At 63.2% G+C, this 54,102-nt stretch carries 60 protein-coding genes (1 of these 60 only partly in view); 36 read left to right on the top strand and 24 right to left on the bottom strand.

What is annotated here, in order from left to right; translation table 11 throughout:
* The 15 genes from AB9K35_RS06205 to AB9K35_RS06275 all read left to right on the top strand — a co-directional run.
* Nucleotides 1-107: integrase core domain-containing protein (locus AB9K35_RS06205; RefSeq protein ID WP_221831035.1), on the top strand; the 107-nt coding region annotated here is incomplete at its 5' end.
* A gap of 990 nt (nucleotides 108-1,097) precedes the next feature.
* The gene (locus tag AB9K35_RS06210; RefSeq protein ID WP_369924916.1) at nucleotides 1,098-1,976 is read left to right on the top strand and encodes a MurR/RpiR family transcriptional regulator; all 879 of its coding nucleotides are present in this window, start codon (nucleotides 1,098-1,100) and stop codon (nucleotides 1,974-1,976) included.
* A gap of 31 nt (nucleotides 1,977-2,007) precedes the next feature.
* Entirely contained in the window at nucleotides 2,008-2,784 is a 777-nt protein-coding gene (locus AB9K35_RS06215) for an ABC transporter substrate-binding protein (protein ID WP_369924917.1), read from the top strand.
* A 42-nt stretch (nucleotides 2,785-2,826) separates the two neighbouring features.
* Nucleotides 2,827-3,534, top strand: a complete 708-nt coding sequence (locus AB9K35_RS06220; protein ID WP_369924918.1) for an ABC transporter permease — start codon at nucleotides 2,827-2,829, stop codon at nucleotides 3,532-3,534.
* Between the two features lies 1 nt (nucleotide 3,535).
* Nucleotides 3,536-4,270 carry an ABC transporter permease gene (locus AB9K35_RS06225; RefSeq protein WP_369924919.1) on the top strand — a complete coding sequence of 245 codons (735 nt, stop codon included), beginning with the start codon at nucleotides 3,536-3,538 and terminating at the stop codon, nucleotides 4,268-4,270.
* On the top strand, nucleotides 4,267-5,025 hold the full coding sequence (locus AB9K35_RS06230) for an ABC transporter ATP-binding protein (RefSeq protein WP_369924920.1): 759 nt from the start codon (nucleotides 4,267-4,269) through the stop codon (nucleotides 5,023-5,025). The genes AB9K35_RS06225 and AB9K35_RS06230 overlap by 4 nt, the downstream gene beginning before the upstream one ends.
* Nucleotides 5,026-5,051: 26 nt before the next feature.
* On the top strand, nucleotides 5,052-6,203 hold the full coding sequence (gene menC, locus AB9K35_RS06235) for an o-succinylbenzoate synthase (protein WP_369924921.1): 1,152 nt from the start codon (nucleotides 5,052-5,054) through the stop codon (nucleotides 6,201-6,203).
* Nucleotides 6,200-6,946: a GNAT family N-acetyltransferase gene (locus AB9K35_RS06240; protein ID WP_369924922.1), complete on the top strand. Its 747-nt coding sequence runs from the start codon at nucleotides 6,200-6,202 to the stop codon at nucleotides 6,944-6,946. The genes menC and AB9K35_RS06240 overlap by 4 nt, the downstream gene beginning before the upstream one ends.
* A gap of 395 nt (nucleotides 6,947-7,341) precedes the next feature.
* Nucleotides 7,342-8,274: a glycosyltransferase family 2 protein gene (locus AB9K35_RS06245; RefSeq protein WP_369924923.1), complete on the top strand. Its 933-nt coding sequence runs from the start codon at nucleotides 7,342-7,344 to the stop codon at nucleotides 8,272-8,274.
* A gap of 2 nt (nucleotides 8,275-8,276) precedes the next feature.
* Nucleotides 8,277-9,074, top strand: coding sequence for an NAD-dependent epimerase/dehydratase family protein (locus tag AB9K35_RS06250; RefSeq protein ID WP_369924924.1), 798 nt, complete (start codon nucleotides 8,277-8,279; stop codon nucleotides 9,072-9,074).
* On the top strand, nucleotides 9,067-9,843 hold the full coding sequence (locus tag AB9K35_RS06255; protein WP_369924925.1) for a glycosyltransferase family 2 protein: 777 nt from the start codon (nucleotides 9,067-9,069) through the stop codon (nucleotides 9,841-9,843). The genes AB9K35_RS06250 and AB9K35_RS06255 overlap by 8 nt, the downstream gene beginning before the upstream one ends.
* Nucleotides 9,840-11,033: a DegT/DnrJ/EryC1/StrS family aminotransferase gene (locus tag AB9K35_RS06260; protein ID WP_369924926.1), complete on the top strand. Its 1,194-nt coding sequence runs from the start codon at nucleotides 9,840-9,842 to the stop codon at nucleotides 11,031-11,033. The genes AB9K35_RS06255 and AB9K35_RS06260 overlap by 4 nt, the downstream gene beginning before the upstream one ends.
* 63 nt (nucleotides 11,034-11,096) lie before the next feature.
* Complete coding sequence (gmd, locus tag AB9K35_RS06265; RefSeq protein ID WP_369924927.1) at nucleotides 11,097-12,215, top strand: GDP-mannose 4,6-dehydratase; 1,119 nt, start codon at nucleotides 11,097-11,099, stop codon at nucleotides 12,213-12,215.
* 4 nt (nucleotides 12,216-12,219) lie between these two features.
* Nucleotides 12,220-13,194, top strand: a complete 975-nt coding sequence (locus AB9K35_RS06270; protein WP_369924928.1) for a GDP-L-fucose synthase family protein — start codon at nucleotides 12,220-12,222, stop codon at nucleotides 13,192-13,194.
* Nucleotides 13,195-13,396: 202 nt separating this feature from the next.
* The gene (locus AB9K35_RS06275; protein WP_369924929.1) at nucleotides 13,397-14,917 is read left to right on the top strand and encodes a catalase; all 1,521 of its coding nucleotides are present in this window, start codon (nucleotides 13,397-13,399) and stop codon (nucleotides 14,915-14,917) included.
* Nucleotides 14,918-15,063: 146 nt separating this feature from the next.
* On the opposite strand, the gene AB9K35_RS06280 is transcribed toward AB9K35_RS06275, so the two are convergent.
* Genes AB9K35_RS06280 through AB9K35_RS06305 form a run of 6 tightly spaced genes read right to left on the bottom strand, consistent with a single transcriptional unit; the run spans nucleotide 15,064 to nucleotide 21,355 of the window.
* Entirely contained in the window at nucleotides 15,064-16,632 is a 1,569-nt protein-coding gene (locus tag AB9K35_RS06280) for a cryptochrome/photolyase family protein (RefSeq protein WP_369924930.1), read from the bottom strand.
* Between the two features lie 19 nt (nucleotides 16,633-16,651).
* A complete protein-coding gene (locus AB9K35_RS06285; protein ID WP_369924931.1) occupies nucleotides 16,652-17,200 on the bottom strand; it encodes a DUF3833 family protein in 549 nt (182 codons plus the stop codon).
* A complete protein-coding gene (locus AB9K35_RS06290; RefSeq protein ID WP_369924932.1) occupies nucleotides 17,197-18,423 on the bottom strand; it encodes an MFS transporter in 1,227 nt (408 codons plus the stop codon). The genes AB9K35_RS06285 and AB9K35_RS06290 overlap by 4 nt, the downstream gene beginning before the upstream one ends.
* Nucleotides 18,424-18,425: 2 nt before the next feature.
* The gene (locus tag AB9K35_RS06295) at nucleotides 18,426-18,917 is read right to left on the bottom strand and encodes a hypothetical protein (RefSeq protein ID WP_369924933.1); all 492 of its coding nucleotides are present in this window, start codon (nucleotides 18,915-18,917) and stop codon (nucleotides 18,426-18,428) included.
* The gene (locus AB9K35_RS06300) at nucleotides 18,910-20,067 is read right to left on the bottom strand and encodes a class I SAM-dependent methyltransferase (protein WP_369924935.1); all 1,158 of its coding nucleotides are present in this window, start codon (nucleotides 20,065-20,067) and stop codon (nucleotides 18,910-18,912) included. Before AB9K35_RS06300 ends, AB9K35_RS06295 begins: the two co-directional genes overlap by 8 nt.
* A complete protein-coding gene (locus AB9K35_RS06305) occupies nucleotides 20,006-21,355 on the bottom strand; it encodes an NAD(P)/FAD-dependent oxidoreductase (RefSeq protein WP_369924936.1) in 1,350 nt (449 codons plus the stop codon). The genes AB9K35_RS06300 and AB9K35_RS06305 overlap by 62 nt, the downstream gene beginning before the upstream one ends.
* Before the next feature lie 122 nt (nucleotides 21,356-21,477).
* On the opposite strand from AB9K35_RS06305, the gene AB9K35_RS06310 reads away from it, so the two are divergent.
* Together AB9K35_RS06310 and AB9K35_RS06315 are read left to right on the top strand one after the other, a co-directional pair.
* On the top strand, nucleotides 21,478-22,242 hold the full coding sequence (locus AB9K35_RS06310; protein ID WP_369924937.1) for a DUF1365 domain-containing protein: 765 nt from the start codon (nucleotides 21,478-21,480) through the stop codon (nucleotides 22,240-22,242).
* 4 nt (nucleotides 22,243-22,246) lie between these two features.
* Nucleotides 22,247-22,972, top strand: coding sequence for an SDR family NAD(P)-dependent oxidoreductase (locus AB9K35_RS06315; RefSeq protein ID WP_369924938.1), 726 nt, complete (start codon nucleotides 22,247-22,249; stop codon nucleotides 22,970-22,972).
* A gap of 26 nt (nucleotides 22,973-22,998) precedes the next feature.
* Here the strand turns inward: AB9K35_RS06315 and AB9K35_RS06320 are convergent, their stop codons facing one another.
* Together AB9K35_RS06320 and AB9K35_RS06325 are read right to left on the bottom strand one after the other, a co-directional pair.
* Nucleotides 22,999-23,634 (bottom strand): ChrR family anti-sigma-E factor, encoded by a 636-nt coding sequence (locus tag AB9K35_RS06320; RefSeq protein ID WP_369924939.1) that lies wholly within the window; start codon nucleotides 23,632-23,634, stop codon nucleotides 22,999-23,001.
* Nucleotides 23,635-24,189: a sigma-70 family RNA polymerase sigma factor gene (locus AB9K35_RS06325; RefSeq protein WP_369924940.1), complete on the bottom strand. Its 555-nt coding sequence runs from the start codon at nucleotides 24,187-24,189 to the stop codon at nucleotides 23,635-23,637.
* A 228-nt stretch (nucleotides 24,190-24,417) separates the two neighbouring features.
* On the opposite strand from AB9K35_RS06325, the gene AB9K35_RS06330 reads away from it, so the two are divergent.
* The 3 genes from AB9K35_RS06330 (at nucleotide 24,418) to AB9K35_RS06340 (ending at nucleotide 27,668) form a co-directional block, all read left to right on the top strand.
* Complete coding sequence (locus AB9K35_RS06330; RefSeq protein WP_369924941.1) at nucleotides 24,418-25,134, top strand: SDR family NAD(P)-dependent oxidoreductase; 717 nt, start codon at nucleotides 24,418-24,420, stop codon at nucleotides 25,132-25,134.
* A 236-nt stretch (nucleotides 25,135-25,370) separates the two neighbouring features.
* The gene (locus tag AB9K35_RS06335; protein ID WP_369924942.1) at nucleotides 25,371-26,567 is read left to right on the top strand and encodes a Hint domain-containing protein; all 1,197 of its coding nucleotides are present in this window, start codon (nucleotides 25,371-25,373) and stop codon (nucleotides 26,565-26,567) included.
* A gap of 213 nt (nucleotides 26,568-26,780) precedes the next feature.
* Nucleotides 26,781-27,668 carry a helix-turn-helix domain-containing protein gene (locus AB9K35_RS06340; RefSeq protein ID WP_369924943.1) on the top strand — a complete coding sequence of 296 codons (888 nt, stop codon included), beginning with the start codon at nucleotides 26,781-26,783 and terminating at the stop codon, nucleotides 27,666-27,668.
* Nucleotides 27,669-27,731: 63 nt separating this feature from the next.
* On the opposite strand, the gene AB9K35_RS06345 is transcribed toward AB9K35_RS06340, so the two are convergent.
* The gene (locus tag AB9K35_RS06345) at nucleotides 27,732-29,843 is read right to left on the bottom strand and encodes a TonB-dependent siderophore receptor (RefSeq protein ID WP_369924944.1); all 2,112 of its coding nucleotides are present in this window, start codon (nucleotides 29,841-29,843) and stop codon (nucleotides 27,732-27,734) included.
* A gap of 335 nt (nucleotides 29,844-30,178) precedes the next feature.
* Here AB9K35_RS06345 and AB9K35_RS06350 point away from each other — a divergent pair, with 335 nt between their 5' ends.
* The 4 genes from AB9K35_RS06350 (at nucleotide 30,179) to AB9K35_RS06365 (ending at nucleotide 34,114) form a co-directional block, all read left to right on the top strand.
* On the top strand, nucleotides 30,179-31,189 hold the full coding sequence (locus tag AB9K35_RS06350) for an iron-siderophore ABC transporter substrate-binding protein (protein WP_369924945.1): 1,011 nt from the start codon (nucleotides 30,179-30,181) through the stop codon (nucleotides 31,187-31,189).
* 95 nt (nucleotides 31,190-31,284) lie between these two features.
* Nucleotides 31,285-32,241 carry a FecCD family ABC transporter permease gene (locus tag AB9K35_RS06355; RefSeq protein WP_369924946.1) on the top strand — a complete coding sequence of 319 codons (957 nt, stop codon included), beginning with the start codon at nucleotides 31,285-31,287 and terminating at the stop codon, nucleotides 32,239-32,241.
* A 32-nt stretch (nucleotides 32,242-32,273) separates the two neighbouring features.
* Nucleotides 32,274-33,317, top strand: a complete 1,044-nt coding sequence (locus AB9K35_RS06360; RefSeq protein WP_369924973.1) for a FecCD family ABC transporter permease — start codon at nucleotides 32,274-32,276, stop codon at nucleotides 33,315-33,317.
* Nucleotides 33,317-34,114: an ABC transporter ATP-binding protein gene (locus tag AB9K35_RS06365; protein ID WP_369924947.1), complete on the top strand. Its 798-nt coding sequence runs from the start codon at nucleotides 33,317-33,319 to the stop codon at nucleotides 34,112-34,114. The genes AB9K35_RS06360 and AB9K35_RS06365 overlap by 1 nt, the downstream gene beginning before the upstream one ends.
* 4 nt (nucleotides 34,115-34,118) lie before the next feature.
* Here AB9K35_RS06365 and AB9K35_RS06370 read toward each other — a convergent pair whose 3' ends face one another.
* Nucleotides 34,119-34,694, bottom strand: a complete 576-nt coding sequence (locus AB9K35_RS06370) for an exonuclease domain-containing protein (protein WP_369924948.1) — start codon at nucleotides 34,692-34,694, stop codon at nucleotides 34,119-34,121.
* Nucleotides 34,695-34,853: 159 nt separating this feature from the next.
* On the opposite strand from AB9K35_RS06370, the gene AB9K35_RS06375 reads away from it, so the two are divergent.
* The 4 genes from AB9K35_RS06375 to AB9K35_RS06390 all read left to right on the top strand — a co-directional run bounded on the left by AB9K35_RS06375 (nucleotide 34,854) and on the right by AB9K35_RS06390 (nucleotide 38,376).
* Nucleotides 34,854-35,684, top strand: coding sequence for a helix-turn-helix domain-containing protein (locus AB9K35_RS06375; RefSeq protein ID WP_369924949.1), 831 nt, complete (start codon nucleotides 34,854-34,856; stop codon nucleotides 35,682-35,684).
* Nucleotides 35,685-35,726: 42 nt separating this feature from the next.
* Entirely contained in the window at nucleotides 35,727-36,725 is a 999-nt protein-coding gene (locus AB9K35_RS06380; RefSeq protein WP_369924950.1) for an ArsJ-associated glyceraldehyde-3-phosphate dehydrogenase, read from the top strand.
* A gap of 38 nt (nucleotides 36,726-36,763) precedes the next feature.
* Complete coding sequence (arsJ, locus tag AB9K35_RS06385) at nucleotides 36,764-38,011, top strand: organoarsenical effux MFS transporter ArsJ (protein ID WP_369924975.1); 1,248 nt, start codon at nucleotides 36,764-36,766, stop codon at nucleotides 38,009-38,011.
* A 191-nt stretch (nucleotides 38,012-38,202) separates the two neighbouring features.
* Nucleotides 38,203-38,376 (top strand): DUF1328 domain-containing protein, encoded by a 174-nt coding sequence (locus tag AB9K35_RS06390; protein ID WP_369924951.1) that lies wholly within the window; start codon nucleotides 38,203-38,205, stop codon nucleotides 38,374-38,376.
* Between the two features lie 94 nt (nucleotides 38,377-38,470).
* On the opposite strand, the gene AB9K35_RS06395 is transcribed toward AB9K35_RS06390, so the two are convergent.
* From AB9K35_RS06395 to AB9K35_RS06405, 3 genes are all read right to left on the bottom strand, one after another.
* A complete protein-coding gene (locus AB9K35_RS06395; RefSeq protein WP_369924952.1) occupies nucleotides 38,471-39,721 on the bottom strand; it encodes a cation:proton antiporter in 1,251 nt (416 codons plus the stop codon).
* A gap of 210 nt (nucleotides 39,722-39,931) precedes the next feature.
* Nucleotides 39,932-40,192, bottom strand: coding sequence for a hypothetical protein (locus AB9K35_RS06400; protein ID WP_369924953.1), 261 nt, complete (start codon nucleotides 40,190-40,192; stop codon nucleotides 39,932-39,934).
* Between the two features lie 190 nt (nucleotides 40,193-40,382).
* Nucleotides 40,383-40,679: a hypothetical protein gene (locus AB9K35_RS06405; protein ID WP_222454148.1), complete on the bottom strand. Its 297-nt coding sequence runs from the start codon at nucleotides 40,677-40,679 to the stop codon at nucleotides 40,383-40,385.
* 239 nt (nucleotides 40,680-40,918) lie between these two features.
* Between AB9K35_RS06405 and AB9K35_RS06410 the strand changes: the two genes are divergently transcribed.
* Nucleotides 40,919-41,077: a DUF1328 domain-containing protein gene (locus tag AB9K35_RS06410; protein ID WP_222454147.1), complete on the top strand. Its 159-nt coding sequence runs from the start codon at nucleotides 40,919-40,921 to the stop codon at nucleotides 41,075-41,077.
* Between the two features lie 161 nt (nucleotides 41,078-41,238).
* A complete protein-coding gene (locus tag AB9K35_RS06415; protein WP_222454146.1) occupies nucleotides 41,239-41,736 on the top strand; it encodes a Dps family protein in 498 nt (165 codons plus the stop codon).
* Between the two features lie 209 nt (nucleotides 41,737-41,945).
* On the opposite strand, the gene AB9K35_RS06420 is transcribed toward AB9K35_RS06415, so the two are convergent.
* Nucleotides 41,946-42,761: a response regulator gene (locus AB9K35_RS06420; protein ID WP_222454145.1), complete on the bottom strand. Its 816-nt coding sequence runs from the start codon at nucleotides 42,759-42,761 to the stop codon at nucleotides 41,946-41,948.
* Between the two features lie 94 nt (nucleotides 42,762-42,855).
* Here AB9K35_RS06420 and AB9K35_RS06425 point away from each other — a divergent pair, with 94 nt between their 5' ends.
* The 4 genes from AB9K35_RS06425 to AB9K35_RS06440 are packed head-to-tail and all read left to right on the top strand — an operon-like array spanning nucleotide 42,856 to nucleotide 46,855.
* Nucleotides 42,856-43,056: a NepR family anti-sigma factor gene (locus AB9K35_RS06425; protein ID WP_369924955.1), complete on the top strand. Its 201-nt coding sequence runs from the start codon at nucleotides 42,856-42,858 to the stop codon at nucleotides 43,054-43,056.
* On the top strand, nucleotides 43,049-43,621 hold the full coding sequence (locus tag AB9K35_RS06430; protein WP_369924956.1) for an RNA polymerase sigma factor: 573 nt from the start codon (nucleotides 43,049-43,051) through the stop codon (nucleotides 43,619-43,621). Before AB9K35_RS06425 ends, AB9K35_RS06430 begins: the two co-directional genes overlap by 8 nt.
* Nucleotides 43,618-45,393, top strand: a complete 1,776-nt coding sequence (locus tag AB9K35_RS06435; RefSeq protein WP_222454142.1) for a sensor histidine kinase — start codon at nucleotides 43,618-43,620, stop codon at nucleotides 45,391-45,393. Before AB9K35_RS06430 ends, AB9K35_RS06435 begins: the two co-directional genes overlap by 4 nt.
* Nucleotides 45,371-46,855, top strand: a complete 1,485-nt coding sequence (locus tag AB9K35_RS06440) for a phospholipase D family protein (RefSeq protein ID WP_369924957.1) — start codon at nucleotides 45,371-45,373, stop codon at nucleotides 46,853-46,855. The genes AB9K35_RS06435 and AB9K35_RS06440 overlap by 23 nt, the downstream gene beginning before the upstream one ends.
* A 140-nt stretch (nucleotides 46,856-46,995) precedes the next feature.
* Here AB9K35_RS06440 and AB9K35_RS06445 read toward each other — a convergent pair whose 3' ends face one another.
* The 3 genes from AB9K35_RS06445 to AB9K35_RS06455 form a co-directional block, all read right to left on the bottom strand.
* Nucleotides 46,996-47,187 carry a PLDc N-terminal domain-containing protein gene (locus tag AB9K35_RS06445; RefSeq protein ID WP_369924958.1) on the bottom strand — a complete coding sequence of 64 codons (192 nt, stop codon included), beginning with the start codon at nucleotides 47,185-47,187 and terminating at the stop codon, nucleotides 46,996-46,998.
* 198 nt (nucleotides 47,188-47,385) lie between these two features.
* The gene (locus AB9K35_RS06450) at nucleotides 47,386-47,511 is read right to left on the bottom strand and encodes an entericidin A/B family lipoprotein (RefSeq protein WP_222454139.1); all 126 of its coding nucleotides are present in this window, start codon (nucleotides 47,509-47,511) and stop codon (nucleotides 47,386-47,388) included.
* A gap of 27 nt (nucleotides 47,512-47,538) precedes the next feature.
* A complete protein-coding gene (locus AB9K35_RS06455) occupies nucleotides 47,539-48,027 on the bottom strand; it encodes a hypothetical protein (RefSeq protein WP_369924959.1) in 489 nt (162 codons plus the stop codon).
* Between the two features lie 205 nt (nucleotides 48,028-48,232).
* On the opposite strand from AB9K35_RS06455, the gene AB9K35_RS06460 reads away from it, so the two are divergent.
* Complete coding sequence (locus AB9K35_RS06460) at nucleotides 48,233-48,820, top strand: exopolysaccharide biosynthesis protein (protein WP_369924960.1); 588 nt, start codon at nucleotides 48,233-48,235, stop codon at nucleotides 48,818-48,820.
* 216 nt (nucleotides 48,821-49,036) lie between these two features.
* Here AB9K35_RS06460 and AB9K35_RS06465 read toward each other — a convergent pair whose 3' ends face one another.
* The 7 genes from AB9K35_RS06465 to AB9K35_RS06495 all read right to left on the bottom strand — a co-directional run bounded on the left by AB9K35_RS06465 (nucleotide 49,037) and on the right by AB9K35_RS06495 (nucleotide 53,318).
* On the bottom strand, nucleotides 49,037-49,618 hold the full coding sequence (locus tag AB9K35_RS06465; RefSeq protein ID WP_369924961.1) for a PRC-barrel domain-containing protein: 582 nt from the start codon (nucleotides 49,616-49,618) through the stop codon (nucleotides 49,037-49,039).
* A gap of 298 nt (nucleotides 49,619-49,916) precedes the next feature.
* Nucleotides 49,917-50,894, bottom strand: coding sequence for an AI-2E family transporter (locus AB9K35_RS06470; protein WP_369924962.1), 978 nt, complete (start codon nucleotides 50,892-50,894; stop codon nucleotides 49,917-49,919).
* Nucleotides 50,895-51,005: 111 nt separating this feature from the next.
* Complete coding sequence (locus AB9K35_RS06475; protein WP_369924963.1) at nucleotides 51,006-51,491, bottom strand: hypothetical protein; 486 nt, start codon at nucleotides 51,489-51,491, stop codon at nucleotides 51,006-51,008.
* A complete protein-coding gene (locus AB9K35_RS06480; RefSeq protein ID WP_222454133.1) occupies nucleotides 51,481-51,879 on the bottom strand; it encodes a phage holin family protein in 399 nt (132 codons plus the stop codon). The genes AB9K35_RS06475 and AB9K35_RS06480 overlap by 11 nt, the downstream gene beginning before the upstream one ends.
* On the bottom strand, nucleotides 51,879-52,271 hold the full coding sequence (locus tag AB9K35_RS06485; protein WP_369924964.1) for a hypothetical protein: 393 nt from the start codon (nucleotides 52,269-52,271) through the stop codon (nucleotides 51,879-51,881). The genes AB9K35_RS06480 and AB9K35_RS06485 overlap by 1 nt, the downstream gene beginning before the upstream one ends.
* 83 nt (nucleotides 52,272-52,354) lie before the next feature.
* Nucleotides 52,355-52,858 (bottom strand): MgtC/SapB family protein, encoded by a 504-nt coding sequence (locus AB9K35_RS06490; RefSeq protein WP_369924965.1) that lies wholly within the window; start codon nucleotides 52,856-52,858, stop codon nucleotides 52,355-52,357.
* A gap of 115 nt (nucleotides 52,859-52,973) precedes the next feature.
* Entirely contained in the window at nucleotides 52,974-53,318 is a 345-nt protein-coding gene (locus tag AB9K35_RS06495) for a PRC-barrel domain-containing protein (protein ID WP_222454130.1), read from the bottom strand.
* 328 nt (nucleotides 53,319-53,646) lie between these two features.
* On the opposite strand from AB9K35_RS06495, the gene AB9K35_RS06500 reads away from it, so the two are divergent.
* Nucleotides 53,647-54,102: the 5' portion of a PRC-barrel domain-containing protein gene (locus AB9K35_RS06500; protein ID WP_369924966.1), read on the top strand. Its footprint extends 468 nt past the window's final position; the window shows 456 of its 924 coding nt (coding positions 1-456); the start codon lies at nucleotides 53,647-53,649; the stop codon falls past the right edge of the window.

Below are 54,102 nucleotides of genomic sequence, written 5' to 3' on the forward strand. Positions count from 1 at the left end.
GTTGGAGGAAACACTACAACACCAAGCGCCCCCACAGCGCCTTGGGATACCGGCCGCCTGCGCCAGAAACCATCGTCCCGATGGACCAAAGGCCAGTCATGCACTAACAATCAAACCGGACCAGTCAGATCAGGCTCCCCACTTACGTGTTCCGGGTTTCTGTCTCATCTCCACTCCTTGGTGGTTACGATGTGCCAGAAACCCTCTCTTATCAAATCACCCCAAACTGCCCCATTGGCGCTGACGTCAAACAACTTATACTGGTTTCAGTTGCAGGTTTAATGCACTTTTCCGGAGGCGTCCCTGTCTAAGCAATTGATTTTATTTGGTTCGCATCTGGGCAGTTGCAAACTGTTGTTGGTTTTCACAGATGTGGGACCCGCGAAAATGTGACCATTTTGGGGTTTTCTGACCATTACGACACGGATTTAATGACCACCGGCCGCGGCGCGGCCGGTGGTTTCTTTTTAAAACAATGGCATAAGGGGCGGTTGCCTTTTGCCTGCTTGCGGGGCCGGTTCGCCTGAACAAGCCCGCTCTGCCTGTTGAATGAAACCGCTGTTATGAGCAGGACTGCGGCTCAGACCTGTCCAGGTTCTTTCCTTCACTTACCCGAGCACACCCTGTGCAATCGTGAGCCGGACGGCGCAGTGCGCCGGGAATGGACCAGCTATGTCCAAAATCAAATTCATCGACGTAGAGTTCCTAGATGCCGACAAAGAACGTCGGGCAATACGGCAGCGCTTGGAGCGGTTTTTTTGGTAGGTATCCGCGTCTGGTCTGACACGCTCACGGTGGTACATCAATCACGCCCGCTGCACGTCTGCGGACTTCCATGTTCTTCTGCGGTTCCGCGTCTCTCTCAGCCCAAAGAAATTTTCTGAAAACGCATGCTCCATGCGGGCCCGGCTCCGGACCGCGTCGCCGCGGTTGACTGCGGGGGCCCAGAAAATCGGCTCAACAGGTTTAAGTTACTTCAGGCGTTTGTTGGGCCTAGCCAAAGCACTTTTTTGAAAGTTTATATTGCATCATTGACTGAATGAAAGTTTTCTTGCAGAGTTTCGAAAGAAGCCCATTCCACTGCAAGGTCTGCAATTTTGTCCGCCCCTCTCCGCTCCAAACTGACTCATGCGCTTGAAACCGGTTCGAAAGCCGAACGGGCCATCGCCAATTTCATGCTGAGCACCTTGGATCAGGTGCCGTTCGAGACCGCCGCAAGCCTGGCCGCGAAGGTCGGGGTGAGCGAAGCCACCGTTGGGCGCTTCTGTCGCGGCCTCGGCTACGCCAGTTTCAAGGACATGAAGGAGCATCTGAAGGGCGATCTGGGCGATCACCCCTGGCTGGTCAGCGACCGGCTGAACGAGCTGCGCAAAACCGCGCGCGATGACGAGGGCCATCTTGCGCAAGGCATGGAGCTCGAGATCGCGGCGGTGGTGAAGATCTATGAATATGCCCGCTCCCCCGAATGGCAGGCTGTCGTCGCCCGGCTGGCCACCACCCAGAATGTCTATGTCGCCGGGTTCCAGACCGAGCGCGGGCTTGCCCAGTATTTTGCCAACCAGATGCAGTATCTGCGCGACCAGGTGACCCTGCTGGACCTGGCCGCCGGCAATTTCGCCGAGGTGCTGGCCTCGGAGCAGGACGCCTGCCTGGTGATCTTCGAGGCCCGGCGGTATTCGCGGCTGGCCAAGCTGCTGGCGCGCTCCGCGAAAGCGGCCGGCATCCCGGTCACCCTGATCACCGATGCGTTCTGCGACTGGGGCCATGAGGCGGCGGACGAGGTTTTTGCCGTGCCGACCCAGTTCAACCAGTTCTGGGACTCCACCGCACAGATGGCGAGCCTGTCCAACCTCATCATCAATGGCGTCTTCATGGAGCTGGGGCCGCAGGTCGAAGGGCGCCTGAACCGCATCGCGGACCTTTATGGCCGTTTCACCGGCCATGTGGGTGATCCGGTGTCCGCCATTGAAAAATAACAAGAACTTGGAACCCGACAGGAGACAGAAGATGACACTGAAAAAGACTGTGACCCTTGCGCTTGCGGCAGCGGCTATGACAGCCGGTGCGGCCTCGGCCGAGGGGCTGCGCCTTGGCACCGAAGGGGCCTATCCGCCGTTCAACTACATCGAATCCGACGGCAGCATCGCCGGTTTCGACGTGGAAATCGGGCTGGAGCTGTGCAAACGCATCGGTGAGGACTGCGAGGTCGTGGCGCAGGATTGGGACGGCATCATTCCCGGTCTTCTGGCCGACAAGTACGACTTCATCATTGCCTCGATGTTCATCACCGAAGAGCGCAAGAAACAGGTCGATTTCACCGATCCCTATTATCTGGCCGCGATGACCCATGTGGTGCCGAAGGGTTCGGACATCACCGAGTTCACCAATGAGGCGCTGTCCGGCATGGTGATCGGCGCGCAATCGGGCACCACCCAGGCCGACTACATCGAGGCGGCCTATCCGGACGCCGACATCCGCCTCTATCCGACGCAGGACGAGGTCAACCTCGACATGGCCTCGGGCCGTATCGACCTGCAGGTCGGGGACATGCTGCCGATGCTGGACTGGACCACCAAGAGCGACGATGGCAGCTGCTGCGAACTGGCGGGCGAGCCGATCACCGATCCGGCCTTTGTCGGCGACGGTGTCGGCATTGCCGTGCGCCAGGAGGATGACACGCTGCGCGAGAAGCTGAACGCCGCGCTGGCCGAGATCCGCGCCGATGGCACCTACAAGGCGATCAATGACAAGTACTTCGACATCGACGTCTACACGATGAAGTAACCGGGGCATCTCCCTGGTCCCTCCAGCCTGAAAAGGTCATCCATGTTTGAACTGTTCTCATACGGTAATGCCGGCTGGGGGGACGAAATCCTGCAGGGGCTGGCGATCACGGTGCAGCTGGCCATCGCCACATTGCCCGTGGGCCTGTGCATCGGCTTTCTGGCCGCCTTTGCCTCGATGTCCCGTGCGCGGCCGCTGCGGTTTCTGGGCTTCGGTTACACCACCATCATGCGCGGCCTGCCCGAAATCCTGACGCTGTTCGTGGTCTACAACGGTGCCGGTCTGCTGATCAATGCAGCCCTGCGCTGGTGGGCGCCTGAGGCCTCTCCCATCGACTTCAGCCCGTTTGCCGCCGGTGTGGTGGCGCTTGGCATGGTGTTCGGTGCCTTTGCGGCCGAAGTGCTGCGCGGCGCGTTCCAGTCGCTGGACCGGGGCCAGGTGGAAGCGGGGCGGGCCATCGGCATGAGCAGCCGCCAGATATTCCTGCGCATCCAGCTGCCGCAGGTCTGGCGCTTTGCCCTGCCGGGGCTGGGCAACCTGTGGATCAACATGCTGAAGGATACCGCGCTGGTCTCCGTCATTGCGCTAGATGATCTGATGCGGATGACCAAGGTCGCCGTGGGTGTGACCAAGCAACCCTTCACCTTCTACCTGCTGGCCTGCCTGATCTACTGGGCGATGTGCGTCCTGTCGGAACTGGTGCTGGCGCAGATGGAACGCCGCGCCAACCGCGGCATCCGGAGGGCCTGAGATGAACCCCTTTGAAATTCTGGTGCAATACTGGCCCCGGCTGCTGGACGGCACTCTGATGACGATCAAGCTGACGCTCATGGGGGCGCTGATCGCCGCCGCGGTCTCCCCGGTGCTTGCGCTGGTCCGCGTCCATGCCGCGCCGATGGCGCAGGCGCCGCTGCGGATCTATGTGTCGTTCATGCGCGGCACCCCGATCCTGGCGCAGCTGTTCCTGATCTTCTACGGCTCGGGTCAGTTTCGCCCGCTGCTGCAGGAGTGGGGCCTGTGGAGCTTTTTCCGCGATCCGTTCAACTGCGCGCTGCTGGCCTTTGCACTGAACTCCACCGCCTATCAGACCGAAATCCTGCGCGGCGGCATTCTGGGCGTGCCGCGCGGCGAGATCGAAGCCGCCAAGGCCATCGGCCTCAGCAGGCTCAAGACGCTGCGCCGGGTGGTGTTCCCGCATGCCTACCGGATTGCCTGGCCTGCGCTCGGCAACGAGGTGATCCTGCTGATGAAGGCCAGCGCCCTGGCCAGCGTGGTCACCGTCTTTGACCTGATGGGCCGCACCCGGCAGGTGTTTTCCAAGACGTTCGACTTCTCGGTCTATCTCTGGGCGGCGCTGATCTACCTCTGCATCACGGCCATTTTTGTCCTGCTCTGGCGGCAGACCGAACGCCGCCTCAGCCGCCATATCGGCGCGCGCCATACCCCCCAAGCCACCGCCCAGCCCCTGAAGGAGACACGGGCATGACCGTATCGGATACCATTGTGAAGGCCGAAGACATTCACAAGTCCTTTGGCAACGTCGAGGTCCTCAAGGGGATCTCTCTGGAAGCCCGGAACCACGACGTGATCTCGATCCTTGGCTCCTCCGGCTCGGGCAAGTCGACCTTCCTGCGCTGCCTGAATTTTCTGGAAACGCCGACCTCGGGCAAGGTGACCGTGCATGGCGAAGAGATCCTGGTGAGGAACGGCAAGCCGCAGAGCGCGCGCCACATCGAGGCGATCCGTGCCCGTCTGGGCATGGTGTTTCAGCAGTTCAACCTGTGGACCCACCGCACGGTGCTGGAGAACGTGATGGAAGGACCGGTCCAGGTCAAGGGCGAGAGCAAGGCCGAAGCCCGTGACCGCGCCGAAATGCTGCTGCGGCGGGTTGGTTTGCAGGAGCGCATGCAGATGTACCCCGCACAGCTGTCCGGCGGCCAGCAGCAGCGCGTGGCGATCGCCCGCGCCTTGGCGATGGAGCCAGATGCAATCCTGTTCGACGAGCCGACCTCGGCGCTCGACCCCGAGCTGGTGGGCGAGGTTCTGAAGGTGATGCAGGACCTGGCCGCCGAGGGACGCACGATGATTGTCGTCACCCACGAGATGGGCTTTGCTCGTGAGGTGTCCTCGGAGGTGGTCTTTCTGCACGAGGGCCGCATCGCTGAGCAAGGCCCGCCCGAAGAGATGTTCACCAATCCCAAAACAGACGAATTCCGCCGGTTCATCGCCAAGGCGATGTAATCCCGGCCCTTATTCAGGTTTCAGATATGTCCAGTGACGCCCCCATTTCGCCCGCCCCGCTGCACCAGGGCATCCGCATCGAGAGCGCCGAGCTGCGCATCGTCAGCCTGCCGTTGCTGACCCCCTTCGTCATTTCCTCCGGGACGATGACCGCCAAGACCTTTCCGCTGCTGGTGCTGAAGGGCGAAGGCATTGAAGGCGTCGCCGAAGCGGTGATGGACCCGGCGCCGGATTACCTCGAAGAGACCATCTCTGGCGCGATGACCTTCCTGCGCGAGGTACTGCTGCCGAAGATCGTCGGCAAGCGCTTTGCCTCGCCCTATGAGTTGCAGCGGATCCTGTCGCCCTGGCGCGGCAACCGCATGGCCAAGGCGGTGGTTGAAATGGCCTTCTGGGACCTTTGGGCCAAGAGCCTTGGCCTGCCTTTGCAGGCGGCTCTGGGCGGTACCGGCGATCATGTCGACGTCGGCGTAAGCCTGGGCATCGCACCGGTGGAGACCACGCTGGAGCGGGTCGGCGCGGCGCTGGAGCAGGGCTACAAGCGCACCAAGCTGAAGATCGCGCAGGGCCATGACGTCCGCATCGTCGAGGCGGTCCGCAGTGAATACCCGGACATCAAGCTGACAGTCGATGCCAATACAGACTACGGGCTGGCGGATCTGCCGGTGCTGCAGGCGCTGGACGATTTCGGGCTGGATTACATCGAACAGCCGCTGGCCCATGACGACATCCACGACCACGCCAAGGTGCAGCGCAGCCTGCGGACCGCGATCTGCCTCGATGAAAGCATTCGCAGCGCCAGCGACGCGCGCAAGGCGCTGGAAACCGGCGCCGCGCGGGTCATCAACATCAAGGTCGGCCGCGTCGGCGGCTTTGCCGAGGCGCGCGCCATCCACGACACCTGCGCCGCCTTCGGCGTGCCGGTCTGGTGCGGCGGCATGCTGGAAAGCGGCATCGGCCGGGCGCATAACATCCACCTGGCGACACTCGCCAATTTCACCAAGCCCGGCGACACCTCCAGTGCCAGCCGCTATTTCGAACGCGACATCACCAACGAGCCGCTTGAGGCGCGCAATGGTGAAATGCCGGTGCCCCGGCAGGGGCCGGGTATCGGCGTCACGCTGGACCGTGCCTATCTGGAGACCGTCACCGACCACACCGAGGAGGTCACCGCATGAACATGCCGAACGCAGGGCTGGTCCTGCGCGAGCTGAGCGGCGTGGCTGAACTCAAGCACGCGGAGTGGTTCCAGAAAGAGGTCTGGGGCAAGGACGATCCGCCGGACAACTCGGATCTGATGCTGGCGATCCAGCACGAAGGCGGGCTGGTCGCGGGGGCCTTCAAGGACGGGCGCATGCTGGGATTTCTGTTCGGCTTTCCCACCAGCCAGCCGCATATCCAGCACTCGCACCGGTTGGCCGTGCATCCCGACAGCCGCGGGATGGGATTGGGAGCGAAGCTGAAATGGTTCCAGCGCGACTGGTGCCTCGCACGCGGTATCACGCTGGTCCGCTGGACGTTCGATCCGCTGCGCCGCATCAACGCGGGGCTGAATATCGCCCGTCTGGGCGGGTCTGCCAGCACCTATTACCAAGATTATTACGGTGAAATGGTCGGCATCAACGCTGGCATTCCATCCGACCGGCTGCTTGTCGACTGGCACCTGACCGCTCCGCGCGTTGAAGCGCTGGCAAAAGGGCAGGCAACGGCTGTCGTGGACGGGGCAGGGGAGACCTTGACGGTCGAGGTTCCCAAAGACCTGGACAGGCTCCGGGTTGCCGATCTGGACGCGGCAATTTCCGAGCGGCTTCGGGTGCGGGAAGAAATGACTTCCGCCTTTTCCCAAGGATACAAGGTCGAAGGGTTCGACACCGAGGCCTGCTGTTACCTTTTGACCAAGGCCGATGGGGCGGCGTCATAACCAGAAGACCGGAAATGCTTGGCAGGTAATGCCAGAAAGGTGACTGCAGGGCAGCAGCCACCGTGAGCGCCGTCACCCCTTCGTTTCTTGCGACTACTTGATCCATTTGTGGCGGTCGTACCGAGGCTTTTTGTGCGCTTTCCGAGGGGGAGACGTGTGTCTGTCAGGCTGCTCGTCGATCAGCCGGTAGAGGAGCGGGCCTGTCGCGGCGCGGCTTTCTGCGGAGCCGAGCCTGCAGAGCTGTACGCATTGATGTAGCCTGACATCAAGGGGGCGATTTTACCCATGTCACCCGTGGCTCCAGTCTTGGCAATTTAACTCAATCTTATTTTTTGCTCCGTATTCCAATTCCAGCTGGGAGAATCCCACGCGCAGGGAATTGGAGAAGCCACGGAATGCAGTTCGTATCCCATAATCAGCCCGATGAAACGCAAGAGAACCGGCCACTGGTCACCGTTTTCTGCGCGGTCTGGCACAAGCAAACCGACAAGCTGGAGCTGCTGCGTTCGCATTGGGAAAACCTGAAAGCGCAGTCCATCCCTGTGGAACCCTGCTACATCTTTGATAATGGAGATGAGGCCCCGGATTGGCTGGACGCGCCGTGGCATTCCTTTTCCGCTCCCCTGACCATTTACGAAGCCTGGGCTGCGGGGGTGGCGCTTGCCAAGACCCGCTATGTCATGAACCTCAACATGGATGACCGGCTGGCGGTTGGCGCTGCGCGGGAACTGGTGGAGGCCGCGAGGACGACCAAGTCTGCCCTGGTCGGCGGCGACTGGCTGATCTGTTTCGACCGGGAGCATCTGTCGCTGGAGTTTCCGGTGACGGGGATCGAAGACACCCAGTTCGTGCCGAACTGGCCGCCGCGCCCCCAACAAGGGCTGAGGTTGGGCAGCGGATCGGGCGAGCGCGGCACCTTCGGCGCCGCCACGCTCTGGGATCTGGATATCGTCGGCAAATGGTACCCGACTTATTTTGGCAATGGAGAGCCGATCCTGTCGATTGGTGACACGATCTTCTGGACCTTGCTGCAGCAGAAGAAACTGAAGCTGACACGCCTGCCGAAGATCATTGGCCGGTACTACTCCGATCCGGACGCCCAGGCGGAATTCCGGCCGCACAAGGACAATGAACTCGTCAAGACGGAAGGGCTGAGCAAGAAGTCCTTTGCCAACGGCGTGCTCAGCAATGATTTCTCCTGGTACAACAAGCCGGAGACCTTTGCCGCGCGGCGACCGCTGAACAAGATCGAAAAGCAGAGCGCCAGTCTGGAAGCGCGCTACCGCAGGATCTTTGGCATTCCCGCGCAACCGGTTGCCGCGGAGTAACAATGGCCGCGAAGATCTATATCACGGGCAGCGGCGGCATTGTCGGCCGTCATGCGCTCAACGCGCTGGCCGAGCTTGCCCCCGGGGCCGAGGTGATCCGCAACAGGGCTGACCTGACCAACCTTGCGGAGACCACCGCGGCATTGGCAGAGGCGGGCCCGCTGGACCTCGTTATTCACCTGGCCGCCATGGTTCCGGTTGCAGATGTCAACGCCAACCCGGCCAAGGCCTATGCGGTCAATGTCGGCGGGACGATCAATCTGCTGTCGGCGCTTGCGGGCTCGTCCGCCCGGATGCTGCTGTGTTCGTCCAGTCATGTTTACGCCAGCCGGGGAACCCCGATTCCGGAGACGGCGGAGACCAAGCCGGTCTCGGTCTACGGGCAGAGCAAGTTGATGGCTGAACAGGCCGCGCAGGAAATTTGCGCCGCGTCGGGTCGGTCGCTGTGCATTGGTCGCGTGTTCTCCATTCACGATCCTAACCAGACCGGCAGCTACCTGCGACCGTCGCTGGAAAGGCGGTTTGCCGAGGCGGATCCGGACGCCGAGTTCGAACTGTATGGCGCGGACGGCCTGAGGGATTTTCTCCCCGCCAGCGCTGCCGCGCGGTATCTGGCGCGGCTGGCGCTGTCGGACGCGGAAGGCGTGGTGAACGTGGCCTCAGGCAAGCCGATGACGGTGGCTGATTTCGCCCGATCCCTGGCACCGTTCCCACTCAAGATCAAACCCATGGGGCAGAGCAACAATCTGGTCGCGGATGTTTCGCGCCTGCACGACATACTTGGAGAAGGTAATGCCTGAACAGATTTCCATCGTTATCCCGACCTTCAACCGGGCGGAGATGCTGCCAAAGGCCATCGACAGTGCTCTGGCGCAAACCCATCCCTGCGAGGTCATCGTGGTGGATCACGGGTCGACCGACACTACGCCGGAGGTTGCAGAACGCTACGGTGACAAGATCATCTACGTGCGCCGCGAGCGCGATTTCGGCCCGCACTTCTGCTGGCTGGAGGGGGTGCTGCATGCCTCGGGAGAGTATGTGCATCTGCAGTATGACGATGACTGGATTCACCCCACCTTCATCGAGAAATGCGCGGCGCTGCTGAAAGGTGACGTGGGCTTTGCCTTTACCGGCGCCGAGGTGGTCGACGACAGCAGCGGCAAGCAGATGATGACCCAGTTTCTGGATTGGTTGCCGTCTTCGGGGGTCTTCGAAAACCATCTGGCCGAGGAAAAGATCGTCGGATCGCTGATTTCGCCCGGCGCGGCGGTGTTTCGCAAACAGATCCTGATTGACGCGCTGTACCAGGGGCGCTTGCCGCTGCAGGGGCATGAGTATCACGGCGTGGGGCCGGATATTTTTGCGTCGCTGCTGTCGATGCTGCGCTACCCCAAGGTGGGCTTTGTCAAGGAACCCCTGGCCAGCTTCCGCGCCCATGATGGCAGCATCACGATCGATGCCTTCAAGGATGCGCGCAAGAAGGCCGAGATCGCGGCGGCCTACAATGAGGTGCGCCACTACTATGTGGAACTGAAGGCCATGCAGGCTGTGCGGGAGGCACGCGCATGAACATGATAGCCCGAAAGCCGGTGACACTGGCAGAGGAAACGATTTCGCAGGCCGAACTGGAAGCGACAGCGGAATGGATGCTGGCCGGCAACCGGCTGACCAAGGACGCGCTGACCGTGGAGTTCGAGCGCGAATTCGCGGAGTGGATGGGCTGCAACCACGCGGTCTTCGTCAACTCGGGATCTTCGGCCAATTTGCTGATGATCTACGCCGCCAAGGAAGCCGGGCGGTTGCGCAACAACAAGGTGATTGCGCCCGCAGTCAGCTGGGTCACTACAGTATCGCCGCTGATGCAGCTGGGCTTTGACGTACGACTTTGTGACTGCGACCCGGACAATCTGGGCCTCGATCTCAACCATCTCGAGGAGCTTTGCCGCAAGGAAGCGCCGTCGATGCTCATCCTGGTGCATGTGCTGGGCCACGCAAATCACATGAAGGAAATCAAGGAGATCTGCGACCGCTACGACATCCTGCTGCTGGAAGACAGTTGCGAGGCGCTGGGATCCACCTATGGGGATCGCAAGCTGGGTTGCCATGGCGCGGCGGGCAGTTTTTCATTCTACTACGGCCATCATATCTCGACCATCGAAGGCGGCATGGTCGTCACCGACGATGCCGAGCTGCACCAGGTGATGCTGTCGCTGCGGTCCCATGGCTGGAGCCGCGACCTGGATCCGCAGCGCCGCGAGCGGTTGAAAAGCCAGCACAAGATCGACGAATTCCGCAATTTCTACACCTTTTACCATGCGGGCTTCAATCTGCGCTCCACTGACCTTCAGGCCTTTATCGGGCGCATGCAGCTGAAGAAGCTGGATGACATCTGCACCGTCCGGGCGCGCAACTTCGACGCCTATGCAGAGGCTCTGCCCTGTCACTACCGGCAGCGCAGCGATACCGGGCTGCTGTCGTCCTTCGCCTACGGAACGCTGGTGGAAAACCGGATGGAGGTGTTTGAAACGCTGAAGGCGCACCAGATCGAATGCCGCCCGCTGATCTGTGGCAACATCGCGCGCCATCCTTTCTGGGTGCGCGAATATGGCGAACAGGTCCTGCCCAATGCGGACCTGGTCCATGAATTCGGCATCTACTTGCCGAACCACCACAATCTGGGCCGCGCCGATGCGCAGAGGGTGGCGGAGGTCTTTGCTTCCGTTGCCCGGCCAAAAGACATGAGCGCTGCAGCGGCCTGAGAAGGACGCGAGCCAAGGTGGCTTTGTGAAAGCCACATCACAGAACACGACGGAATACGGTCTATGAAAAAAGCTCTGATTACAGGCGTTACCGGGCAAGACGGGTCTTATCTGGCGGAACTGCTGCTGGAAAAAGGCTATGAGGTACATGGCATCAAGCGGCGCGCCTCGTCGTTCAACACCCAGCGGATCGATCATATCTACCAGGACCCGCATACGGATCACGCCCGCTTCAAACTGCATTATGGGGACCTGACCGACACCTCGAACCTGACCCGCATCATGCGCGAGGTGGAGCCGGACGAGGTATATAACCTCGGGGCGCAATCCCACGTGGCGGTGTCCTTCGAGGCGCCGGAATATACCGCTGACGTGGATGGGATCGGCACCCTGCGCCTGCTGGAAGCAATCCGCTTTCTCGGGCTGGAGGAAAAGACCCGCTTCTACCAGGCCTCGACGTCCGAGCTTTATGGTCTGGTTCAGGAAACCCCGCAGCGGGAAACCACTCCGTTCTATCCCCGGTCACCCTATGCGGTGGCCAAACTCTATGCCTACTGGATCACGGTGAACTACCGGGAAGCCTATGGCATGTATGCCTGCAACGGTATCCTGTTCAACCACGAGAGCCCGCGCCGCGGCGAGACCTTCGTGACCCGCAAGATTACCCGCGGGCTGGCCAATATTGCGCAGGGGCTGGAGCCTTGTCTCTACATGGGCAATATCGACGCGCTGCGCGACTGGGGACACGCCAAGGACTATGTGCGCATGCAGTGGATGATGCTGCAGCAGGAGGCGGCGGATGATTTTGTCATCGCGACCGGACAGCAGTACACGGTGCGCCAGTTCATCAAGTGGGCGGCTGCGGAACTGGGGATCATGCTGGAGTTCTCTGGCAGCGGTGTAGAGGAAATTGCTACGGTGGCCGCGATAGAGGGGGATCGGGCGCCTGCCCTGAAACCCGGAGACGTGGTGGTACGGATCGACCCGCGGTATTTCCGCCCGGCGGAAGTGGAAACGCTGTTGGGGGACCCGACCAAGGCGAAAGAAAAGCTGGGTTGGGTGCCGGAGATCACGGCACAGGAAATGTGCGCCGAAATGATATCCGAGGATTTGCACACAGCCCGCCGCCACGCGCTGCTCAAGGAGCACGGCTACGAGATGCCGGTCTCGCTGGAGGACTGAACGCATGAAGATATTCGTGGCGGGTCACCGTGGTATGGTTGGCAGTGCGATCATGCGCCAGCTCGCCGAGCGCCGGGCCAAGGGGGAGCCGCTGGACCTGGTCACCCGCAACTCCGCGGAGTTGGACCTGACGGATCAACAGGCGGTCTTTCGCTTCTTTCGGGTGGAGCGGCCGGACCAGGTGATCCTGGCGGCGGCACGGGTGGGGGGCATTCATGCCAACAACACCTACCCGGCGCAGTTCATCTACGAAAACCTGATGATCCAGTGCAATGTGATCCACGCTGCCTATGAAGCCGGGGTGCAAAGCCTTCTGCAACTCGGATCGTCCTGTATCTACCCCAAGGAGGCCGACACCCCGACCCGGGAAGAGCAGCTGTTGTCCGGGCCGCTGGAGGCAACAAACGAGCCCTACGCAATTGCAAAGATTGCAGGCATCAAGTTGTGTGAAAGCTACAACCGCCAGTATGGCACCGACTACCGCTCGGTGATGCCGACCAACCTTTATGGACCGGGTGACAATTTCCACCCGGAAAACTCGCATGTGCTGCCGGGGCTGATCCGTCGTTTCCATGAGGCGGTTCAGCAGGGGCACGAAAAGGTCGTGATCTGGGGCAGCGGCGCGCCGCAGCGGGAATTTCTGCACGTTGACGACATGGCGGCGGCATCGCTGTTCGTGATGGATCTGCCGCTGGAGACGTACCAGCGCGAAACCAGTCCGATGCTGTCACATATCAATGTTGGCAGCGGCAAATCGCTGGACATCAGGTCGCTTGCCGAAATGATCGCCCGCATCACCGGTTTCCGCGGAGAGCTGGAGTTCGACACGACCAAGCCGGACGGTACGATGCGGAAATTGATGGATGTGTCGCGGTTGTCGCGGCTGGGCTGGGAAGCCAGCATCGACCTAGAAGAGGGGATCGCGGAGACATATCGGTGGTTTTTGCAGCAGAACCAGGGGTCTTTGCGCAGCAAGTGAACACGTAAACTGCAGGCGGTGGCCGCGATGTCGCAAAGCCGTGCCGCGGTTGACGACCGCCTTGCACTGCCAAAAGTGGGAACACGGGTTCCTGCTGCCGGTTGCCGGTCTATGGGCGCTGCTGGGGCTCTGGAAGTTGAAGGGGAACTACTTCGTACGATCATGCGTTGCTTTGGGGAGCGAACCCAGAGGGAAAGATGACATGACCGACAAGAAGGGCGTTCCGCCAACCACCACCGATGCAGGTATCCCTGTCCAAAGTGACGAGCATTCGCTCACGGTAGGCCCAGATGGGCCGATCGTGCTGAACGATCACTATCTGCTCGAGCAGATGGCGAACTTCAACCGCGAGCGGATCCCCGAACGGCAACCCCATGCAAAGGGCGGTGGTGCTTTCGGTCGTTTCGAAACCACGCAGGATGTGTCGCGCTACACCAAGGCCAAGATCTTTCAGCCGGGGGCGTCCTGCGAGGTCCTGGCGCGGTTCTCGACCGTGGCGGGGGAGCGCGGCAGCCCGGATACCTGGCGCGACCCGCGTGGCTTTGCCGTCAAGATGTATACCGAGGACGGCAATTTCGACATGGTCGGCAATAACACCCCGATCTTCTTCATTCGTGATCCGATGAAGTTTCAGCACTTCATCCGCAGCCAGAAACGTCGCGCCGACAACGATATGCGCGACCATGACATGCAGTGGGACTTCTGGACGCTGTCCCCTGAAAGCGCGCATCAGGTGACGTATCTGATGGGTGACCGGGGCATCCCACGCACTTGGCGCGAGATGAACGGCTATTCCAGCCACACCTATTCGTTGGTGAATGCCGAGGGTGAGAAATTCTGGGTGAAACTTCACTTCCACACCGATCAGGGTGACGGCAACGCCTATCTCAGCCAGGACGAGGCGGACAAGATGGCCGGACGTGACGGGGACTACCATCGCCGTGACCTGTTCAATGCGATCCGGGATGGCAATTACCCCAGCTGGACGCTGAAATGGCAGATCATGCCCTATGAGGACGCAAAGACATATCGCATCAACCCGTTTGACCTCACCAAGGTGTGGCCGCATGCGGATTATCCGCTGATCGAGGTCGGCAAGTTGACACTTGATCGCAATCCGACCGATTTCCACACCGAGATCGAGCAAGCGGCCTTCGAGCCGAACAATATGGTGCCGGGGGTCGGGCTGTCTCCGGACAAGATGCTGCTGGCGCGTGGCTTTTCCTACGCCGATGCGCACCGGGCACGGCTCGGCGTGAATTACAAGCAGATCCCGGTCAACAGTCCCAAATGCCCCGTCTACAGCTACTCCAAGGATGGGGCAGGGCGGACCGAGAAGGTCTCGGACCCGGTCTATGCGCCGAATTCCTACGGTGGCCCGGCCGCGCAGCCCGACATCGGCGCTGAAGCGGGCCTGTGGCATGCGGATGGCGACATGGTGCGCGCTGCCTATACCCTGCGCGAGGACGATGACGACTGGAGCCAGGCGGGCACGCTTGTCCGCGAAGTGATGGACGACGCCGCGCGGGCGCGGCTTGTCGACAACGTGGTGGGACATCTTTGCGACGGGGTCAGCGAAAAGGTGCTGGAGCGTGCGTTCGAATACTGGCGCAACATTGACCGCGAAACGGGTGACAGGATCGAAGCCGGGGTGCGCGACAAGCTTGGCGGCAAGTCGGACGCGCCGGGCCTCGCCTCTGCCGAAAGTATCTCTGGTCGCTGACCTGGGCGCAGCCTGATGCCGCGCCGCGCGGATTGCAGCATGTGAACTGCGCGGGGGTGATCAAGCGCCTGCTGCCCGGATATTCAAGGCCGCCTTGGTTGCAAGGCGGCCTTGTTTTGCGAAAGCGGTTGCGCGAAAGGGCCGCGCTAGGTGTCAGAGTGGTCAGGGAACAGCCGTTCCAGCACGTTCTTAGCGGAGCGGAGGTAGTCCTCCTGCTTGTCGGCGGCCATCCTGTCCCACGTGCGATACACTTGGCGCAGACGGGGATTTTGGCTCAATTTATCCGCATTGCGTAAAAGAAAGTCCCAGTAGAGCGGGTTGAACGGGCAGGCGTCTGGGCCGGTCTTCTGTTTCACGTCATAGCGGCATCCGACGCAGTGATCTGACATCTTGTTGATGTAATTGCCGCTGGCGGCATAGGGCTTTGATCCCAGCAGGCCGCCGTCGGCAAACTGGCTCATGCCGATGACGTTCGGCGCCTCGACCCATTCATAAGCGTCGGCGTAGACCGCCAGATACCATTCGTGCACCTGAAACGGATCGACCCCCGCCAGCAGGGCAAAGTTGCCCGTCACCATCAGGCGCTGGATGTGATGCGCATAGGCCTCTTTTCGGGTCTGGGTGATGGCGGCGGCCAGGCAGGCCATGTCGGTCTTGCCGGTCCAGTAGAAGTCCGGCAGGGGGCGGGTCGCCTCAAGGAAATTCTGTTCGGTATAGCCCGGCATGTTGAGCCAGTAGATGCCGCGCATGTACTCGCGCCAGCCGATGATCTGGCGGATGAGCCCCTCCGCCGCGTTCAGCGGCGCGTGGCCTTCGTAATAGGCGCGCTCGACCCGGCGGCAGACCTCCAGCGGCTCCAGCAGGCCCGCGTTGATGTAATGCGACAGGACCGAGTGGTAGAGGAACCGCTCGCCCTCCAGCATGGCGTCCTGATAGTCGCCGAAATCCGGCAGCGCCTGTTCCACGAAGCCTTCAAGCGCCTCCAGCGCGCCGGTCCGCGTCACTGTGAACCAGAACGGGCGCAGGCTGCCGAAATTGCCGCCAAAGCGGGCGTCAACCAGGTCCAGAACCTCCTCGGTGATGCTGTCGGGCGTGGTTTGCAGCGGGCGTGGCAGGAACATTCCACCGCTCGCGGGCTTGCGGTTCTCATCGTCGAAGTTCCACCTGCCGCCCTCCGGCTGATCGCCATTCATCAGCAACCCGGTCTCGCGGCGCATTTCGCGGTAGAAATACTCCATCCGCAGCTGTTTGCGCCCCTCGGCCCATTGCTGAAACTGCTGGTGGGAGCAGAGAAAGCGGTTGTCCTGCCGCATGTCCAGTTCGACACCCGCCTGTTCCGCCCAATCCAGCAGCGCGGACTTCAGCCGGTATTCTCCGGGCTCCGTAACCACCACCCGCGCCTGCGGATGGTCCGCGCGCAGCCGGTCGATCTCGCCGGTCAGGCTGCCGGAGTTGCCGGGATCGTCCAGCCGCACGTATCGCAGCTGCCAGCCGTCGGCTTCCAGCTCCTGCTCGAAATGGCGCATGGCCGAAAACACAAAGGCGATCTTCTTCTTGTGGTGGCGGACATAGGAGGCTTCTTCCATCACTTCGGCCATCAGAAGGATGTCACGCGACGGGTCCGCGTCCTTCAGCGAAGGAATATTGCGGCTGAGCTGATCACCCAGGATGAGGATGAGGTTGCCAGCGGCAGCGGGTTCGCGTTCGTCGGTCATGCCGCAGCGCCCGGGAAGGTCATTGCACGGGCCGCATGGTGGCGACCAGCTCGGCAACCTTGACGCCGAACTTGCGCATCTCGGCCCGGTTCATGATGACGCCGTCCTCGGTTAGATACAGCCAGTCGGTGGCCGTCAGCCGGTGCCCGCCAGAGCGTTCCGGCAGGATGATCTCGTAGCTGAGGCGCACGGTGGAGCCGGAAACCGTGCCCTGCGCCTCTCCGACGATGTCATCGGCGGTGGCGGTGAAGCTGTTGCCCGGACCAAGTCGCAGATGCCATTTGCGGCTTTGGCTGGTGCCGTTGGAATAGGTGAACTCCTCGCTCAGCGTGCCGGTGTCGCCGTTCCATTCTCCCACCATGCGGGCAGTGAAGCTGTTGGACATGCGGCCATCGGGACCAAAGATCACCCCTTCGGAGAGGATCTCGCCCGAGAGGTGTTTGGTCAGGACGAAATCGGGGCCGGTGCCGGAATAATCCCCGGGTGCCTGCGCGCGGAAGCTGAACAGGTAGCTGCGCGCAAAGGTGGCAAGAAGCAGGATCGCAAGGCAGATGGTGAGGAGTTTCATGCTGTTGCTCTTTCGGATGGCAGGGTCAGGGCAAAGGCGAAGGCGGCGGTCTTCAGGATGCAGGGCAGAACCGCATAGGACAGGGCAAGGGCGCGCAGCGCCTGCGGGCTGTTGTCCGCTCCGGGCCGGAACCCCTGCTGCTGCAAAAGCGGCAGCGCCAGCGCGGCGGCCAGCGCCAGCGCCAGCTTGCCCGCGAAGGACCAGATGCCGAAGGCGGCAGAGGCATTGAGGCCCGCGCGGGTCAGCGCGATGCTGAACATCGCGGGCAGCAGCACCATGTCAGCCCCAAGCGTGGCGCCCGAGACCGCGCAGATCAGGGCAAACCCCGGCAGGCTGCCCGGACCCAGCGCCGCGGCGCCGGCAAAGCTGGCGATTGCCAGCGGCATGGCGATCAGCAGCGTCTCCTTTGCTCCGATCCGCTGGCTGAGGCGCGCCCACAGCGGTACGCTCAGCCCGGCGCAGAGGAAAAACAGAACCAGCAGCGGCCCGGCGTAGCCCGCAAGCTGCAGGTGGTCTTCGACAAAGAACAGGAACAGGGTGGAGGTCAGCGCCACCGGCAGGCTGTTCAGCACCGCGAGCGTCAGCAGGCGCAGCGCCCCGGCCTGTGCCAGGGCCATGGCTGACAACGGCTGGCCGGTGACCGCCGGGCGCCTCCAGACCGGCCGGGTCGCGGCCGCGGTGAACAAGGCAACGACCCCAAGCACCAGGCCAAAGGCCGCGTAGCCTTGGCCTGCGGCCCCGAGTGCCACCAGAACCGCCGGTGCGATGGCCGCAAAGATCACGCCGCTCAGCATTCCGGCTTCGCGGAAGGCGGCCAATGTCAAAAGTTCTCGCGGGGTGGATTGTTTGGCCAGCGTGGCGCTGCGGCCGTAAAGCAGGATCATCCCCAGACTGTAGGCCGAGAACAGCAGGAGCAGCACCAGCACCAGTTTCGCCACCGCCAGCGGCCCGGCCGTCAGCCCGAACAGCAGCGGAAATCCGATCGTCAGCCCGCCAGCAGCCGCCAGCGCGAACCACGGCTGCATCTGCGGCCAGCGGTCGATGGCCCAGCCAATCAGCGGATCCTGCACAAGGTCGAACAGCCGGATGGCCAGCAGGATGCCGCCAAGCGCGCCCAGCCCGATCCCGAGGTTCACCGAGGCAAACTGCGGCAGATGGATGTACAGCGGGATCCCCGCCGAGGCGAGCATCATCGCATAGAGGCTGACCCGGGGATACAGCATCCTCAGCCCAGCAGCGCGCGGGTGAAGCGGGCAGAGCGCGTGTTTTCGCCCACGAATATCGACATGAAGCCGCGCTTGATCCCCGGCTGGGACAGGGTGCAGGCGCTGCGGCCATTGCGCAGGAAGCGGATCCGGTCCGGACCTTCGCTGACCGCAAGATAGCGGTCGCCGGGGGCAACGCCCTGAAAACAGGCCTCGAACCGGGCGCGGCCCGGCGCGGCCTGACCGAGCCGCCGCATTTCGCGCAGGGTGGCCTCGACCAGATCTTTCTGGCTCAGCTTTCGCTGGTAGGTGAGCTCAAGCGCGAAATCCTGGCCCCAGTCCAGCGGCGCGCCGCCGCGGGTGAACAGCCGCGCCTGATAGACCGGCACACCCAGCAGCCGGAAGGTCGCCGCGCCGCGCTGCTCGGCCCCCGGCAGCAGCGATTGCACCGCAGAGGTAAAGCCCGCTGAGGGAGCCGCCAGCAGGCAGAGGGTCAGGAGCAGCCTACGCATGAGCCAGCTCCACCTGCACGACATTGGTGTGGCCGATGGCAAAGGAGGCGGCGCAGATCTCCAGGTAGTACTGCCAGTTGCGGAAGAAGGCCTCGCCATAGCCGAGGTCCGTGATCCGCCGCTTTTGCGCCGCCAGACGCTCGGCCCAGATCCGGCAGGTGCGGGCGTAATCCTCTCCGAAGGCAAAACTATCGGCCACCTGCAGTCCCGCCGACCTGGCCTGCTGCGCGATCACCTGATCTGACAGCAGCATGCCGCCGGGAAAGACATACTGGCGGATGTAATCCGAAGAGGTCCGGTAGGTCTGAAAGAAATCATCCCGCACCGTGATCGCCTGCAGCAGCACCCGGCCGCCTTCGGCCAGGCTGTCTTTCAGCTTGGCGAAATAGCTGGGCCAGTAGCGCTCGCCCACCGCTTCGATCATCTCGATCGAGACGATGTTGTCGAATTTGCCGCCGATGTCGCGGTAGTCGCGCAGCTGGATGTCGGCGCGCCCGTCCAGGCGGCTTTCGGCATAGCTGTGCTGGTTGCGCGAGATGGTGACACCGGTCACGTCGCGGCCCTCGGCGCTGGCCTGCTCGGCAAAGCCGCCCCAGCCGCAGCCGATCTCCAGCACCCGCTCGCCGCTCCCCAGCCGCGACAGGATGCGGGCGTTCTTTCGGCTTTGGGCCTGCGCCAGATCATCGCCCTCGGCGCCGAACAGACCGGAGGAATAGGTCATGCCGTCGTCCAGCCACAGCTGGTAGAACTCGTTGCCGACATCGTAATGCGCGCGGATGTTCCGGCGGGCACCGCGCTTGGAGTTGGCGCGCAGCAGCGTGTCGACGATGCGGAACTTGGCCCGGTTCAGCGGGCTGGCCTGGTCGTAGCTGCCCAGATGCTCACGGTTCTGCATCGCCAGCCGCATCAGCCCCTCGACCGACGGCGTGTCCCAGAGGCCCTGCACATAGGCCTCGCCCAGCCCAACCTGACCGTGCGCCGCCATCGCCGAGACCGCCGCCCAGTCGTTGATCTGCATCTCGGCCTCGGGCCCGCGGTCGCCGAATTCATAGCGCGCGCCGTCGGGGGTGCGCAGCGTCAGGCGGCCCTCACGCAGTCGCGCGCAGGCCGTCAGGAATTGCGACTGAAGGGCTTTGTCCGTGAATGCCATGATCTGTTCCTTTGACCGGGAAGGGGGTGAGAGAAGTCATCATGCGGACAATCCGCATGGCGCTGGCGATGCCGTCTTCGTGGAAGCCGTGGCGGTTGTAGGCCCCGGCAAACCAGGTGTTGTTCTGGCCCTGCATCGCCCGGATCTGGCGCTGCGCCCGCAGGGCGGCCTTGTCGAAGATTGGGTGTGAGAACTCCACCCGGTCATAGATTTTCTCAGCCGGGATGGGGCGCGTTGGATTCAGGGTGACAAACAGCGGATCGCTTTCCGGGATGCTTTGCAGCCGGTTCATCCAGTAGGTGACGCCGACACCGCCGTCCTGGCTGCGGTAGGCCCAGCTGGACCAGCAGCTGCGCCGCTTGGGCATCTGGCCTTCGTCGCAGTGCAGCACGGCGGTGTTCGGCTGGTAGCGGATCGCCCCCAGCCCCGCGGCTTCGGCCGGGGTGGCATCCGCGCCGAGGATCGCCAGCGCCTGATCGGAATGGCAGGCCAGGATGATCTCGTCAAAGGTCTGCGCGTCGGCGCCCTGCGCCTGCACCGACACACCGCCCGCAGTGCGGACAACGCGCTGAACCGGGCTGGCGGTGCGGATCACGCAGCCGCGGGCCATCAGCGCGGCCTCCAGACGGCGGACGTATTCGATGCTGCCGCCCTTGACCGTCCACCACTGGTGCTTGCCGGTGCCCGCCAGCAGCGCGTGGTTGCGGAAAAAGCGGACCAGCGATTTGGCCGGGAAGGCATCGACGTCGCTGACCGGGGTCGACCAGATCGCGCCGCACATCGGCATCAGGTAGTGATCGCGGAACCAGCTGCCGAGGCCCAGTTCCGCCACCAGCTCGCCGATGGTCTTGTCGTCATCGGTGGCGGCGGCCTCGGCCCGTTTGCCGAAGCGCACGATATCGGCAACCATCTTGTGGAACTGCGGCCGCACCAGGTTGCGCTTTTGCGCCGTCAGCATGCGCAGGCTGTTCAGCCCGTACTCCAGGCGGCCGTCGTCGATGCTCGCGCAAAAGCTCATCTCGCTTTTGATCACCGGCACGTCCAGCTCGCGGAAAAGGCGGGTCAGGTAGGGGTAGGTGGCGTAGTTGAAAACGATGAAGCCGGTATCGACCGGCTGGTCGCCGTTCTTGCCCGCCATCACGGTGCGCGCGTGACCGCCGAGACGGGTCGCGGCCTCGAACAGGGTGACGTCATGTGTGCCAGCCAGGTAATAGGCGGCGGACAGCCCGGAAATGCCGCCCCCCACGATGGCGATCTTGCGGCGTGGCCCCTGTGTTTGATCCAGCATGTGACGGTTTTCCTTGCTGTTGTTTGGACCGGATACGCCGCAGGCAGGAATGCGGATCACATTTTTCCCGATAAAACTGTGCGGCCAGTGATCCGGGACCGCTGCCCGCCCGTATCCGTTGCATGATTGAACATGTTGCAGCCCAGACCTTTCACGCGCGCCGGGGGCGGCTGAAAAATGCCTTTCGCTACGGGGTGGATTTCATCCTGACCGACATGACAGACGGCGCACCGCCGCTGCTGTCGCGCAACCGCTTCAACCTTTTCTCGGTCCATGACCGCCGCCACGGCGGCCCCCGCGGCAGGGGGCGCGGCATCGCCTGGTTCCGCGCGGAGCTGGAACGACGCGGCTTTGCGCTGGAGGGCGCAGAGCTGTTGCTGCTGACCCAGCCCAGCTTCCTGTGGTTCCATTTCAACCCGGTCAGCTTCTGGATCGCGGTGAGGGACGGCAGCCCGCGCGCCTTCATCGCCGAGGTGAACAACACCTTCGGCCACCGCCACTGCTATTTCGCGGCGCATCCCGATTTCCGTCCGATCCTGCAGAGCGAGGTGATCGAGGCGGAAAAGCTGATGCATGTCTCTCCGTTTCAGCAGGTGGCCGGGCGCTATCGCTTCAATTTCGGGATGACCGAGCACGCCTTTAATATCCGCATCCACTACACAAACGGGGCCGAGGGCGTGCTGGCCTCGCTGAACGGCCTGCGTCGGCCTGCCACCACCGGCGGGCTGGCGCGCGCCGCGCTGCGCCGACCGCTGGGTGCGGCGCGGGTGGTGGCGCTGATCTACTGGCAGGCGCTGAAACTGTGGGTCAAGCGCGCGCCCTTCCTGAGAAAGCCCGCGCCGCCGGAGCCGCTGGTCTCGGACAGCTCAACGTTTTCGAAAGGATAGGCGTGTGACGCAGTTTGCAGGCAAGTCCTTCTGGCTGGTCGGCGCCAGCCACGGGCTGGGCCGCGAGATCGCCCGGCAGCTTGACCGCGAAGGCGCGCGGTTGATCCTGTCGGCACGCTCGGCAGAGGCGCTGGAGGCGCTGGCGGCGGAACTGACCGCAGCAAGAGCGGTGCCGGTGGACGTGACGGACATGCAGTCGGTCCGGCAGGCCGCGCAGCAGGCCGGGCCGGTGGATGGCATCATCTACAACGCAGGCACCTACGAGCCGATGCGCACCCAAGACTGGGACAGCGCCGCGGTGCTGGCGATGAGCGACGTGAACTTCACCGGTGCGCTGCGGGTGCTGGGGCAGGTGGTGCCGGGTTTCGTCGCGGCGGGCCGGGGCGATATCACGCTGATCGGCTCGCTGGCGGGGTACCGGGGCTTGCCGGCCTCGATCGGCTATGGCGCCAGCAAGGCGGCGCTGATCAGCCTCGCGGAAACCATGCGGCATGATCTGAAGGGCAGCGGCGTCACCCTGCGCGTGGTCAATCCCGGCTTCATCAAGACCCGGCTGACAGACAAGAACAGTTTCAAGATGCCGCAGCTGATGACACCGGAGGCCGCCGCCGGGCATGTGATCGCCGCCATGCGGTCAAGTCGGTTCCGAACGGATTTTCCGCGGCCCTTTTCCTACGCGATCAAGGCATTCAACCTGTTGCCCGATTGGCTGGTCTACCGCGGCAAGTAGATCCGCCGCCGTGGCGGCGGCTCCTGTCAGATTCGGAACAGGGGCTGCAAGAGGCGCGGCATGAAGGCCTTGAAACGCAGCGGCGCATCGGTGGCAGCCAGGCAAATGCAGGGATCGCCCGCATCCGCCACAGGCGTGTGCTCCAGCGTCTCATCGCCGATTTCCACGTCACCAACCCCAAAGCGCCCGGTCTCATCGCTGAAACTGCCCTGCAGTACCAGGGTCAGCTCTAGTCCGCTGTGGCTGTGATCCGGCACCGCCTGTCCCGCAGGGATGTACAGCAGCCGGGCGGAGCCCAGATCATCCTCGAACAGGATGTTCTGCTTTACGCCCAAGCCCAGCGTCTTCCAGCGCGGCGGCCGCCCCTTCAACGACTGCATCACCGGGCCCGGATAAATGCCCTTGGCGTCATAGACCGGCTCGGGCGTGGCAGGCTCATCCAGCCGCGCCATCAGGTTCGATTTGGCATTCTGCGACATCGCCACGCCTGTGGCCTCCTCCAGCAGCGCGCCACCGACGGCCTGATGCGCGCCAAGCGCGGCGCGGCAGTCGCGGCACAGGGAAAGGTGGCTGGCGACCACCATGGAAAAGGCATGCGGCAGGCTGCCTGCCGCATAGGCTGCGATCATCGGGTCGGGGATATGATGTGTGATTGCAGACATTCAACGCAATCCTTTTAGTTCCTTGCGCAGCCGCCCAAGACCAAGGCGGATGCGCGATTTGACTGTTCCCAGCGGCAGGCCCGTCTGGGCGCTGATTTCCTGATGGGTCAGATCACCGATATAGGCCTTCTCGATCATTTCCTTCTGATCGGGGTGCAATTGCGCGATGGCCTGTTTCAGATGCAGTGTCTCTTGTTCTAGGGCCAGGATCTGGGTGGCATCGGGTTCTGTGCCCGGATCCTCGCCCAATTCGTCAGGGACGGGACGGTTTTCCTTGCGCAGGATGTCGATATGCCGGTTCCGCGCGATCTGGTAGATCCAGGCCGACGCCTGCGCCTTGTGCGGATCAAACAACGCCGCCTTGCGCCAGATCGTCAGCATGACATCCTGCACGATCTCCTCGGCAAGAGCGGGGCGGGCACCGCAGCGGATCACAAAGCCCTTCAGGCGCGGCGCGAGATGGTCGAACATGTCGCCAAAGGCCGCGCGGTCCCGATGGTCGCGCACAGCCAACAGCCAGACCGTCAGCTGCGAATAGGGTTTATCGTTCGACACTACTGCTTTGTCCTCAGGGAATGCCCGAAGCTCGGAGTTTTTTTCGGGTGGCCTGTCCAAGTTCAGTGTCAGCATAGTCCGGATACGGTGCGGCATGGAAGTTGGATCATGTCTTGCCGAGAATTTACAGCCCGGTGCTGGGAAGAGCAGGACGACAGTCCTACTTGATGATCCGAACCGCGGTGCGCGGCGTATTCGGGTTAGTCGTCAACAAGAAAGAGTGGAGCCATGCAGAATATCGTAGTCACCGGCGGATCCGGTGCGATCGGGTCCACTTTCGTGAGCGAATTGGCCCGCAGGTATCCGCAGGCGCGCGTCCACTGTCTGTCGCGCGGGCCTGCCGCGGCCGCCTCGCCAAACATTCGGTGCTTGCAGGTGGACTACGAGACCGAAGACAGCCTGCAAGCCGCAGCGGAGCAGGTCGCACAGGCGGGCGCGGTCGATCTGGTTGTCGTGGCGGGCGGGATTTTGCACCAGCACGACATCATGCCCGAAAAGTCCCTCCGGGAGGTGAGCGCGGAGAAATTCCTGACCCTATTCACGGCCAATACAATTGCGCCGGCGCTGATCGCAAAACACTTCCTGCCGTTGCAGCCGCGCGACAGGCGGGCGGTGTTTGCCGCCCTTTCGGCCCGCGTCGGCAGTATTTCGGACAACCACCTGGGGGGCTGGTATGCCTATCGCGCCTCGAAGGCGGCGCTGAACATGGTCATCCGCAACGCCGCGATAGAGACCCGCCGCCGCAATGCCGAAGCCATCGTGGTCGGGATGCACCCGGGCACGGTGAACAGCAATCTCTCCCGCCCGTTTCAGCGCAACCTTGCCGCCGGGCAACTGTTTTCACCGGAGGTGTCCGTGGCCCGGATGCTTGACGTGATCGACAGGCTGGAGCCCGAGGATAGCGGTCACTGCATTGCGTGGGACGGCACCCGTATCGCCCCCTGAGCGCCCCGCTGACTGCCACCGTGTCCGCCGCCTGTCCGCGACACGGCCCCTGCGAGGCGCGCCGTCACAGGCTGGGGCCAATCATGCCTTATTTATGTCGCCTTGCTACTGGAATTTGACGGCCAATTAAGCGTGCCGAAGGGGGCGCCTCTTTTCTGGGGGTGCCGGTGTCCATTGTTCTTGTCATGTGCGCCCGGGCATGCTGCGGTTTTGTGCAAAACCTGGAGAATTGTGCCGTGCCAGTCATCGATGTTGTCAGGACGGAAGGAACCCCGCATGAAAGCGTGCACGGGCTGCGGGAGGATACGACCTCGCGCGGGGTGGATCTGGACGGCGCGCGCATCGTCGCCACGTATGCCGATGGCAGCACCGAAGTTCTGACCTGGCAGGCGCTGGATCCCTACACCAACGGCGGGGCGACCGGGCAGGGGATCGATCTGTTTTTCGGCAACGATTGGCACGCGCTCTCCACCAGTAAGCTGCTGACCTCTCTGGAGATCGACCTGCAGCCTGCAAGCTCGGTCTTTGATACGACTTTTACCACCGATGATGACCCGGCAGGCGGGTCGACACCGGGGTCGAAGAACGGGTTTCCGTTCCACCTTGCCCCGGAACACGACGGGATGTCGGGACAGTTGGCAGTTACCTATTCGGGTGTCGTCAATCTGGAGGGCAGCCCGGCGCAGGGGGACTTGTACACCACGATGGTGGTGGATTTCACCGGCCTGCCGGAGGGCGGGTTCCTCGGCGATCTGAAGTGGAATTCGGATATCGACACGATGAAGGTCGACGGAGACCTGGTGCCGACGTCCGTGCCCTGCCTGACCCGGGGCACATTGGTGGCCACCCAGGCCGGGGAGGTGCCGGTCGAGGCATTGCGCCCGGGGGACATGGTGCAGACGATGGATCGCGGGTGGCAACCGGTGAAGCTGGTGCTGCGCCGACGCGTCACGCAGCGCGAATTGGCACGCAACAAGCGGCTTTACCCTGTGCGCATCCGGGCCGGTGCGCTGGGCGAGGGGATCCCGAAACGTGATCTCCTGGTGTCGCGTCAACATCGCATGGCGGTTCGCTCGGGCATCGTTCAGCGCATGTTCGACTGTGAGACAGTGTTGGTGGCCGCGATCCGACTGACCAGCCTGCCGAACATCCATGTCGACGAGACGCTGGAGGAGGTAGAGTATTTTCACCTGATCCTCTCTGCGCATGAAATCGTGTTTGCCGAAGGTGCCGCGACGGAAAGCTTCCTGGCGAACCGGCAGACCATCGACAGTCTGGCCCCCGCGGCCCGCCGGGAGTTCACGGCGCTGTTCCCGGAGTATGTCAATGGGCTGTGCAATCCTACCCCGGTGCGCAAGCTGCCGTCGCGGCTTCGGCAGAAAAGGTTGATCCGTCGTCATCTGGAAAACCACAAGGATCTCTACTGTTCCTGAAGGCGGGCGCAGCCTGCTGTCATTGGGAGTAATCCACCGGCTACAAGGGGCGGGGCGGATATTCTGCTCGCCCCCTTGGCTATTTCGGTGTGATGGCTGTATGGTCGCGGCCTAGAAACTTGCCAGCCATCTCAGGTCCGCAGGCCAATGGCCTGCCGTCCCCGCAACATTTGCCAGCAGTTCATCCTTATGTGTCAGGCAAGGGACGTGCAGATGACGCTGCTTCAGAACTTTCAGGGGCAAACGGCCGGGATCGAAGTTACGGAGCCCGCGGCCTCCCGGTTTTGCAATGGTGTGCTGGGCTTGCATTGGCAGGCACGGGGCGGGCGCGGGGCCGGTGGCACCTATTGGTCCGATGTGCCGCGGCTGATGCTGTTTCTGGACGACATGTCCACCGTCAAGATCAGCGAGGGCGGTGCGGATCCCCGGCGCGCGGGGCGACCGGTTTCGGACATTGTCTATGTGCCTGCCGGGTACACGCTGCGCAGTCACTTCACCGCTGCGCTGGAGTTTCGGCACCTGGACCTGCACTTCGACCCGATCTGGCTGCGCGACTACCTCGGGCCCGCGCTGGGAGAGACGCTCGCCGAAGGGTTGATGAACCGCATGATCGAGCGCGACGCGCCGCCGCAGGTGCATAGACTGGCCGAGCTGCTGATCGACGAGATCTCCGGCAACGCCTTTGATGATCTTTACTTCGAGAACCTGACCCGCGCGGTTCTGATGGCGGCCCTCGCGCCGGAAATCGCGGCGCCGCAGTGCTGCTCGGGGCGGTTGACGTCCTACCAGATGCAGAAGTTGAAGACCGCCTTTGCCAAGCGCGGAGGGCGGCGGATGCCGGTGTCTGACATGGCAGCGGTCGTGGGACTGTCCGAAAGTTGGTTTTCGCACGCGTTCAAGAGCACAACCGGCATGTCGCCGCTGCAATGGCAAAAGGAGCAGCGGGTGCGCAGTGCCCAGGAATTGCTGCGCGAAACCGGGCTGAGCGTGGCAGAGATCGCCGGGCGCCTCGGCTTTGCGGACCAGTCGCATTTCACCAAGGTCTTCCGGGCGGTGGCAGGGCAGACGCCAGCCAACTGGCGTCGCTCGTTGACCGGCTGAGAGGCCCCCGCCGACAGCAGCGGTGGGGCAGCCCGGACAGCCAGCTGTCCGGGCCTCCCTGTGTCACCAGCGACGGGTCAGCGTGGCGCTGATCGTGCGGGCCGGCGAGTACCAATTCGCCCCGATGCCGCCGGTCACATGTTTTTCGTCCAGAAGGTTGCTTACGTTCAGCTGCAGGCTGGTGTCCTCGGCCAGGTCATAGCCAAAGGCCGCATCCACCACGGTGAAGCTGTCGCCCTGGCGGGTGTTGGCGTTGTCGAACCACATTGCCCCCGTGTAGCGCGCGCCGAGACCAAAGGTCATGTCGCCGCGTGCGCCTTCGCCCGGCAGCGTGTAGTTCACCCAGACCGAGGCCACGTTGTCGGGAACGAATTGCAGTGCGTTGCCGCTGTTGCCGCCGTTGCCATCGTTCCGGATCTCCGAGTCCATGTGCGAATATCCCGCGATGATCGAGAAGTTGCGGTAGAGGTCGACCTTGGCTTCCAGATCGATGCCGCGGACACGGGATTCGCCGATTGTCTCCTCCCGCAGGGTATTGGGGTTGGTCACGGTCATGTTGAACTTGGTCAGGTCATAGATCGCGGCGCTGAGCAGGGCCCGCCCGCCTGCAGGGCGATATTTCACGCCGGCTTCCAGCTGGCGGCCACGCTCAGGCTCCACCGTCAGCCCGGCCGGAACGACGGATTCGGCATAGTTGCCGTAGACCGAGAGGTCCGGCGTCACCTTGTAGGTCACGCCGAGGCGAGCCGTGGTGTCGCTGTACTCGCCGTTGCTGACGTCGTTGTTGAACAGGTTGGTCTGGGTGGTTTCGCCCTTGTCGTAGCGCAGGCCAAGGTTGGTGATCAGACGATCGCTGAAGGTCAGCTCCTGCTGCAGGTAGAGGCTCTTGGTCGTGGTGTCGGTCCGGCGGTTCTGATACGGCGTCAGCCCGTTCAGGCTGTAGCCTCCGGTATAGGTGAAATTGTCGTAATCGGTGATCGGGTCCGCCGTCGTCCACCAGCTGGTGCTGTATTCGCTGGAATCGGAGTATTCCACCCCGGCCAGGGTGCGGCTTTGCACCGCGCCCAGCATTGCGTCGTATTGCAGGTGCGCGTTCACGACGAAGTCGTCGCCTGCGCTGTCGTTGGCAAACAGGAAGCGGTCGGTTGCGCCATCGCCGGGCGAACGCCGGTCATCCAGATAGATGTATCCGAAGTCCGTTTTCTGGTCCGAGTAGCGCGCTGAAACCCCCAGTTGCAGACCGTTGCTGAATTGGTGATCGAACATCAGCGTCGCGGTGGTGCGGTCCACGCCACGGTAGTTGAAGTCAGGTTCACCAAAGTAGCGGCTGGCCTCGAAATCGGTGTCGACCGGATGGCCACCACCACCGGGCACGGAGTTTCGGTCCAGATGATCCAGCGCGAACACCAGCTGGGTCGCATCGGAGGGACGCCAGGCCAGGCTGGCCGCCAGGTAGGTCTCGTCGTCCTGCGAATGATCCCACTCGGCATCGGCGTCGCGCAGCACGCCGACCAGGCGGTAGGCCAGCGTGCCGGTGTCATTCAGATCATCGCCAAAGTCAAAGCCCGCCTCTTTCTTGTTGAAACTGCCAAAGGACAGATAGGTCTCGCCGTGGCGACCGGACTTGGGCGTCTTGCTGACAAAGTTGACGGCGCCACCGGGGTCGGAGATGCCGAAGGTGGTGGAGTTGCCGCCCTTGACGACCTCAACCCGGTCAAAGGCATAGGGCTCCTCGCGCACGCCACCGAAGTTGCTGCCGATGCGCAGTCCGTCGCGGTAGGTATAGGCATCAAAGCCGCGGATCCGGAAATAGTCGAAGCGGTTGTCGGCGCCATAGTAATCCGTGACCACGCCGGCGGTGTAGTTCACCACCTGTTCGATGGTTTCGGCGCCGCGGGCCTGGATTTCACGGGCCGTGACCACCGAAATAGTGGCCGCAGTGTCGAGGATATCGGCTGACAGGCCCGAGCCGGCGGTGGTCTCGTCCGCGACGAAGGTGGTGCTGTCGTCACCGGAATGCACGGTGATGGTCTGCAGCACGACCGGATCGCTGGTGTCGTCCTGTGCCAGGGCCAAGGCCGGGGCGCAGGTCAGGGCAGAGCAGCCGAGAAGAACCGTGGTCAGGCGACGGGCCGTGCTGCGGCCGCCGCGAAGAGTCAAATAGTCAGGTTGCATGTTACTGGTCCCGTAGGAGTGTGAGTGGTGGTCCGCGCATGCGGGTAAAGGAGGTCGGCGCACAGCTTGTGGGCCGAGCCGGAAATGAAGACGGTGCCGCTGATGCCGCCGGACTGTCCGCGGACAGCGGGGCGTGGCTTTTCCTTCGTTCGCGGCGCTCTCTACGCAGGCTCGGGACGGCAGGTATTGTAAGTTTCAACTTTTTTGGTTGGTTTCTGCGGTTAGTTTAGTGTTTTTGTCGGAAAAGCGTGTCGGATCCGCGCTGCATCGGTTGACCGCTGGCCTGCCCGGGGGCTACCGGCAGCCGAAAGCGCCGATTGGATCAGGAGAAACCCATGCAGACGAGACACCCCGGGCGGTTTGGAATGGCGGTATGGCGGAGCCTGTTGCGCGCCGCGATGCTTGTGCTGCTGGCGGCCGTACCGGTGCGGGCCGATGATTTCCCAATTCGGATCGAACATGCGCTGGGCACCACGGTGGTGCCGCAGAAGCCCGAGCGCATCGCGGCTGTCGGCTGGAGCAACCACGAGGTGCCTTTGGCATTGGGGGTTGTGCCGGTGGGCTTTGCCAAGGTGAATTTCGGCGACGATGACGACAACGGCGTCTTCCCCTGGGTCGAGGCGCGGCTGGCGGAGCTGGGCGCAGAGATGCCAGCACTGTTTGACGAGGGTGACGGCATCGATTTCGAGGCGGTGGCTGCCACCAAGCCCGACCTGATCCTGGCGGCCTATTCGGGCATCAGCCAGTCCGATTATGACACGCTGAGCAAGATTGCCCCTGTGGTGGCCTATACGGTTGGCCCCTGGGCGATCACCTGGCGTGAGATGATCCGTCTGAATGCGACGGCGATGGGGCGGGCCGCGGATGGTGAGGCGCTCATCACCCGGATCGAGGGCCGGATTGCCGAGGCGGTGGCCGAACACCCTGAGATCAAGGGGAAACGGGCGATGTTCATCACTCACCTGCGGGCGCGTGATCTGAGCGTGATCCGTTTCTATTCCGCCAATGACCCGCGGGTGCAATTCTTTGAGGATCTCGGCATGGTCTCCCCGCAGAGCGTGCAGGACGCCACCCGGCCGGGCCGCTACTCGGGCGAGATCAGCGTCGAGCGGATCGATGAGTTCACCGATGTCGATATCGCCGTGACCTATGGCAATGACGAGCTGCTGCAAAGCTTGCGCGCCAACCCGCTGACCGCACGAATGCCGGTGATCCGCAATGATGCGCTCGTGCTGATGAACAACGATCCCATGGGCACTGGTGCCAACCCGACACCGCTGGCGATCGAATGGGTGCTCGACACCTATGTCGACCGTCTGGCCCAGGCCGCGCGGCAGGCCGAATGAGCATCGCGGGGTCCAGTGCGGAAGGCGGGGCTGTCTTGCGGCAGGCTAGATCGCGCGGCGGCAGGATTGGCGCGGGGCAGAGCGCGGTTCTGCTGATGCTGGCCCTCGTCCTCGCGGTTGCCGCCTCGCTTGCCTGGGGCGCGCGCCCGGTCGGGTGGCAAGACATCCTGGCCGCGCTGAACGGGCAGGGCGAGACGCTGGAGCAGGCGGTGGTGCAGATGCGTATCCCGCGCACGCTGTTGGCCCTGCTGGCCGGGGCCGGTCTTGGGTTGGCCGGGGCGGTGATGCAGGGGGTGACCCGCAATCCGTTGGCGGATCCGGGCATTCTGGGCGTCAACGCGGGGGCGGCCATGGCCGTCGTGATTGGCGTCGCCTGGTTCGACATGCAGTCTCGCAGTGGCTTCCTGTGGACGGGCATTGGTGGAGCGATGGGGGCTGCCTGTTTCGTCTATGCGGTTGGCAGCTTGGGGCGCGGTGGCGCGTCTCCGCTGAAGCTGGCCCTCGCAGGGGCGGCGACATCGGTGGCGCTGGCGTCTCTTACGGTGGCAATCATCCTGCCGCGCGGAGACATTGCGGACGGCATCCAGAGTTGGCAGATCGGAGGTGTCGGCGGGGCGACCCATGATGCGATCCTGCCGATGCTGCCCTTTCTGGCCGCCGGGAGCCTGCTGTCGCTGTGGTCCGCGCCCCGGCTGAACCTGCTGGCACTGGGGGATGACGCCGCCGCCGCCCTTGGCGAGCGTGTGGTGCTCGCCCGGTTGGTGGCAGCGCTGGGCGCCGTCATCTTGTGCGGCGCGGCGACTGCGATCTGCGGTCCGATCGGTTTTGTCGGCTTGGTGGTGCCGCATGCGTGTCGCTTGCTGGCCGGGGTGGATCACCGGGTGCTTCTGCCGCTGAGCGCGCTGGGTGGGGCGATCCTGTTGCTGCTTTCGGATGTTGTCGGCCGCCTGCTGGCGCGGCCGTCAGAACTGGAAGCCGGGGTGGTGACCGCCTTTGTCGGGGCGCCTGTGTTCATTGCCATCGTTCGCCGCAAAAGGATCCGCGCACTGTGATCCATTCCTCCGTTTCGTCCCTTCAGACTGGTATGGCGCAGCCTGATGCGCTGGTCGCGCAGCGACGTTTCCGCAGCCTGCGCCAAGCGCGTCGGCGTGGGCTGTTGTCGGTGACATTGCTGATTGCCGGGCTGGTGCTGGGGGGCATCGTGCTGACCTTGACCGTGGGCCAATCCGTGACCGCGCCGCTGGACGTCTTGCGGGTCCTGTGGGGCGCAGAGGTGCCGGGCGTAACCTTTGCGGTGCGCGAGTTGCGGTTGCCTAGGGCCATCGTGGGGGCGCTCGCGGGGGCAAGCTTTAGTCTGGCAGGGGCCGCCTTCCAGGTCTTGCTGCGCAACCCCCTGGCCAGCCCCGATATCATCGGCATCTCCGCGGGGGCCAGTGCCGCCGCGGTTGGCGGCATCGTGTTCTTGGGACTGGGCGGCGTCTGGATCTCAGTCTTTGCGGTGGTGGCAGCCTTGGCGGTCGCTGCGGCGATCTATCTGCTGGCCTGGCGCGACGGGGTCGCGGGCGGGCGGCTGATCCTGGTGGGGATCGGCGTTGCGGCGATGTTGAACAGTTTCGTGGCCTACGCCCTGTCCCAAGCCCCGTCCTGGAGCCTGCAGGAGGCGTTGCGCTGGCTGAGCGGGACGCTGAATGGCGCCACGCTGGTGCAAGGCCTGCCACTGGCGGTGGCGCTGCTGGTGTTCGGCGGGGTGCTGCTGGTACAGAGCCGTGCCTTGGCGGCGCTCCAGATGGGCGATGACACGGCCGCTGCGATCGGTGTGGCGGTGCCGCGCACCCGGCTGCTGGTGGTGCTGTCGGCAGTGGCGGTCATCGCCGTGGCGACGGCGGTCTGCGGGCCGATTTCCTTTGTCGCCTTTCTGGCGCGCCCCATCGCCAGCCGCCTGACCCGCGCGGGCGGGCCTCTGTTGGTCCTCTCGGCGCTGGTCGGGGCGCTGCTGGTGGTGCTGGCCGACTTCACCGGCCAGATCCTGCTTCCTGCGCGCTATCCGGTCGGCATCGTGACCGGAGTTCTGGGCGCGCCTTACCTGCTTTACCTGATTGTACTCATGCACCGAAAGGGAGCCGCCTGATGCGCCGGAACCAGCTGGTCGCCGAAAACCTTCATGCCGGATACGGCGGTCGCCGCGTGCTGCGCGGGGTGGATTTCGAGGTGCCGATGGGGCGGATAACCGGCATCGTTGGCGCAAACGCCTGCGGCAAGTCAACGTTTCTGCGCACGCTGTCCCGGCTGCTGCCACCGGAACAGGGTCGGGTGCTTCTGGACGGGGCAGACGTTCACCGCATGGCGCCGCGCCGCCTGGCCCGAAATCTGGGCCTGTTGCCGCAGACCCCGATCGCGCCGGAAGGGATCACCGTTCTCGATCTTGTTGGCCGCGGCCGACACCCGCATCAGGGGCTGTTTGCCCGTTGGACTGCCGCTGACGAGCGGGCCGTCCTGGCAGCACTTGAGGCCACCGGCACCGTCGATCTGGCTGATCGGGACGTGGATGAACTATCGGGTGGGCAACGTCAGCGGGTGTGGATTGCCATGGCGCTGGCGCAGGAGACGGACATCCTGTTGCTGGACGAGCCCACCACTTTTCTCGACATCAACCACCAGATCGAAGTGCTGGATCTGCTGCACGATCTGAACCGGGAACGCGGCACGACCGTGGTGATGGTGCTGCACGATCTGAACCTGGCGGCCCGCTACTGTGACTGGCTGGCGGCCATGGCAGAGGGGCAGCTTCGCTGTGCCGGGCCGCCGGAAGCGATCCTGACCCCGGACATGGTGGAAGAGGTCTTTGGCCTCAGGTGCCAGGTGGTGCCGGACCCGGTTTCGGGGCGACCGATGATGTTGCCGATCGGCCGCCACGGCGTGCGTTGATCTCTCAGCGCCTGCGGGCCTCTGCGTGCAGGACCACTTCGGCGGCGGCGCGGGCATCCTCGCCCGCATCGTGATGTTCAAAGCATAGTCCCAGGTGGGTCTTGAGCGAGGCCAGCCCGTGACCGCCGTTGCCTTTGAGCTCTGGCCAAGCGCGGCGCGCAACCGTGACGCTGTTCTGCCAGCCCCATTGCGGCTCGGCCCGTTGCAAACCGGCACAGGCGGCGCGGATCGCGCTGCGGTCAAAGCCCGAATGCTGGTAGACGGTGCGGTCGCGCAGCACCTCGTCCAGCAGGTCGATGACGCTGCAGATCGTCGGCGCGCCCCGGACCATCTGTGCGGTGATGCCGTGCAATCCGCTGAATACCCAACGGGTTGTCAGAGGGTTGACCAGCGTCGACCAGGTTTCGATCGAATTGTCCGGGCGCACGCAGGCTACCCCCACCTGGCAGATGCTGCTGCGGTCGTGGTTGGCGGTTTCCACGTCCAGCGCAAAGAAGCGGAACGGGCCGTCCGGCATCGGCGGCGGCGTGGCCACAAGTGGCTGGTTCATCAGGCCGGGAAAGGCGGGGGTGTTTGTCATCAAGGCCTCCGAGACCGGCTGCCGCCATGCGGGGCGCCAGGAAATCGGGGCAAATAGACAGGCAATTGCCCGCCTTGGCAAGCGCGACACCGGAAATGGTCGCAGGTGGCAGGACAAGTTTCGCTTGCTGTGGATCTATATTTCGATAAAACGTGAATTATGAAAAAAGAGATTCCCCTCCGCCTGTCCGTGCTGGGACATCCCCAGCGGCTGTCCGTGTTCCGGCTGCTGATGCGTCGTTACCCGGACCGCGTGCCCGCCAGCGAGATCGGTGCGGCACTGGACGTGAAATCCAGCACATTGTCGTCATATCTGTCTGCTTTGATGCAGGCAGGGCTGGTGACGCAGACCCGCGAAGGAACCTGGTTGTACTATCAGGTGGATCTGGGCGGCATCCGCGAGACGATGGATGCGCTGTTCTTCGATTGCTGTCGCGGCCGCCCGGAATTGTGTCTGCCCGTCCGGGCGGACTGGAAGCAGGAGAACACCGGAATGACGGATCCGCGATACAACGTGCTTTTCATCTGCACGGGCAATTCCGCGCGCTCCATCTTTGCCGAGACGCTTCTGCGCAGCATTGGCTCGGATCGCTTCAATGCGTTCTCGGCGGGCACGAAACCCTCCTCCGAGTTGAACCCCTTTGCGGTGGAGACGCTGCGTGCCAAGGGGCATGACGTGACACCCTTGCGGTCCAAGAACATCAGCGAGTTCATGGGGGACACCGCGCCCAAGTTCGATTTCGTCTTCACGGTCTGCGATCAGGCCGCCAACGAGGACTGCCCGGCCTGGGAGGGGCAGCCGATTTCGGGCCATTGGGGCATGCCGGACCCGGTGAAGGCGGAAGGCAGCGACGCGGAGAAAAGTCTCGCCTTTCAGCAGGCCTATGGCACGCTGAAGAACCGGATCCAGGCCTTCGCCGCACTGCCGATTGCTGAGCTGGACCGGATTTCCCTGCAAAAGGCGGTGGATGACATCGCATTGAACACCTGACAGGCCGAGATCGCCTGTCGCTACCGGATACGAAGGAAGACCATGACTGTATATGCTTTGAACGGCCTGGGCCGGATGGGTAAGCTGGCGTTGAAACCCTTGCTGGACAGCGGCGCGCAGATTGCCTGGATCAATGATGCGGTGGGCTCACCCGAGATGCATGCGCATCTGCTGGAGTTCGACACCGTGCACGGCCGCTGGCAAGCGGAGTTCGGCTATGACGATGACAGCATCACCATCGACGGCACCCGTCTGCCGGTCCATTGCGCCCGCAGGATCGAAGACCTGCCGCTGGACGGGGTCGATGTGGTGATCGACTGCACCGGCGTCTTCAAGACCGAGGCCAAGCTGGCACCGTATTTCGAGGCGGGCGTGAAAAAAGTGGTGGTTTCGGCCCCGGTGAAGGACGGCGATGCCGCCAATATCGTCTATGGCGTGAACCACGACATCTACGAGCCGCAGCGCCACCGCATCGTGACCGCCGCCAGCTGCACCACAAATTGCCTGGCACCGGTGGTCAAGGTCCTGCACGAGGCCTTCGGGATCAAGCACGGCTCGATCACGACCATCCATGATGTGACCAACACCCAGACCATCGTCGACCGGCCTGCCAAGGATCTGCGCCGGGCACGCTCGGCACTGAACTCGCTGATCCCGACGACCACCGGCAGCGCCACCGCGATCACGCTGATCTACCCGGAACTGACAGGCAAGCTGAACGGCCATGCGGTGCGGGTGCCGCTCCTGAATGCCTCGATCACCGACTGCGTGTTCGAACTGGAGCGCGCAACCAGCGCCGAGGAAGTGAACGCGTTGTTCAAGGCGGCCGCCGAAGGCCCGCTGGCCGGGATCCTCGGCTACGAGGAGCGGCCGCTGGTGTCGGCGGATTACACCAACGACACCCGCTCCTCGATTGTGGATGCGCCCTCGACCATGGTGGTGAACGGCACCCAGGTGAAGGTTTATGCCTGGTACGACAACGAGATGGGCTATGCCCACCGGCTGGTGGATGTGGCCCGCATGGCGGGTGAAAGCCTGTGACACCGCGCCCTAACAATACCGCCGCAGCACCCAGCGGGATGGCGGCCTATGCGGCGGTGACCGCAGCCTACTGGGCCTTTATGCTGACCGACGGCGCGCTGCGGATGCTGGTGCTCTTGCATTTTCACACGCTGGGCTTCAGCCCGGTGCAGCTGGCCTATCTGTTTGTCCTCTATGAGGTTGCGGGCATGGCCACCAACCTGTCAGCGGGCTGGATCGCGGCCCGTTTCGGGCTGACCTCGACGCTCTATGCGGGCCTTGGCTTGCAGGTGGTGGCACTGGTTGCGCTGGCGCAGCTGGATCCCGGCTGGCAGGTCGCGACCTCGGTGGCCTTCGTGATGGCGGTGCAGGGGCTGTCGGGCGTGGCCAAGGACCTGGCCAAGATGGCGTCCAAATCCGCGGTCAAGCTGCTGGCGCCCAAGGAGGGCGACGGGCTGTTCCGCTGGGTCGCGCTGCTGACCGGATCGAAGAACGCGGTGAAGGGGCTGGGCTTCCTGCTGGGGGCCGGGCTGCTGGCAACCGCGGGCTTTGCCTGGGCGACGCTGGCCATGGCGGCGGTTCTGGCGGTGATCCTGGTGGCGGTTCTGCTGGCCATGCCCGCAGGCCTGCCGCGCGGGCGCAAAGGGGCCAAGTTTTCCGAGGTGTTCTCGAAATCCGCCAACATCAACTGGCTGTCGGCGGCGCGGGTGTTCCTGTTCGGCGCGCGCGACGTCTGGTTCGTGGTCGGCATCCCGGTCTACTTCTACGCCGTGCTGTCGGACGGCAGTGAGGCGGGCAACCGCGCCGCCTTCTTCCTGATCGGCAGTTTCATGGCCGTCTGGATCATTCTTTACGGCTCCGTGCAGGCAGCGGCGCCGCGTCTGCTGCAGGCCGCGCGCCGCAACGAGGCGCAGCTGATCGCGGCCGCGCGCACGTGGGCGGCGGTGCTGGCCCTCGTGCCCGCGGCACTGGCCGCTGCCGTGCTGGTGGCGGGGGCGCCTGCGCCCTGGCTCACCGCGGTGCTGGTGGCAGGGCTGCTGGTCTTCGGCGGGCTGTTTGCTGTCAACTCGGCGCTGCATTCCTACCTGATCCTTGCGTTTTCCAAGGAGGAGCGGGTGACCATGGACGTGGGCTTTTACTACATGGCCAACGCGGGTGGACGGCTGCTGGGCACGGTGCTGTCGGGGCTGACCTACCAGGTCGGCGGCGTGCCTGCCTGCCTCGGCACCGCCGCGGTGATGGTGGCGCTCAGTGCGCTCGCGGCCGGGCGTCTCGATGGACGGCCCCAAAGCGGCATTCGGGCGTGACCTTCCCATGATGGCATGGCTCAGGACCGCGGGGGCCGTGTGATGAGTCTGCCCCGCCAGATGGCCGGGCGGGGCAGGACCGTGCCGTTGCAGCCGTGCACGCCGGTCGCGGGCGCGGGAACTAAATCGCTTCTGCGGGGTTGAGGTGGTGACTGCAGTTGATTGCAGCCCTGCTGAAAGGAGTGAGGAAAATGCTTGGTTGGGCACTTACATTTCTGGTCATCGCGCTGATCGCGGCGCTGCTTGGATTTGGTGGCGTTGCTGGTACCGCCGCCGGGATCGCGAAAATCCTGTTCTTCGTCTTCCTGGTTCTGTTTGTCATCGCACTCGTGGCGCGCGCGGTGAAGGGCAAGCCCCCGGTCTGATAACCGGACCAGATTTGAATACTGCGTAAAACCCGGCGGCACACCGCCGGGTTTTGCCATTCTGGCCGGGGATGAAGATCGATGCGAAGCGCTTTCAGTCGGCGATTTTATCCATCACGCGCCCGATGGAAAATCCGTGCAGCATGGTGGAGAGAAGTATGGAAAGACCGATCAGCACCCACAAGTCCAGCTCGTTGGTGAATTCGATATGGGTCCCAGCATAACACAGGTAGTAGATCGATCCGATGCCGCGCACACCGAAGACCGATACGATCAGGCGGTCCCGGCCCGACAGATCCGACCCCACGAGCGAGATCCAGCCTGCGATCGGGCGGATCACGGCGATCAGTATCAACGCCATCAACACGTGGGTCCATGTCAGGTCCGCAAAAAGGACCGGCAGGACGTGGCCGAGGGCGACGAGCAGTAGGGCTGTCAAAGCGTGTTCAATGGTTTCACAAAAGTCGTGCAGGCGGCGGTGGAAGCGATGGGCGCTTTCGATGCGGCGCAGGGTCAGCCCCATCATCGTCACAGCGATGAAACCGTAGCCTTCGACAAGCTCGGTAGAGCCATAGCACAACAGAACTCCGGCAATCGCCACAACACCCGAGCCCGTGTCGGCCAGAACCGCATGGCGCGGCACGTTGAACAGGACCTGCCCCAGTGCCCAGCCGCCACATGTGCCCATCAGGGCTCCGACGGTGATACGATAGGCGACGTCCACAGCCAGCCATTCGGCCAGCCACCCCTCAGGATGCAGGCCTTGCAGGGCAATGATGATCCCGAGATAGACGAAGGGGAAAGCCAGGCCATCATTTAGGGCCGCCTCGGTCGTCAGGGTAAAACGCACCGGGTGCTCCTTGCCTTCCTGCGGCGGGCCGACCTGCACATCGCCTGCGAGGACCGGGTCGGTTGGTGCCAGCACCGCGCCCAACAGCACCGCGCCTGCCACGGTCAATCCGCCAATGGTCGATCCCATGAGGGCCACGGTCAGGATCGTCAGCGGCATCCCGATCAGCAACAGCCGCGCGGTCGCCCCCCACTTCTTCCATGGGCCAAGGCTGTCGAGGCGAAGCCCTGCGGTGAACAGGGCGATGATGACCGTCAGCTCGCTGACGATCTCCCAAGGTTTCGGAGCGTGTCTTGGATCCGGAAATTCCGGCAGGCCTGGCACCAGCCAGTAGCTGGCCATGCCCAGCAGGATCAACAGTGGCGCGGCAGCGGGCTCACGGGTGGAGACGAAACGGGGCGCCCAATGGGCCAGGATGATCACAATCCCAACCGACGCCAGCAGCAAATGATAGGGGGCGAAACTGTAAATATCCGCGAAATTCACCATCGTCATTGATATGCGTGCCCCTCAGCAAGACCAGTCGTTCTTTCGGCGCACTTGGCTTGTGTGTCGGATGTCCTGTTCGGTGCGCCTTTCAGCGTTGGCGCAAAGGTTGCGAGAACGACTGAGGCGCAGCATGTCTGGCCCGTGGCCGGGAAACCAGTCCCTGCTGCGCCTCGAAGAATGGTCAACTCGGCGCCTGCCGGAACGGGGGCGGGCCGTTCAGGCAATACGTTCACAGAGTTTGCGATTGATCTCCTTGGCGCGCTCCACCAGCTTTGCCAGCGCGGGATCATCCTCCGCATCGGCGTCGATCTTGCGAGCCTCCGCCGCCCAGTCTTGGATCTCCGCCTCGGCCTCTTCCAGCGTTTGAAGACTGTCCTGTTGGCTGTGACGGGTTCTGGTCCGCTCGCTTAGACGTTCGCTGAGCGCGCTGCAAAGTTCGGTGTGCAGTTGTTCCAATCGTTCATTCGGGAGTTGCATTTTCACCTCCTTCGCGTGCGTACAGGGACCCAACGCGCAGACCTGCGGGTTGGTTCCAGACCGGCGTGATGCCCCTGGGGCGCCCTGGCGCCGCATCATCTGCATCGAAAAGGGCAAACGAACAGCCGCCGCTTCTGAGTGGTGAAGCGGCGGCTGCGGGCATGTGTCAGGCCTGACCGGGAGGAGAAGGTCAGCGGTGACTTTTCACCGCGAGGCCGATCAACATGCCGACGCCTACTGCGGCAGCCATCGACAGGCCGGGGTTCTGGCGCACGAAACGCCGACCGTCTTCCGCCAGACCGTCGAGAGATTTGACGGCCTGCTCCGCGTCAGCGGCCATTTTCTCGCGGACCTGCGTTCCGGACTCGACGATCTTGTCCGCCGCGGTCTGGGCAGCCTTGTTCAGCGACGCTGCCGCTTCCCTCGCATAGGCGCCCGCTTCGGACACGTCGGTTTTCACGGATTTCTTGCTCTGTGTTTCAGCCATGTCTTTTCTCCTTTCGAAGGGTCAACGAAGGCGCTCGGGCAAAAGTTCCGTGTGTTGCGAAGTTCTGCGCTGCTGGCATGCGAAGGGGGCGTTCATCCCGGTACAGGCGGTCGCTGACAACGCGGATGAGGGCGGGAGTTCGCCGGTGGCGGTAAGCAGGGCGCGCGCACTCAAGCAGACAGGAACTTCTGCCGGGCTGGCGGGTTTGTCTGCATATGACGCAACTGAAAGGACATGGCATGCTGAACTGGGCCTTGGTTTTTTTGGTCGTCGCAATCATCGCCGGCATCTTCGGATTTGGCGGCTTCGCTGCGGCGTCCGCCGGGATCGCTCAGATCCTTTTCTTCATCTTTCTCATCCTGTTCGTCGTTGCCCTGGTGCTGCGGCTCAGACGGTGAGAGCGCAGAGGCCGCGGGCAGTGATGTCTGCGGCCTTTGCTTGCGCGAGGTGAGGTTCAGCCCGCCGGTGGCGCGACGCTGGCCAAGCGGATCGGAACCATGGGGGCCGGTTCGCGTTGTCCTCCCGCCCTATGTGCCGAAATTCAGATAAGGAGCTTTCCATGACTGACTCGCTTTCTACCACCCCGAGTGCGGATTCCGTTGAAACCGGTGTGCGGGATACTGCCGCGATTGCCAAAGGGCTGACCAATGTCCTCGCGGACACCTACCGGCTGGTGTTCAAGACGCACGCCTATCACTGGAACGTCGAAGGTCCGGCTTTCTATTCGATGCACAAGCTGACCGAAGAGCAGTACGAGAACATGTTCGCCGCGGCGGACGAATTGGCAGAGCGCGTTCGTGCCCTCGGCCATCTGGCGCCGTCGCGCATGCAGGACATTCTGGACTGTTCGCGGATCGAAGATGCGGAGGGAGACCTCAACGCGCGCGAGATGGCGGAAGACCTGGTCGCGAGCCATGAACGCATCGCGCACCGCTTGCATGCTCTGGCCGAGATGGCCGCCGATCGCCGCGATATCGTGACCGAGGATCTGGCAACGGCCCGATCCGCCTTTCATGAGCAGGCAGCCTGGATGCTGCGGGCGATTGCGAAATCCTGATCGGAATCGAGACACGGCGGCAGTCAGCCGCTGCCCCTTGCCCCGATCGGTTCCGGGACCGGTCGGGGTTCTTTGTTCAGGTCGCAACGGGTCATGGTGTGCGGGCGATGCGCGAAGGCTTGCTTTCAAAGAGGCCGAATAGGGAAACGGGCCGCACTGGGCGGCCCGTCCGTGAGTGGATGCATGTCCGCCCGAAGCGGTCTGCGTTCTTAGACTTTGAGCGTTTCGGTCGAAGAAAAGAACATGGCCTGGCTGACCGCCGAACGCACCTGCTCTTCCGCATAGGGCTTGGAGATCAGGAAGGCAGGTTCCGGTCCTTCGCCGGTGAGCAGCCGTTCCGGGTAGGCGGTGATGAAGATCACCGGGCGATCGCCGTGCTTTTCGAGGATGCCATTGACCGCGTCGATGCCGCTGGACTTGTCGGCCAGCTGGATGTCGGACAGGATCAGATCCGCCGGTTCCTGGGCTGCCAGTTCCAGTGCGGCGGTCTCGGTTCGGGCGATGCCCGTGACCTGGTGGCCCATGTCGGTGACGATGGCTTCCAGATCCATCGCGATGATTGCCTCGTCTTCGATGATCATGATGCGCCCGGTGGTGGCGCGCGACATCTCCTGATAGGCGATGGAGATCAGCTCCGACGCCTCTTCGGTGTCGATCCCCATGATGGTCGCCGTGTCAGCTGCGCTGAATTCCTCGATGGTGTGCAGCAGCAGGGCCTCACGGGTATTCGGGGTCAGTCGCTTGAGGTAGCGCTGGGCCTTGGCCGCAAGGCTCGACGGATCGTCGTCGTCCTGGGCCAGGGCGCCGGAGGACGACCAGATCGCATGGAACACCCGGAACAGGGCCAGTTTCGGGGGCAGGGTGCTGTCATAGTCAGCCTGGTCTGCCAGGATCGCCTCGAGTGCGGCCAGTGCATAGTTGTCGCCACTGGTCTGGCTGCCGGTGAGCGCTCGGGCGTAGCGGCGCAGATACGGCAGGTTCGCCCCGATCTGACTGGCGATGAGATTTCCCGGTTGATCGGTCATTTTGCGAAGTCCCTTTTTTTGCAATATGTATGGAACAATACGCGCTGCTGTGCGTTTGGTTCCAGAAACTGCGTAAAAAATAGTGATGGATTGCATGACACAGGCACAACGCGCCCGGCCACGCGATGAACAGGCCGATCGCGAAATCGATGAGAACCTCAAGCGGGCATTCGACCAAATCGCGAATGAGCCCGTGCCGGACAGGTTTACCGATTTGCTGAAACAATTGCAGCAGAAGGAGGCCGCCTCGGCCGCCGGACGCGGTCAGGAAGGGGAGACCGGGGCCAATGGCTGACATAAAATCTGCCTCCGAACCTGCCGACCCCAGAAGTGAGTTGGTTGAGCATCTTGGTGCGCTTCGTGCCTTTGCGATCAGCCTGACACGCAACAGCGCGACCGCCGACGACCTGGTGCAGGATACATTGATCAAGGCCTGGACGAACATCGACAAGTTTCAGGTCGGATCGAACATGCGTGCCTGGCTCTTCACGATTTTGCGCAACACCTATTACTCGCTGCGCCGCAAACGCAAGCGCGAGGTCGAAGATGGTGACGGCGTGCTGTCGGGCGCCCTGGCCCAGAAACCGGACCACGACGGACGCCTGCACATGCGGGACTTCCATGCCGCTTTTGCGCAGCTGAACGATGAACAGCGCGAGGCGTTGGTCCTGGTGGGTGCGAGCGGTTTCTCTTACGAGGAAGCGGCCGAGATGTGCGGCGTGCGGACCGGCACCATCAAGAGCCGGGTCAACCGGGCCCGTGCGCGCTTGTGCGAACTGATGGAAATGGACGGCAGCAGCCGGATGGAGTTGACGGACTCCGTAACCGCAGGAATTGTCGCCCAACAGGGCGCCGCATGATCAACATTCCACGCCTGCAGTCAGGCGGCCTTCTGATGCGTCTTGCGGCGCTGATGACGGTTGCGCTGTTGCCCCTAGGCATGATCGCCGTCTACCAGACGAACGCCGTGGTGAACGAAGCCACCCGTCTGTCGCATGCCTCGTTGCAGGCCCGCACCGAGCGGGCCGCAGCGCGGCAGCGCGAGCTGTTGCAGCGCGCGGGCGGCGCGACCGAGGGGCTGGCTGCGTCCATTCTGCCGGTGTTGGATGATCCCGCAGGCTGCTCCGAGCTGATGCGGACGTTTACGCAAGGCCCGAACCCGTTCACATTTGCTGCCTTTCTCACACCCGATGGCCGGGTAGATTGCGCGTCGGCAGGAACGTTGGAGTGGGTGTCGGAGAAGTGGCTTTCCCGAAAGGCGCAGGAATCGGCGCGCCTGACCTTCGCGGTGGACAGAGGTCTGCTGGGCAGTGAAGGTCCGCAACTGGTCGCAACCAGCCCGGTGCAGCGCGGGGGGGTGCTGCTCGGCTACATTGCCATAGCGATCCCCCATCAACTGGTCGGATCGCTGCCCGGCAACCCGGGCAGCGGAGATGAAGGCATCCAGTATTTCACGATCGACGCCGAGGGCGAGGTGTTGGCAGCCAGTCTGCCGATGGAAAAGGCCAGGATGGTCTTGCCCAAGACCGTGCCATTGAATGAGCTGGTCAATCGCGCCGGCGACAGTTTCTTCGAAGACGCGCGCACCGGTCAGGAGCGCTTTTTTGCCGTTAGTCGCATTCTGCCGGGCGAAGTCGCCGTGGTCGGCAGCTGGCCGGTGGAAGATGCGATGCTGGTCAGCTCCAACCCCGCGTCCCTGATGACGCTGGCCTTCCCGGTGCTGATGTGGCTGGCCGGGATCGCGGTGGCGATTTTCGGGTTGCAACAGATGGTGATCCGCCACCTCAGCGCGCTGCGCCGGGCAATGCGCCGTTATGCGCTGGGCGAACGTGAAGCGCCGCAGCTGGAGCTAAACGCGCCGCCGCGCGAATTCGAAGAGGCCCGGCAGTCTTTCAACCGGATGGTGCTGATCCTGAGTGAGGCCGAGCGCCGCCGGGAACTCGACCTGGAAGAAAAGACCATCCTGCTGCGAGAGGTGCACCACAGGGTCAAGAATAACCTGCAACTGATCGCGTCGATCATGAACATGCAGGCTCGCGGGGCGCGCACTCCGGAGGCGCGACGGATGTTGTCGCAGTTGCAGCGCCGCGTACGCGGGCTTGCCACCATTCATCGCAGCCTGAACACGAACCCGGATGTGACCACCGTCGGCAGTCGCGAACTGATCAAGGAGCTGATCGGGGAGATCGGCTCGATGGCACCGGGGACGGGCAAGGCGCTCAATATCGAGACGGACCTTGCGCAGGCCCCGCTGAGCCAGGATCAGGCGGTGACCCTGTCCATGCTGGTTTCGGAGGCGATGACCAATGCGATCAAATACGTAGGTACGCCCGAGAATGGACGACCGGAAATCCGGGTCACTCTCAGGGAGACGGCGCCAGGATGGTTGGAGCTTGAGATCAGCAACACCACGGGTAAGCCGCTGTTGCCTGAGGAGGAAACCAGCGACGGCACGGGCATCGGCGCGAGGCTGATGGCGGCGTTTGCCGCACATCTGGACGGGCAGACCGAAACCCGCGAAACGGAAGACCGCTTCATCTATCGGTTGGGCTTCCCGGCGGCCGAAGGGGCAGAACCGCCCCGGCCGTCTTTGCCGGAGCAAGAGTGCGATGCCAAAGCAGCTGCAAGTTGAGCCGACGGAAGATGACTTCCAGGTTCTGATCACCGCCGAACAGGCCTGGCCCGCGTTCGAACGTGCGGTGCTGGCCGCCCGGCGCGAGGTGACCGGGTGTTTCCGCCTGTTCGACCTGTCGACAGATCTCCTCAGCCCCGAAGCGCGGGCGGTCGGCGACACCTGGTCCGACCTGATTGCTGACGCGCTGCGTCGTGGGGTCCGGGTGCGGCTGGTGGTCAGCGACTTCGATCCGGTGATGGCGGCACCTCTGCACGCGGCGGCGCAGAAGACCGTCGCACAGGCCCGCCAGATTGCCGACACGCTGGATGCCGAGGCTGCCGGGCGGCTGTCGGTCGTGGCTGCGTTGCATCCTGCCCGGGCGGGGTTGCTGCCGCGTCTTGCGCTGTCGCCCTTCGTGCTGCGTAAACTGCGCAAACTGCCCCGGCGGCTGCAACCGGCCGCCGCGCGGCGGTCAGCCGTGCCGCAGCTGTATCCGGTGTCGCACCATCAGAAGGTTGCGGTCATCGACCGGGAGATCCTCTATATCGGCGGCCTGGATCAGAACCGCCGCCGCTATGACACGCTGGACCACGACCAGTCGGCCCATCAGACCTGGGCAGATGTTCAGCTGCTGCTGAGTGGTCCCGAAGCGCGGGAGGCTGCGGATCACCTGGATCGGTTCCAGGACGAGATCGCGCTGCGGCAACCGCCGCACAGGGGCAAGCATGTGCGCCGCACGTTGTCGGTCCCGCGTCGCGCTGGCTTCTGGGCGCTGTCGCCGCGCACCGTGTTGCGAGAAATCGAGGAAGATCATCTGGCGGCCTTTGAACGTGCGCAAAACCTGATCTACCTTGAGACGCAGTTTCTGCGCTCCAGCGCTATTGCCGCGGGACTGGCAGCTGCCGCGCGGCGCAACCCGGATCTTTCGCTGATCCTGATCCTGCCGGCCCTTCCGGAAGATGTCGCATTTGACGGCAACCAGGAGCTGGATGCCCGGTATGGTATGGCCTTGCAGGCGGAGGCGCTGGGTCGGGTGATGGATGCGTTTGGGTCGCGGGCGTGCATTGCCAGCCCAGTGCAGCGCCGGATGGCGGCGCGCGACGCCCCTTCGGTCCTGTCCGGGTCGCCGGTGATCTATGTCCACAGCAAGGTTTTGATGACCGACCGCGATTTCGCAATGATCGGATCTGCCAACCTCAACGGTCGCTCGCTGCGCTGGGACACCGAAGCGGCATTGCGGATCACCCAGCCTGACCGGATCGAGCGGTTGTGGAAGGCGCTGGCCCGGCACTGGTGGCAGGAGGATCTGCCGGAGGCGGCGCTGGATCCCGTGCGGGCCGCCGGGTGGTGGCAGCAGCAGATCCGGCGAAACCAGGTCTGCCGCCCCGAGGCCCGGCGCGGGTTTCTGGTCCCGCACGACCCGGACAATATGTCCGAGTTGCAACAGCGTTTGCCCGGGGCCACCGAGGATATCGTCTGAAGGCGGCCCGTGAAAGCCGCGTTGGCCGACGGGGGACGTCCTGGGACTCTCATGCGACCGGCTTGGCCCAACGCAAGTAAACGACCCGGCACCTTGCGGCACCGGGTCGTTTGCGTGTTCAGTCCGGCGTTCGAACGGCGTCAGACCTGACGCGGAGTGGACTTGGGCCCGAACAGCAGCCAGCAAATGAATCCGATCAGGGGCAACACCAGAACAAACAGAACCCAAAGGACCTTGGCGCCTGTGCTGGCCGAAGAGCCAATGATCGAGACGATGGCCCAGATCGCCAGGACCAGAAGAATGAGACCGCCGATACCTGCAAGTTCAACCATGGGTTAGCTCCTTTGTTGCCACTGTGAGGCGAGGCTGTGCATCTGGGTGCCTGTCGCCGTTGAAGGGAAAACGTCCGGCCGGTCGAAAGGTTCCGCAAGTCACTTGTCTGCGCGGCGCAGAGAGGCATGTTCAGGAACGAAATCGCCCGACAGCTGGGGGCTGCCGGGCGACGTGGTGAGGTTAGGAAGACGCCAGGATTACTGCGCTTCTTGCGATTCCTCGGTGATTTCATTGCCCAGTTTGGACACGTCGCGGCCGAAGCCCTCGGTGGTTTCGCAGGCGGCCACTCCGATCAGCAGGGCCAGGAAAAACGGCATACGCATGATGCTTCCTCCTTGCAGATGTTGCAGTTACTTCAGCTTCGAGGCGACGTTGGCGGCAAAGGCGTCGATGACCGCCTTGTAGAACACCTCGCTGTCGATGCTGACCTGTGCAATGTCGGTCCCTGCGGGGTAATAAGCGTTGAGCTGGTCTGCGCTCACCGTCAGGTCATAGCGCAGGTCGTCCGCGGCATCCGGCATGTCGATGTCGACATCGCCCTTCAGGACCCATTCCCCGACACCGAGAGCCTGTTCGAAATTGTTGGCCAAAGCCACTGAATCGATCTCGATGTTGATCTCGGCGCCCTTCTGGGTGTCATCCTTGGCGATCTGGTTCACCAGCTGGGTCGCCAGGGCGGTTTCAAGGTCCGTTTCAAGGTCGACCCAGGCTTCCGCTGCGCTGTAATTCTGGATTGCGGACAGATCCGCAGTCACGTCGATTTCGGAAACCATGGTGGTGGCGGAAACGGCTGTGGCCATGGCCGAAACGAGAGCGGTGGTTCGGATCAGGTGAGTCATTTTCAATGTTCCTTTCCATGTCTTCCCCGTGCCGGGGATCTGTTATGGAAACGTTGATCCGGGCAGGATGGTTCCTGCCATCGCGTGAATTCTGCAGGCTCTCGGATGTCTCCCGGGAGGGCGGCGCACGGCTGCAGGGCAGGGGAACTTGGCTTGTCACCCAAGCGTTGTGGTTGAGTAACCGTATAACTACATGCAGGACATTATGGACAACTCCCGACATCCCGCCGCCGAGGTACTGGACGACGTATCGCAGATCATCGAGGACAATGACGGCTCAGTGACCGTCAGCCGCCTTGCCGAGGAATTGGGCCATAAATCGCTCTCCGCGGTTCTGGCGGTTCCGGCACTGGCGGTGGTGTCACCGCTGAGCGGCGTGCCGCTGTTTTCCTCGACCTGCGGGATCCTGATCTGCCTGGTGTCCGGCCATATGTTGTTCGGGCGGTCCAATCTGTGGCTGCCGGGCTGGCTGGGCCGCAAGCGGATCGAAGGTGCGCGCGCCGAGAAGGCGATCTCGGCGATGCGCCGCGCCGCAAACTGGTTGGATCGGCACGCGTCCAAGCGGATGCAGGTGGTACTATCGCAGCCCTTCATCTCGCTGATCCGGCTGGTGTGCCTGTTGTGTGGCGCGCTGATGCCGGTTCTGGAAGTGGTGCCCTTCTCCTCTTCCATCCTTGGCGCGGCGGTTGCGCTACTGGCCTTGTCCATGCTGACACGCGACGGGTTGATCGCAGTGCTGACCCTCGTGGCGCTTGCCTGTGCTGGTGTCGGAGTGTTGGTGGGGCTGTTTTGACCCGCGATTGCGCGCCGCGGCACGTAAGTGCCCGCGGCGTATTTTTTTTGGCCGCTTGCAGAGGATGCAAAGAAAAAGACCGGGTTCCGCATCGGAACCCGGTCTTCTTGTGCCGCCCATTTGCCTAAACCGGTACGAGGCAGGAAAACCGGCTAAGGGACGAGGCGAAGGGGCGGCGTCCAAAGGGGTCAGGCAACCCCTTTGAAACCGTGAATCTTACGAGCCCTGGTATTCGGGCAGGCCGTTCAGCTCTTCCTCACTCATGTGAGTGGTCACGCGGATGTCGCCCTCGGCTTCATGAATCGTCAGGTCGGACATCGGCAGTTCAACCGGCTTCTCGCCCAGACCCAGGAAACCGCCAACATCGACGATCAGTGCGTCGACACCACCGGTGGTGTTGACGATCACTTCGGACACTTCGCCGATATGCTCGTCCTTGGCGTCATAGGCAGGCGCGCCGGTCAGGGCTTCCGCGGTCACTTCGTTCATGTCCAGCGGCTCCATGGCGGTCGCATCCGCATCGGCGCTCAGCGTGGCATCCAGGTCGGTCGAACTGCTGGACTGAGCGGTGGTGGAGTCTTCGTCTACAGTGTCGCTTGTCGGGGCAAGCGGGGTGGTCGTGGCCTTGGCCTCGCCCATGGCATTGGCGTTCGCGTCGGCGGAGACATCTGCGGCCGAGCTGTTCACTTCGGCGTTGGTCGCGGCGGAACCGGACAATGCGGCTCCGGCTTCGGTATCTGCAAAGGCAGGTGCAACGGTTGCGGCAATCAGAGAAGTGGTCAGCAAAAGACGTTTCATCGGTTTGATCTCCTTTGTGTTTCACTCATCAGCGCGCTTGAGTTACAGCCACTCAACTCGCCGCGGCTCGGCATGGTTCCGGGCGAGGGAGAATTTTTTCAAAAAAAGTTTGGCAGCCCCTGCAATGCCGGAAACCTTTTAGATTTCATCGCAGTAAAAGGGGCTTGGCGCATGGGGCCTGTGTCGGCGGCAGGGAGAAATGAAGCAGCGCACCCGCGGAGGCCGCGGATGCGCTGTGTGTCCTTGCTGGAGGGCAGGGTGATCCGCCATCCAGGTGGGACAGCCCCAGGTCTGGCGCTCAGGCGACGGGGGCGGTCGGAGAGATATTGGGGGCGGGTTTCGGTGGTGTGGCAAGCATGCGGCCACACCACAGCAACACCGGTAGAGCCACGATAGCGCCTATCGGTCCCCAGATCCAAAGCCCGAAAACAATTGCCCAGAACACGAACAACGGGTTCAGGTGCAATTGACGTCCAACAAAATATGGCGTCACGAATTGGGCTTCGGTGAGGTTCAGCAGCAGGAACAGGAGCGGCGGCAACACGGCTCCGGCCCCGCCGATCTGGGTAAGCCCGGCAATGGTCAGCCCGACAAGGATCAACAAGGGGCCAAGATAAAGAATGAAATTCAGCATGGCCGCTGCCATGCCCCATATCAGTGCGCCTGGCAGGCCGATGACCATCAAGCCGGCCGCCGTCGCCACGCCGAGCCCGCCGTTGACGATGGTCACGGCGGCGAAGTACCGGGCCACGGCGCGCTCGGCACGGAAAAAGCGAACCGAATGGCGTCCTGACTGCTGGTACAGTTCGTTCCGCGTGAGCACGAAGAAAAACAGTGTCCCCGCAAAGATGAACATCTGCGCGCCGAAGTTCGGTGCCAGCCACAGGGCGTCCATCAACGTCGGAAGGCCGCTGCCTTCGTCCTCCTCGCTGCTGCCCATGGTCTGTTCCAGCTCGCTGCTGATGCTTTCAATCCCGCGCAGAACGCCCGAGGCCATCTCGAGCCAGCCCCGAACCTCCCGCTGGATGCGGGGGATGTTGTTGGCAAGCGTCGACAGCAAGGGGTCGAGGGAAAGGATCAGCAGCGCCAGCAGCGCGGTGGATAAAAGAAGCAGGCTGGAGGCAACGACCACGCGCCCGATGCCAATTCGTTCGAGCCGGTCGGCGAGGGGCGACACCACGATGCCGACCACGAGCGCAAACACAGCGGGGGCCAGTACGGGTTTTGCAAAATACATGGCCGCCGCAAGAGCGATCAGGGTGATGATCAAGAGCATGACCCTGATGGCACGCCGGGCCGTTATCGTTTGCCACATGGGTCACAATTCCCTGTCGATGTATTGCCCTGACCGGCAGACGGCCGGTCAGATGGTTTTGGGCAGGACGGGCTACAGATCCGAGGAGCCGTCATGAGAGGGGACGTACTGGGCCGTTCTGGCTGCAACCGTGCGTGCGGTTTCTGTCACCGCGTCACTCAGAGAGCTGACGAGCTGCTCTTCCTGTCGTGTCCGGGGCATCAGGGCCGCGGCGAGGGCTCCGAGTCCGAATGCGGCCCCGCCAAGCGCGACATAGCGAGCCGCCCGGGACGGGGCGCGCGCGCGCCGCTTTCCGGAAGGCGGGGTAGACTTCCTGTTCGCAGCCGACAGCAGCATCGCAGCGCCGGTGCCGACCCACGCCAGATCGCCGGCATTGCGCTGAACAAGATCCAAAGCCTGACCCGCCGCCTCGTGGCCAGCCTCCTTCACAGCCACAGCCGCCTGAGCCGGAGAGAGGCTCTGGGTGAGACGGCTGATCGACTGCTCCAGCGCCACGCGATTGCGGGCGGCTTCGGCTTCGAGAGCCTCCAACTGCATCTTTGTGTCATCATTTGACATGGGGAGCCTCCCTGATGGCATGGGTGTCCTTTCGCAGGCTTTGCAGGCTGCGGCGGGGCTTCAGGTGATCGGGATCAAGACGGGGGCGGGCCGCCGCCGCCAGGGCCAAGGCGATCAAGCCAAAGGTTACGGCGGCGAACAAGGCCGCCAGCGGTTCAGGCAGACCGAGGGCCGCGAGCCAACCTGCCAGCGCGGTCGCCAGCTGCTGGGCGGCGACAAGGACGCTGACGAGGGCCGCCACGACCAGCGCCAGTCCGGTGCGGGCACGGGACAGGCTGTGGGCCAGTTCAGCCCGGATCAGCGCCGTCTCGGCTCGGAACAGGCCAACGGCATTTCGCATCACGGTGGCAAACAACTCCGGTGCATCTTTCGGGTGAGGATAGGGCATCAGAGGTCCTCCTGCGTCTGCATCGTCGCCTCCGGAGCCGGTTGCTGCGCAAGAGCGGCAGCCGGGGCGCTGGCGGGCTGGTGAGCAAGGGGGGCATCGGTTGCAGCCGACAGATCCCGGCCTGCAGGGACGTCGTGATCGCGTGGCGGATCTGCGGGCGGATGGGCGCTGGCCTTCAAAAGACGGACAGCCGCAAATCCCGCAAGGGCCGCGCCGACACAAAACAAAGCCGGTCGGCGCCGCGCCAAGTCAGCCGTCTCGTGCAGAAGCGTCTCGGCCCCTTCTTGCAGATAGCGGCTGACAACGGGTTGCAGTTGCTCAGCCACCTGGGCGATGTGGGCCTGGTAGTTGATATTGGCGTTGGATGGTGTGCCGCTGGATCTGGATTGCATAACGTTCCTCCACGTGCGGGGTCATTCGCGGATCAACGTTTGAAGGGTCGGTTTGGTTCCCGGAGCGGGGCTGGGATCGCCGCCTAGCCGTCGTGCGAGGCGTGGCCCTTGCAATGGGTGTCGGCCTTCTTTTCGGCGATGCGCAGCACCACCACCGTGACCAGCGCGATCGCGGTCACAACAGCGGCCAGCGACAAAAGCCCGAGGGCGCAGCACACGCCAACCGCCGCGCACAACCACATCGTTGCGCCGGTCTTGAGGCCAAGAACATTCCCTTGTGAGAAGACGACCAGACCGGCCGCGAGAAAGGCAACGCCCTGGGTGACGGCTTCGATAACGCGGATGGGGTCGGTCTGGACCTTTTCGCCATCGAACACGCTGGCGGTGGTCATGTGCAGCATGACAAGGGTGTAGAGCGCCGCCGCGAGCCCGGTGAGCATATGCGTGCGCAGCCCGGCGGGACGCTTGCCGATCTCCCGCTCGAAACCGATGATGCCGCACAGTATCAGCGCTGCAAGAAGGCGGGCCAGCCAGACGGTCCAGTGCATCTCCATCGTGGTGGTAATGTCGTTCAGAGTGATGTCCACGTGACACCCGTCCCCTTGCCGTTACGTGTCGATAGATGAAGATAAAACGCCCATGCGGACGGGAGGTTCCACATGGGCGCTGTTGCTGGTCTCCCCGAAGAGGGAGGTCAGTGGGTCAGAGCCAATAGACCGGCACGCGATAGTGGTCGTGCATCTGACGCTCCCAGTCGCGATCCGCGTACCAGCCGTCATGCCGGGCGGGCGCACCTTTCACCTCTTCCTCGGTGATGTCGGTGACAAAGCCGTTTTTCTCCGGGTCGTAGTGCAGCTTGTTCCACGGAACCGGGTGATGGTCCTCGCCCAATCCCAGGAAGCCGCCAAAGCCCATAACGGCATAGGCGACCTTGCCGCTTTGCTTGTCGATCATCAGGTGATCGATCGAGCCGATATGCGCACCGCCGCGGCCGTAAACCTCGGTGCCGGTGACGTCTGCCGATGATACGAGAGTGCTAGTGGACATGGTTCGGTCCTCCTTTCTTTCGACAGCGGCCCAACGAACCGGCCTGACCCAAGGTTCCAAGGCTTGACTGATCTGCGCTGACTTTTGCTGATCGCTAGCCGGGAGAGGGGCGGGAGGGTCTGAGCGTGGTCTTCGCAAGCCGCGTGTGGCGCGTCTTGCGGCGCGAATCCGCGACATTGTAATACCCGGCTTTTTCGCAACGCCGCTGCGGTGAAAAAATCGATGCCGGGCGTCAGAAAAATGCAAGGCGCGGGAACTTTCGCGGCTGGGTGCGGTTGTCACGGTATAGGCGCTGCTGGCGCCAGTCATGACCTCAAAGGAGGAAGAAATGAAACGCATTCTGTCTACCACCGCACTGGCCGCACTGCTGGCTACCCCCCTGGCGGCCGCGAGCGAAAACGAAGCCGATTGGGCGGAAACCTTCCGCGACATGGCGACTGAGCACCATGTCCACGCCTCCGACTTCATCGGTTCGCGCGTCTACGTGTCCGAATCCGAAGTGTCCGAAACAACCATGAACGAAGCGGACGCTGAATGGGAAGATATCGGTGAAATCAGTGATGTGTTGCTGAGCCGCGACGGCAAGCTGGATTCGATCCTGGTCGATATTGGCGGCTTCCTCGGCATCGGCGAGAAAACCGTTGCCGTTCAGATGGACCGGCTGAAACTGGTCTCCGACGGCGACGCGCCGGATGAGTATTTCGTCGTGTTCAACGCCGATCGTGCGGCTCTGGAAAATGCGCCGGCTTTCGAGGAATGGGATGGCATGGCTGACGCCACCGAC

Origin of the sequence: Leisingera sp. XS_AS12 (genome assembly GCF_041224635.1) — a bacterium.
Lineage (GTDB): Bacteria > Pseudomonadota > Alphaproteobacteria > Rhodobacterales > Rhodobacteraceae > Leisingera.

Coding starts and splice junctions, on each gene's coding strand:
- gmd (WP_369924927.1), top strand. CDS start 11,097: ATGAAAAAAGCTCTGATTACAGGCGTTACCGGGCAAGACGGGTCTTAT.
- AB9K35_RS06260 (WP_369924926.1), top strand. CDS start 9,840: ATGAACATGATAGCCCGAAAGCCGGTGACACTGGCAGAGGAAACGATT.
- AB9K35_RS06415 (WP_222454146.1), top strand. CDS start 41,239: ATGACTGACTCGCTTTCTACCACCCCGAGTGCGGATTCCGTTGAAACC.
- AB9K35_RS06245 (WP_369924923.1), top strand. CDS start 7,342: ATGCAGTTCGTATCCCATAATCAGCCCGATGAAACGCAAGAGAACCGG.
- AB9K35_RS06350 (WP_369924945.1), top strand. CDS start 30,179: ATGCAGACGAGACACCCCGGGCGGTTTGGAATGGCGGTATGGCGGAGC.
- menC (WP_369924921.1), top strand. CDS start 5,052: ATGTCCAGTGACGCCCCCATTTCGCCCGCCCCGCTGCACCAGGGCATC.
- AB9K35_RS06475 (WP_369924963.1), bottom strand. CDS start 51,491: ATGTCAAATGATGACACAAAGATGCAGTTGGAGGCTCTCGAAGCCGAA.
- AB9K35_RS06280 (WP_369924930.1), bottom strand. CDS start 16,632: ATGACCGACGAACGCGAACCCGCTGCCGCTGGCAACCTCATCCTCATC.
- AB9K35_RS06310 (WP_369924937.1), top strand. CDS start 21,478: ATGATTGAACATGTTGCAGCCCAGACCTTTCACGCGCGCCGGGGGCGG.
- AB9K35_RS06440 (WP_369924957.1), top strand. CDS start 45,371: ATGCCAAAGCAGCTGCAAGTTGAGCCGACGGAAGATGACTTCCAGGTT.
- AB9K35_RS06480 (WP_222454133.1), bottom strand. CDS start 51,879: ATGCCCTATCCTCACCCGAAAGATGCACCGGAGTTGTTTGCCACCGTG.
- AB9K35_RS06285 (WP_369924931.1), bottom strand. CDS start 17,200: ATGAAACTCCTCACCATCTGCCTTGCGATCCTGCTTCTTGCCACCTTT.
- AB9K35_RS06465 (WP_369924961.1), bottom strand. CDS start 49,618: ATGAAACGTCTTTTGCTGACCACTTCTCTGATTGCCGCAACCGTTGCA.
- AB9K35_RS06360 (WP_369924973.1), top strand. CDS start 32,274: ATGGCGCAGCCTGATGCGCTGGTCGCGCAGCGACGTTTCCGCAGCCTG.
- AB9K35_RS06320 (WP_369924939.1), bottom strand. CDS start 23,634: ATGTCTGCAATCACACATCATATCCCCGACCCGATGATCGCAGCCTAT.
- AB9K35_RS06305 (WP_369924936.1), bottom strand. CDS start 21,355: ATGCTGGATCAAACACAGGGGCCACGCCGCAAGATCGCCATCGTGGGG.
- AB9K35_RS06270 (WP_369924928.1), top strand. CDS start 12,220: ATGAAGATATTCGTGGCGGGTCACCGTGGTATGGTTGGCAGTGCGATC.
- AB9K35_RS06450 (WP_222454139.1), bottom strand. CDS start 47,511: ATGCGTATGCCGTTTTTCCTGGCCCTGCTGATCGGAGTGGCCGCCTGC.
- AB9K35_RS06300 (WP_369924935.1), bottom strand. CDS start 20,067: ATGGCATTCACGGACAAAGCCCTTCAGTCGCAATTCCTGACGGCCTGC.
- AB9K35_RS06420 (WP_222454145.1), bottom strand. CDS start 42,761: ATGACCGATCAACCGGGAAATCTCATCGCCAGTCAGATCGGGGCGAAC.
- AB9K35_RS06445 (WP_369924958.1), bottom strand. CDS start 47,187: ATGGTTGAACTTGCAGGTATCGGCGGTCTCATTCTTCTGGTCCTGGCG.
- AB9K35_RS06340 (WP_369924943.1), top strand. CDS start 26,781: ATGACGCTGCTTCAGAACTTTCAGGGGCAAACGGCCGGGATCGAAGTT.
- AB9K35_RS06470 (WP_369924962.1), bottom strand. CDS start 50,894: ATGCTCTTGATCATCACCCTGATCGCTCTTGCGGCGGCCATGTATTTT.
- AB9K35_RS06485 (WP_369924964.1), bottom strand. CDS start 52,271: ATGCAATCCAGATCCAGCGGCACACCATCCAACGCCAATATCAACTAC.
- AB9K35_RS06400 (WP_369924953.1), bottom strand. CDS start 40,192: ATGCAACTCCCGAATGAACGATTGGAACAACTGCACACCGAACTTTGC.
- AB9K35_RS06215 (WP_369924917.1), top strand. CDS start 2,008: ATGACACTGAAAAAGACTGTGACCCTTGCGCTTGCGGCAGCGGCTATG.
- AB9K35_RS06230 (WP_369924920.1), top strand. CDS start 4,267: ATGACCGTATCGGATACCATTGTGAAGGCCGAAGACATTCACAAGTCC.
- AB9K35_RS06370 (WP_369924948.1), bottom strand. CDS start 34,694: ATGACAAACACCCCCGCCTTTCCCGGCCTGATGAACCAGCCACTTGTG.
- arsJ (WP_369924975.1), top strand. CDS start 36,764: ATGGCGGCCTATGCGGCGGTGACCGCAGCCTACTGGGCCTTTATGCTG.
- AB9K35_RS06390 (WP_369924951.1), top strand. CDS start 38,203: ATGCTTGGTTGGGCACTTACATTTCTGGTCATCGCGCTGATCGCGGCG.
- AB9K35_RS06295 (WP_369924933.1), bottom strand. CDS start 18,917: ATGCGTAGGCTGCTCCTGACCCTCTGCCTGCTGGCGGCTCCCTCAGCG.
- AB9K35_RS06460 (WP_369924960.1), top strand. CDS start 48,233: ATGGACAACTCCCGACATCCCGCCGCCGAGGTACTGGACGACGTATCG.
- AB9K35_RS06410 (WP_222454147.1), top strand. CDS start 40,919: ATGCTGAACTGGGCCTTGGTTTTTTTGGTCGTCGCAATCATCGCCGGC.
- AB9K35_RS06365 (WP_369924947.1), top strand. CDS start 33,317: ATGCGCCGGAACCAGCTGGTCGCCGAAAACCTTCATGCCGGATACGGC.
- AB9K35_RS06435 (WP_222454142.1), top strand. CDS start 43,618: ATGATCAACATTCCACGCCTGCAGTCAGGCGGCCTTCTGATGCGTCTT.
- AB9K35_RS06430 (WP_369924956.1), top strand. CDS start 43,049: ATGGCTGACATAAAATCTGCCTCCGAACCTGCCGACCCCAGAAGTGAG.
- AB9K35_RS06405 (WP_222454148.1), bottom strand. CDS start 40,679: ATGGCTGAAACACAGAGCAAGAAATCCGTGAAAACCGACGTGTCCGAA.
- AB9K35_RS06225 (WP_369924919.1), top strand. CDS start 3,536: ATGAACCCCTTTGAAATTCTGGTGCAATACTGGCCCCGGCTGCTGGAC.
- AB9K35_RS06375 (WP_369924949.1), top strand. CDS start 34,854: ATGAAAAAAGAGATTCCCCTCCGCCTGTCCGTGCTGGGACATCCCCAG.
- AB9K35_RS06425 (WP_369924955.1), top strand. CDS start 42,856: ATGACACAGGCACAACGCGCCCGGCCACGCGATGAACAGGCCGATCGC.
- AB9K35_RS06355 (WP_369924946.1), top strand. CDS start 31,285: ATGCTGGCCCTCGTCCTCGCGGTTGCCGCCTCGCTTGCCTGGGGCGCG.
- AB9K35_RS06330 (WP_369924941.1), top strand. CDS start 24,418: ATGCAGAATATCGTAGTCACCGGCGGATCCGGTGCGATCGGGTCCACT.
- AB9K35_RS06455 (WP_369924959.1), bottom strand. CDS start 48,027: ATGACTCACCTGATCCGAACCACCGCTCTCGTTTCGGCCATGGCCACA.
- AB9K35_RS06345 (WP_369924944.1), bottom strand. CDS start 29,843: ATGCAACCTGACTATTTGACTCTTCGCGGCGGCCGCAGCACGGCCCGT.
- AB9K35_RS06220 (WP_369924918.1), top strand. CDS start 2,827: ATGTTTGAACTGTTCTCATACGGTAATGCCGGCTGGGGGGACGAAATC.
- AB9K35_RS06495 (WP_222454130.1), bottom strand. CDS start 53,318: ATGTCCACTAGCACTCTCGTATCATCGGCAGACGTCACCGGCACCGAG.
- AB9K35_RS06250 (WP_369924924.1), top strand. CDS start 8,277: ATGGCCGCGAAGATCTATATCACGGGCAGCGGCGGCATTGTCGGCCGT.
- AB9K35_RS06255 (WP_369924925.1), top strand. CDS start 9,067: ATGCCTGAACAGATTTCCATCGTTATCCCGACCTTCAACCGGGCGGAG.
- AB9K35_RS06395 (WP_369924952.1), bottom strand. CDS start 39,721: ATGACGATGGTGAATTTCGCGGATATTTACAGTTTCGCCCCCTATCAT.
- AB9K35_RS06380 (WP_369924950.1), top strand. CDS start 35,727: ATGACTGTATATGCTTTGAACGGCCTGGGCCGGATGGGTAAGCTGGCG.
- AB9K35_RS06275 (WP_369924929.1), top strand. CDS start 13,397: ATGACCGACAAGAAGGGCGTTCCGCCAACCACCACCGATGCAGGTATC.
- AB9K35_RS06290 (WP_369924932.1), bottom strand. CDS start 18,423: ATGCTGTATCCCCGGGTCAGCCTCTATGCGATGATGCTCGCCTCGGCG.
- AB9K35_RS06240 (WP_369924922.1), top strand. CDS start 6,200: ATGAACATGCCGAACGCAGGGCTGGTCCTGCGCGAGCTGAGCGGCGTG.